52 protein-coding genes and 12 pseudogenes are annotated in these 55807 nt (G+C 68.0%); 32 read left to right on the top strand and 32 right to left on the bottom strand.

The window, feature by feature from the left end; translation table 11 throughout:
* Positions 1–74 precede the first annotated feature (74 nt).
* Positions 75–497: a DUF6223 family protein gene (locus tag AC07FK_RS23305; protein ID WP_479106846.1), complete on the top strand. Its 423-nt coding sequence runs from the start codon at positions 75–77 to the stop codon at positions 495–497.
* Between the two features lie 186 nt (positions 498–683).
* Complete coding sequence (locus AC07FK_RS23300) at positions 684–1310, top strand: class I SAM-dependent methyltransferase (RefSeq protein ID WP_479106980.1); 627 nt, start codon at positions 684–686, stop codon at positions 1308–1310.
* 326 nt (positions 1311–1636) lie between these two features.
* Here AC07FK_RS23300 and AC07FK_RS23295 read toward each other — a convergent pair whose 3' ends face one another.
* A complete protein-coding gene (locus tag AC07FK_RS23295) occupies positions 1637–2431 on the bottom strand; it encodes an SCO4651 family lipoprotein (RefSeq protein ID WP_479106979.1) in 795 nt (264 codons plus the stop codon).
* Positions 2432–2834: 403 nt separating this feature from the next.
* Between AC07FK_RS23295 and AC07FK_RS23290 the strand changes: the two are divergent.
* Positions 2835–3056, top strand: a pseudogene (locus AC07FK_RS23290) (hypothetical protein); the annotation flags it as partial.
* 77 nt (positions 3057–3133) lie between these two features.
* Here the strand turns inward: AC07FK_RS23290 and AC07FK_RS23285 are convergent.
* The 5 genes from AC07FK_RS23285 to AC07FK_RS23265 form a co-directional block, all read right to left on the bottom strand.
* Entirely contained in the window at positions 3134–3718 is a 585-nt protein-coding gene (locus AC07FK_RS23285; protein WP_479106845.1) for an AMIN-like domain-containing (lipo)protein, read from the bottom strand.
* Positions 3719–4081: 363 nt separating this feature from the next.
* Positions 4082–4921 (bottom strand): hypothetical protein, encoded by an 840-nt coding sequence (locus AC07FK_RS23280; protein ID WP_479106844.1) that lies wholly within the window; start codon positions 4919–4921, stop codon positions 4082–4084.
* Positions 4922–5711: 790 nt separating this feature from the next.
* Positions 5712–6722 carry an ArsR/SmtB family transcription factor gene (locus tag AC07FK_RS23275; protein ID WP_479106843.1) on the bottom strand — a complete coding sequence of 337 codons (1011 nt, stop codon included), beginning with the start codon at positions 6720–6722 and terminating at the stop codon, positions 5712–5714.
* A gap of 437 nt (positions 6723–7159) precedes the next feature.
* The gene (locus AC07FK_RS23270) at positions 7160–8143 is read right to left on the bottom strand and encodes a BtrH N-terminal domain-containing protein (RefSeq protein WP_479106978.1); all 984 of its coding nucleotides are present in this window, start codon (positions 8141–8143) and stop codon (positions 7160–7162) included.
* A gap of 121 nt (positions 8144–8264) precedes the next feature.
* A complete protein-coding gene (locus AC07FK_RS23265; RefSeq protein WP_479106977.1) occupies positions 8265–8672 on the bottom strand; it encodes a transposase in 408 nt (135 codons plus the stop codon).
* 336 nt (positions 8673–9008) lie between these two features.
* Here AC07FK_RS23265 and AC07FK_RS23260 point away from each other — a divergent pair, with 336 nt between their 5' ends.
* The 6 genes from AC07FK_RS23260 (at position 9009) to AC07FK_RS23235 (ending at position 13388) form a co-directional block, all read left to right on the top strand.
* Entirely contained in the window at positions 9009–9356 is a 348-nt protein-coding gene (locus tag AC07FK_RS23260) for a GntR family transcriptional regulator (RefSeq protein WP_479106842.1), read from the top strand.
* Complete coding sequence (locus AC07FK_RS23255) at positions 9353–10333, top strand: DUF1648 domain-containing protein (RefSeq protein WP_479106841.1); 981 nt, start codon at positions 9353–9355, stop codon at positions 10331–10333. Before AC07FK_RS23260 ends, AC07FK_RS23255 begins: the two co-directional genes overlap by 4 nt.
* Before the next feature lie 354 nt (positions 10334–10687).
* On the top strand, positions 10688–11296 hold the full coding sequence (locus AC07FK_RS23250) for a sporulation delaying protein family toxin (RefSeq protein WP_479106840.1): 609 nt from the start codon (positions 10688–10690) through the stop codon (positions 11294–11296).
* An 86-nt stretch (positions 11297–11382) separates the two neighbouring features.
* Positions 11383–11982: an SdpA family antimicrobial peptide system protein gene (locus AC07FK_RS23245; protein WP_479106839.1), complete on the top strand. Its 600-nt coding sequence runs from the start codon at positions 11383–11385 to the stop codon at positions 11980–11982.
* Positions 11982–12929, top strand: a complete 948-nt coding sequence (locus AC07FK_RS23240) for a sporulation-delaying protein SdpB family protein (protein WP_479106838.1) — start codon at positions 11982–11984, stop codon at positions 12927–12929. The genes AC07FK_RS23245 and AC07FK_RS23240 overlap by 1 nt, the downstream gene beginning before the upstream one ends.
* 15 nt (positions 12930–12944) lie before the next feature.
* Positions 12945–13388 (top strand): hypothetical protein, encoded by a 444-nt coding sequence (locus AC07FK_RS23235; RefSeq protein ID WP_479106837.1) that lies wholly within the window; start codon positions 12945–12947, stop codon positions 13386–13388.
* A gap of 308 nt (positions 13389–13696) precedes the next feature.
* Here AC07FK_RS23235 and AC07FK_RS23230 read toward each other — a convergent pair whose 3' ends face one another.
* The 6 genes and pseudogenes from AC07FK_RS23230 to AC07FK_RS23205 all read right to left on the bottom strand — a co-directional run.
* Positions 13697–14119, bottom strand: coding sequence for a hypothetical protein (locus AC07FK_RS23230; RefSeq protein WP_479106836.1), 423 nt, complete (start codon positions 14117–14119; stop codon positions 13697–13699).
* Between the two features lie 238 nt (positions 14120–14357).
* Positions 14358–15575, bottom strand: a complete 1218-nt coding sequence (locus AC07FK_RS23225; protein ID WP_479106835.1) for a cation:proton antiporter — start codon at positions 15573–15575, stop codon at positions 14358–14360.
* Positions 15576–15581: 6 nt separating this feature from the next.
* Positions 15582–16067: a cation:proton antiporter regulatory subunit gene (locus AC07FK_RS23220; protein WP_479106834.1), complete on the bottom strand. Its 486-nt coding sequence runs from the start codon at positions 16065–16067 to the stop codon at positions 15582–15584.
* Positions 16068–16253: 186 nt separating this feature from the next.
* Positions 16254–16397 carry a hypothetical protein gene (locus AC07FK_RS23215; protein WP_479106833.1) on the bottom strand — a complete coding sequence of 48 codons (144 nt, stop codon included), beginning with the start codon at positions 16395–16397 and terminating at the stop codon, positions 16254–16256.
* A 176-nt stretch (positions 16398–16573) separates the two neighbouring features.
* On the bottom strand, positions 16574–16807 hold the full coding sequence (locus AC07FK_RS23210) for a hypothetical protein (RefSeq protein WP_479106832.1): 234 nt from the start codon (positions 16805–16807) through the stop codon (positions 16574–16576).
* 410 nt (positions 16808–17217) lie between these two features.
* Positions 17218–17473: pseudogene (locus AC07FK_RS23205) on the bottom strand (potassium/proton antiporter); the annotation flags it as partial.
* 388 nt (positions 17474–17861) lie between these two features.
* On the opposite strand from AC07FK_RS23205, the gene AC07FK_RS23200 reads away from it, so the two are divergent.
* From AC07FK_RS23200 to AC07FK_RS23190, 3 genes are read left to right on the top strand one after another with little or no spacing between them, the layout of a single operon-like run.
* Positions 17862–18278, top strand: a complete 417-nt coding sequence (locus tag AC07FK_RS23200) for a hypothetical protein (RefSeq protein ID WP_479106831.1) — start codon at positions 17862–17864, stop codon at positions 18276–18278.
* An 11-nt stretch (positions 18279–18289) separates the two neighbouring features.
* Positions 18290–20458 (top strand): hypothetical protein, encoded by a 2169-nt coding sequence (locus tag AC07FK_RS23195; protein ID WP_479106830.1) that lies wholly within the window; start codon positions 18290–18292, stop codon positions 20456–20458.
* Entirely contained in the window at positions 20455–21480 is a 1026-nt protein-coding gene (locus AC07FK_RS23190; RefSeq protein WP_479106829.1) for a hypothetical protein, read from the top strand. Before AC07FK_RS23195 ends, AC07FK_RS23190 begins: the two co-directional genes overlap by 4 nt.
* A gap of 292 nt (positions 21481–21772) precedes the next feature.
* On the opposite strand, the gene AC07FK_RS23185 is transcribed toward AC07FK_RS23190, so the two are convergent.
* The 4 genes from AC07FK_RS23185 to AC07FK_RS23170 all read right to left on the bottom strand — a co-directional run bounded on the left by AC07FK_RS23185 (position 21773) and on the right by AC07FK_RS23170 (position 25600).
* Positions 21773–22081 (bottom strand): hypothetical protein, encoded by a 309-nt coding sequence (locus AC07FK_RS23185; RefSeq protein ID WP_479106828.1) that lies wholly within the window; start codon positions 22079–22081, stop codon positions 21773–21775.
* Between the two features lie 34 nt (positions 22082–22115).
* On the bottom strand, positions 22116–23552 hold the full coding sequence (locus AC07FK_RS23180; RefSeq protein ID WP_479106827.1) for a hypothetical protein: 1437 nt from the start codon (positions 23550–23552) through the stop codon (positions 22116–22118).
* Complete coding sequence (locus AC07FK_RS23175) at positions 23552–24040, bottom strand: hypothetical protein (protein WP_479106826.1); 489 nt, start codon at positions 24038–24040, stop codon at positions 23552–23554. Before AC07FK_RS23175 ends, AC07FK_RS23180 begins: the two co-directional genes overlap by 1 nt.
* 666 nt (positions 24041–24706) lie before the next feature.
* Positions 24707–25600, bottom strand: coding sequence for a LysR family transcriptional regulator (locus tag AC07FK_RS23170; protein ID WP_479106825.1), 894 nt, complete (start codon positions 25598–25600; stop codon positions 24707–24709).
* 251 nt (positions 25601–25851) lie between these two features.
* On the opposite strand from AC07FK_RS23170, the gene AC07FK_RS23165 reads away from it, so the two are divergent.
* From AC07FK_RS23165 to AC07FK_RS23135, 7 genes and pseudogenes are all read left to right on the top strand, one after another.
* Entirely contained in the window at positions 25852–26493 is a 642-nt protein-coding gene (locus tag AC07FK_RS23165; RefSeq protein WP_479106824.1) for a hemerythrin domain-containing protein, read from the top strand.
* Positions 26494–26594: 101 nt separating this feature from the next.
* Entirely contained in the window at positions 26595–27596 is a 1002-nt protein-coding gene (locus AC07FK_RS23160) for a GNAT family N-acetyltransferase (protein WP_479106823.1), read from the top strand.
* Positions 27597–27601: 5 nt separating this feature from the next.
* On the top strand, positions 27602–27928 hold the full coding sequence (locus tag AC07FK_RS23155) for a dihydrofolate reductase family protein (RefSeq protein ID WP_479106822.1): 327 nt from the start codon (positions 27602–27604) through the stop codon (positions 27926–27928).
* A gap of 67 nt (positions 27929–27995) precedes the next feature.
* Positions 27996–28778, top strand: a complete 783-nt coding sequence (locus AC07FK_RS23150) for a VOC family protein (RefSeq protein ID WP_479106821.1) — start codon at positions 27996–27998, stop codon at positions 28776–28778.
* 124 nt (positions 28779–28902) lie between these two features.
* Positions 28903–30099, top strand: a pseudogene (locus AC07FK_RS23145) (glycosyltransferase); the annotation flags it as partial.
* 12 nt (positions 30100–30111) lie between these two features.
* Positions 30112–30861 (top strand): SAM-dependent methyltransferase, encoded by a 750-nt coding sequence (locus AC07FK_RS23140; protein ID WP_479106976.1) that lies wholly within the window; start codon positions 30112–30114, stop codon positions 30859–30861.
* Between the two features lie 8 nt (positions 30862–30869).
* Positions 30870–31724, top strand: coding sequence for an alpha/beta fold hydrolase (locus AC07FK_RS23135; protein ID WP_479106975.1), 855 nt, complete (start codon positions 30870–30872; stop codon positions 31722–31724).
* A gap of 425 nt (positions 31725–32149) precedes the next feature.
* On the opposite strand, the pseudogene AC07FK_RS23130 reads toward AC07FK_RS23135, so the two are convergent.
* Positions 32150–32521, bottom strand: a pseudogene (locus tag AC07FK_RS23130) (LysR family transcriptional regulator); the annotation flags it as partial.
* 271 nt (positions 32522–32792) lie between these two features.
* Positions 32793–33749, bottom strand: a complete 957-nt coding sequence (locus AC07FK_RS23125) for an SMP-30/gluconolactonase/LRE family protein (protein ID WP_479106820.1) — start codon at positions 33747–33749, stop codon at positions 32793–32795.
* 109 nt (positions 33750–33858) lie between these two features.
* On the opposite strand from AC07FK_RS23125, the gene AC07FK_RS23120 reads away from it, so the two are divergent.
* Complete coding sequence (locus AC07FK_RS23120; protein WP_479106819.1) at positions 33859–34335, top strand: Lrp/AsnC family transcriptional regulator; 477 nt, start codon at positions 33859–33861, stop codon at positions 34333–34335.
* A 72-nt stretch (positions 34336–34407) separates the two neighbouring features.
* Positions 34408–34653 carry a transposase gene (locus tag AC07FK_RS23115; RefSeq protein ID WP_479106818.1) on the top strand — a complete coding sequence of 82 codons (246 nt, stop codon included), beginning with the start codon at positions 34408–34410 and terminating at the stop codon, positions 34651–34653.
* Positions 34654–35283: 630 nt separating this feature from the next.
* Here AC07FK_RS23115 and AC07FK_RS23110 read toward each other — a convergent pair.
* A pseudogene (locus tag AC07FK_RS23110) lies at positions 35284–35551 on the bottom strand (IS5/IS1182 family transposase); the annotation flags it as partial.
* Between the two features lie 68 nt (positions 35552–35619).
* Positions 35620–36537, bottom strand: a pseudogene (locus AC07FK_RS23105) (ADP-ribosylglycohydrolase family protein).
* A 329-nt stretch (positions 36538–36866) separates the two neighbouring features.
* On the opposite strand from AC07FK_RS23105, the gene AC07FK_RS23100 reads away from it, so the two are divergent.
* Entirely contained in the window at positions 36867–37070 is a 204-nt protein-coding gene (locus tag AC07FK_RS23100; RefSeq protein WP_466337159.1) for a cold-shock protein, read from the top strand.
* Between the two features lie 165 nt (positions 37071–37235).
* Here AC07FK_RS23100 and AC07FK_RS23095 read toward each other — a convergent pair whose 3' ends face one another.
* The 4 genes from AC07FK_RS23095 to AC07FK_RS23080 all read right to left on the bottom strand — a co-directional run bounded on the left by AC07FK_RS23095 (position 37236) and on the right by AC07FK_RS23080 (position 40565).
* Positions 37236–37643 carry a hypothetical protein gene (locus AC07FK_RS23095; protein ID WP_479106817.1) on the bottom strand — a complete coding sequence of 136 codons (408 nt, stop codon included), beginning with the start codon at positions 37641–37643 and terminating at the stop codon, positions 37236–37238.
* Between the two features lie 354 nt (positions 37644–37997).
* Complete coding sequence (locus AC07FK_RS23090) at positions 37998–38672, bottom strand: GAF and ANTAR domain-containing protein (RefSeq protein WP_479106816.1); 675 nt, start codon at positions 38670–38672, stop codon at positions 37998–38000.
* Positions 38673–39159: 487 nt separating this feature from the next.
* Positions 39160–40098, bottom strand: coding sequence for a DNA alkylation repair protein (locus AC07FK_RS23085; RefSeq protein WP_479106815.1), 939 nt, complete (start codon positions 40096–40098; stop codon positions 39160–39162).
* A 173-nt stretch (positions 40099–40271) separates the two neighbouring features.
* Positions 40272–40565: a hypothetical protein gene (locus tag AC07FK_RS23080; RefSeq protein WP_479106814.1), complete on the bottom strand. Its 294-nt coding sequence runs from the start codon at positions 40563–40565 to the stop codon at positions 40272–40274.
* Positions 40566–40671: 106 nt separating this feature from the next.
* Between AC07FK_RS23080 and AC07FK_RS23075 the strand changes: the two genes are divergently transcribed.
* Both AC07FK_RS23075 and AC07FK_RS23070 read left to right on the top strand, forming a co-directional pair.
* Positions 40672–41226: an ABATE domain-containing protein gene (locus tag AC07FK_RS23075; RefSeq protein WP_479106813.1), complete on the top strand. Its 555-nt coding sequence runs from the start codon at positions 40672–40674 to the stop codon at positions 41224–41226.
* A gap of 506 nt (positions 41227–41732) precedes the next feature.
* Positions 41733–42464, top strand: a complete 732-nt coding sequence (locus tag AC07FK_RS23070; protein WP_479106812.1) for a dienelactone hydrolase family protein — start codon at positions 41733–41735, stop codon at positions 42462–42464.
* Positions 42465–42591: 127 nt separating this feature from the next.
* Here AC07FK_RS23070 and AC07FK_RS23065 read toward each other — a convergent pair whose 3' ends face one another.
* Positions 42592–43266: a tryptophan 2,3-dioxygenase family protein gene (locus tag AC07FK_RS23065; protein ID WP_479106811.1), complete on the bottom strand. Its 675-nt coding sequence runs from the start codon at positions 43264–43266 to the stop codon at positions 42592–42594.
* A gap of 198 nt (positions 43267–43464) precedes the next feature.
* Between AC07FK_RS23065 and AC07FK_RS23060 the strand changes: the two are divergent.
* Positions 43465–44130, top strand: a pseudogene (locus AC07FK_RS23060) (ABC transporter substrate-binding protein); the annotation flags it as partial.
* A gap of 292 nt (positions 44131–44422) precedes the next feature.
* Here the strand turns inward: AC07FK_RS23060 and AC07FK_RS23055 are convergent.
* The 4 genes and pseudogenes from AC07FK_RS23055 to AC07FK_RS23040 all read right to left on the bottom strand — a co-directional run bounded on the left by AC07FK_RS23055 (position 44423) and on the right by AC07FK_RS23040 (position 48043).
* A pseudogene (locus AC07FK_RS23055) lies at positions 44423–45170 on the bottom strand (transposase).
* Positions 45094–45915, bottom strand: coding sequence for a histidine phosphatase family protein (locus tag AC07FK_RS23050; protein WP_479106810.1), 822 nt, complete (start codon positions 45913–45915; stop codon positions 45094–45096). Before AC07FK_RS23050 ends, AC07FK_RS23055 begins: the two are co-directional and overlap by 77 nt.
* Before the next feature lie 144 nt (positions 45916–46059).
* Positions 46060–46527 (bottom strand): DedA family protein, encoded by a 468-nt coding sequence (locus tag AC07FK_RS23045; RefSeq protein WP_479106809.1) that lies wholly within the window; start codon positions 46525–46527, stop codon positions 46060–46062.
* Between the two features lie 1078 nt (positions 46528–47605).
* Positions 47606–48043 (bottom strand): ATP-binding protein, encoded by a 438-nt coding sequence (locus tag AC07FK_RS23040; protein ID WP_479106808.1) that lies wholly within the window; start codon positions 48041–48043, stop codon positions 47606–47608.
* A gap of 724 nt (positions 48044–48767) precedes the next feature.
* Here AC07FK_RS23040 and AC07FK_RS23035 point away from each other — a divergent pair.
* A complete protein-coding gene (locus AC07FK_RS23035; protein ID WP_479106807.1) occupies positions 48768–48971 on the top strand; it encodes a cold-shock protein in 204 nt (67 codons plus the stop codon).
* 141 nt (positions 48972–49112) lie between these two features.
* Here AC07FK_RS23035 and AC07FK_RS23030 read toward each other — a convergent pair whose 3' ends face one another.
* Positions 49113–50369, bottom strand: a complete 1257-nt coding sequence (locus AC07FK_RS23030; protein WP_479106806.1) for a cation:proton antiporter — start codon at positions 50367–50369, stop codon at positions 49113–49115.
* A gap of 602 nt (positions 50370–50971) precedes the next feature.
* On the opposite strand from AC07FK_RS23030, the pseudogene AC07FK_RS23025 reads away from it, so the two are divergent.
* The 3 pseudogenes from AC07FK_RS23025 to AC07FK_RS23015 all read left to right on the top strand — a co-directional run.
* Positions 50972–51295 (top strand): annotated as a pseudogene (locus AC07FK_RS23025) (hypothetical protein); the annotation flags it as partial.
* Between the two features lie 172 nt (positions 51296–51467).
* Positions 51468–51587 (top strand): annotated as a pseudogene (locus tag AC07FK_RS23020) (DUF1152 domain-containing protein); the annotation flags it as partial.
* A gap of 1 nt (position 51588) precedes the next feature.
* A pseudogene (locus AC07FK_RS23015) lies at positions 51589–51786 on the top strand (transposase); the annotation flags it as partial.
* Between the two features lie 24 nt (positions 51787–51810).
* Here the strand turns inward: AC07FK_RS23015 and AC07FK_RS23010 are convergent.
* A pseudogene (locus tag AC07FK_RS23010) lies at positions 51811–51969 on the bottom strand (DUF5959 family protein); the annotation flags it as partial.
* 239 nt (positions 51970–52208) lie between these two features.
* On the opposite strand from AC07FK_RS23010, the gene AC07FK_RS23005 reads away from it, so the two are divergent.
* The 3 genes from AC07FK_RS23005 (at position 52209) to AC07FK_RS22995 (ending at position 54671) form a co-directional block, all read left to right on the top strand.
* Positions 52209–52946, top strand: a complete 738-nt coding sequence (locus AC07FK_RS23005) for a VOC family protein (protein WP_479106805.1) — start codon at positions 52209–52211, stop codon at positions 52944–52946.
* Positions 52947–53206: 260 nt separating this feature from the next.
* Positions 53207–53899, top strand: a complete 693-nt coding sequence (locus AC07FK_RS23000; RefSeq protein WP_479106804.1) for a transposase — start codon at positions 53207–53209, stop codon at positions 53897–53899.
* 259 nt (positions 53900–54158) lie between these two features.
* A complete protein-coding gene (locus AC07FK_RS22995) occupies positions 54159–54671 on the top strand; it encodes a hypothetical protein (protein WP_479106803.1) in 513 nt (170 codons plus the stop codon).
* 703 nt (positions 54672–55374) lie between these two features.
* Here the strand turns inward: AC07FK_RS22995 and AC07FK_RS22990 are convergent.
* Complete coding sequence (locus tag AC07FK_RS22990; RefSeq protein ID WP_479106802.1) at positions 55375–55635, bottom strand: hypothetical protein; 261 nt, start codon at positions 55633–55635, stop codon at positions 55375–55377.
* Between the last annotated feature and the right edge of the window lie 172 nt (positions 55636–55807).

Here is a 55807-nt window from a genome sequence, read left to right as displayed (position 1 = left end):
TCCGCAGGACGACCGGGGGTGGGCCCGGCGGGGAAGCTCAACTCACCCCAGTAGCAAAGAGAAGAGCCCCTCACATGACTGTTCGTCGCTTGCTTGTCACCGCCGTGGCCGTTCCGCTCGTAGGCATCACGCTCGCCACACCGGCGGCCGCGCACGCCGCGGCTCAGTCGGTCGCCGCCAGTTTCTACGACTTCAGCCTCGGGCGGCTCGGGGCCACCACGGGGGCCTTGCTGGGGCTGGTCGGCGTGGTCACCGCCTTGCTGGCGCTGGCCCGCCGCGCCGGTCGTCTCGGCACTGTTACCGGATCACTCGGCGCCAAGGCGGCCATGGTGGCGGGGCTGACCAGCATGGCCCTCGGCGCGCTGGTCGCGACCACCGCCGACGGCGGCCTCGGTACCGGGAACGGGCTGGGCGGGGCCTACGTGGCCATGCTGGTAGGGCTGGTGGCGACAGGACTCGGCGGACTGGCTCTGGCCCGCTCCCGCCGCACCGGCTGACCGCAGCAAGCCGTGTGGTGTGTCTCCATGACGCGGTGCCCCGGCCGGCCGGGGGAACGGATGGGCCGGGGCCTGGTAGTGCCGTACCTTCGTAGCATCCCGCGAGGTCGGACCTACGGCCGCAAGTAGTGTGATGGCATCGTCTTCGCTCCCGCTGGACGAGGATGACCGGAAGGGACTGTGAACATGACTGGGCAACGCGACCGATGGGCTGAACTGACCGGCGGACAAGCTGGAGAGGAGTACGCGCAGCGCTTCGCGCAGCTCGCTGAATCAGGGCACGACATCCACGGTGAGGCCGCCTTTTGTGCCGCGTTGCTGGAGCCCGCCGCCCGGGTACTCGACGCCGGATGCGGCACCGGTCGGATCGCGATCCGGCTCGCGGAGCTGGGCCACAACTGCACTGGTGTGGACGTCGACCCCTCGATGCTCGCCGTGGCCCGCCGAGACGCCCCCACGCAGGACTGGCTCCTCGGCGACCTGGCCCGTCTGGACACCCTGGGCCTGGAACAGGGCTTCGACCTGGTGCTCGCCGCCGGAAACGTCATCCCCCTGCTGGCCCCCGGCACCGAATCGGTCGTTGTTCGGCAGCTGGCCGCTGCACTGCGCTCCGGCGGTCTGCTGGTCACGGGCATGGGACTGGATGCGGCACATCTGCCGTTGCCGGAACCGCCGGTGACCCTCACAGAGTTCGACCACTGGTGTACCGAGGCCGGACTGACTTTGAGGCAGCGCTACGCCACCTGGAGCGGCGATCCCTATTACCAAGGCTGCGGTTACGCCGTCAGCGTGCACTCCCGCCCCGCCGTGTGAGTCTGTGCCTTCTCCACGACGGTCCGGTCCGGGCACGCGGCCGAGTGATTCCACGCTGTGATCGTCTACATCACGACGTGGGCGCCAGGCGGTGTCGGCCGCGGCCACGTGCCCGTCCCGAATCCCCGGGGTGCACGCGCAGAGGCTTGTCGGTGCGGCGGCCCGTCCCTGTACTGGCAGGTTGGCGTACCGGAGATCCGGGCTGTGAGAACCCAGGCGCGGCGAGCCGGTCCGGCCCAGCCGCGCAGGTCGGCGCTGTCGTCCCCCTCGCCGACCCCTTCGGTCTGACTGTCGCGCAGGACAGCCCGCGCCGGGCTCGCCCCTGCTCAGGCCAGCAGGACGTCCTCGCCCGCCGTCACAGGGACGACCTGCCGGGACGACGGCGCCTCGGCCTTCACCGGCATCCCGAAGTCCGAGAGTGTCATCGTCGTCATGGCCTTCATACCGCCGAAGTAGGACAGCCTCGCTTGGGCGGCGCGCCCCTTCCCGTCGACCCACACGTCCGCGTAGACGGGCATGTCGTCGCCCAGCTTCTCGCGCAGGTCTGCCAGCCCCCGTTTCGTCTCCGTCGTCATCCGGAGCGTCGCGGTGGCGTGGTCGATGGTGCCCCGGTAGTGCACCGCAGGGGCGCCGTTCACCTGCTCCTTGCCCTCGTTCGACACCTGCCGCATCGCCTTCACCTGGCGGAGCAGGTGCTCGGGGTCGTTCAGCGGTGCCCGCAGGAAATAGCGAGTCAGGGCCTCGCTCCGGACGGCCGAGGCCCACTTGCCAGCGGCGACGGCTTGCGAGCCCCGCACATAGACGGTGTCGCCGACGAAGACTTCCTCGACCGGTTCCATGCCGCTGTCCTCGAGTTCCACCGTGAGCCGGCCCCTGTCACCCGCCAGGTCGAAGGCGCCGGCGATCGCGAACACGTACGTCCTGGGGCTGTCGGCGGACCGCAGCTCTATCTTCTTGTCCAGGCGGGCGCTGTCCGTGCTCGTCCTCTCGATCGCGGCGCGCACGACCGCCCCGTGATCCACGGCCTTCTTCGCACTCTTCTCGGAGTCACTGTCCGCACCGCCGGAACAGGCCGTGCAGAAGAGGAGGACAGCGGCGGAGAGAAGGTGGGCGCGGCGAATGGGCTCTCCGTAGAATCGTTACTGCGGCAGGGGTGGAGCCCGAATGGGCCGGTAGATCTTCGCACGACCGGTGACGGCGTCGGCCCGGGATTTCGGCCTTGACGCCGTCCTTACGGCTCCTGACGCGACGCGCGTGCGAAGAACGCCCCGGATCGAGGCGGGCCGTCAGCCGCGCTCCGTCGGCCGGTATCGAGTTCGGACAGCTTCCCCGGCACGAGCGGGAACGCCTCACCCGCGGACAGGCTCGATGCGCCGTATCGGCTCTGGGCCTTCATGACCTGAGGCCGGCTACGGCTGCGTGGCCGCTGCCCGCGAGGCCACCGATACCTTCGAGCTCCTGGATACCCAGGTAAAAGGGGACGAGCCGAGGAGTAGGCCCAGGGCGTTCCCGCACACAAGCACAGTTAAGGACACCCTCGGCGTCACCGAACCCGACCAGCCGATTCCCGCATCGAGGTGCACGCGGTCGCCCGCGTGCCGGGCGATACGCCGCTGGACGGCGCCCTCACCGATCTGCGGGCCGCCGAGAGCCATCTCGCGGCGGTCACCGGCGACAAGGATCACGGTCCTCGGCTTCGTCACCATGGAAGACGTACGGGAAGAGCTGGTCGGGCCGGCCGCTTGACGGTCCGCGGCTCACCGCGGATCCACGGATACGGCTACTTGAGTCAGGGAACTTCGGTCCCAGCGCCCCTAAGGGCCTCAGCGTGCCCCCGTCCAGTTGTGTGCCACGTCGATCACGACCCGGTCGGTCGCCACCGACACCCGGAACGGGAGCCGTGCCCGGACGCCGAGCCCGATCTGCGTGTCCCCTTCGAAGCTGCCGGCGAACCGGGCGTCCCTGAAGGTGCGGTACCCCGAGAGGTCCACGCCCTTCAGGCGCTGACCGGCCCGCACGGGATAGGTGGGCATCCCGGTGTCGGGGTCGTAGGCGGGGGCCATGACCCGTACCTCGAGGACGGCGCCGCCGCCGACGGGGATGTAATTGCCCGAACCGTCCTGGTGGAGGCGGCTGACATACCTGACGGAATAGCCGAGGCCGCTGGTGCCCGCGCCGGGGACGTCGACGACCATGCGGTCGAAGCAGGCGTGCCGGCCGGTCCTGATGTTCGTCACCGACTCCGTCGTCGCGCCGGAGCGGGTTTTGGTCGTACTGCCCCAACCGGTGGGGCAGTCCGTGGTCTGGGTGGTGATGGTCGTTGCGGCCGCGGCCGGGGCCGCCGTCACTCCTGCCATGGCGGCCACAAGCGCGACCACCGTCGTCCATGCGGCCCTGTGTCGTCCCATTTCGTCCCCTAGAAAGGTGGTGTGTCGGTTATTGAGGGAGACACTCGGGTGGACCGAATGGTTGCACTGCTCCGGAGCCCGACGATCCGGAGACCCTCGCCTCATGGCAGCGGTGACGTACGGCGGCGCCATGCGGGCCATGGTGATCACCAGCCTTTGATGGACAGCGGCGTCCTCCCGCGAGTCGACCGGCAGCTCCTGCCGGACGAACCTGCCTACTCCGGGTCAGGGCCCTGGACACTGCGCTCATCACCCAAAGTTCACCCATCGCGGTGACCCGAGCCCTCCACTTCGGCCTCCGGCCCAACGTCCTCGGCAGCCCGTCGTAGGGCAGCGGTCAGAACACGGGCGGGAGGCGCATGGTTAGACGTCCCAGTTGAACCCCGGCGTCGTCGTGTCACGGGCCGGATCTGACTCTCCGGCTTCCGCCCTTTCGGCCTCGGCAAGGCGCTGGAGGAAGTGACGCCCGAAGCGCGTGGGTACCCACTTCCCCGCCCCGCCTGCGCCGGGGGGAATGTCGTCCGCGATGTTTGCGTCCCAGGCGCCGGGAATGCCGTGCAGGCGTGCGAGTCCGTGGAACTCCAGGGGCCTCAAGAGGGGCTGCAGGATGCCACGGCCGGCGAAGTAGTCTCCGATCTCCTCTGCCAGCTCCTTCTCCGTAGCACCGTCGAGCTCTCCCGGGCGCGCCACGGTGTGGCGCTCGATCGTCTTCAGCAGAAGCACGTGAGGGGCTTCCAACCTCCGTACGGCCTCGATGAAGAGCTGTTCTTCGTCGATCCGGGTTGGTTCGTCCTCCTGAGCTGCTGCTGCGAGGGCACGGCCCAGAAGCCGGATCTTGTCGTCGTACGCCGTGGCCTTCGCCCCCTCTACTGCGCTGACAAGGCAGAGGAGGCGGCGGGGGTCCGACGCGAGTTCGTCGACGAACTCGTCCGCGGGCAGGTGAGCAGCGGAGGCACCTTCGTCCAGCATTGTCTGCACGTTGCTGTCGCTCTGGCGGCGGAACTTCTCGTCAGCGAACTTCAGCGCTCGTGCGACTGGTGGGGTGAGGAACGCGGCGGCGACTCCACCCACATCACCGAGAGGCAGGGCAAGCGCAGCCACGCCAGCTCCAGCAGCCATCTCGTACTCGGCGTCGTCGCGAACCCGTCGTGGCGCAGGCGGCGCAGGCGTTCCCTGTGGTGTATCCCCATGGTCATTGGTCACTTGAGGACGGTAGCGATTGGTTGCTCAGTCGGTGGCCCTTCGACAAGAATCGGTGCTGCATCGGCTCACCGGGACCGCGGCCGAGGCTGCCCTGCGGCATGGCGTGCAGGGCGGCCCTGGCCTTCCGGTCGGTGGCCGCGCGGTACTTGCGCCGGGCCTGCAGAACCTCGTATGTCCTCAACGTGGACGACGCGAAGCTCGGTGCCGTCCCGGTGGCGCTTGGAACGTCCGAACGCCCTACAGCGATCTCCGACAGATCCTGAGGTTCATCAGGGGCGACATGGATAAGAACGTCGTTGTGATGCCCGGCCGACGGCTACGGCGAATACGCGGCTCCTGAACATGCGGGCCTACCAGTCCGAAGGCCGGCCCGCGAAGCTGCTCCTCGTGCCGCCGGCCCGGACGCCGAGGCGGCCGCCGTGTTCATGGACCGCTTGGAGGCGGCCTGCCGCCGGCTTGCGACCCTGCCCCGACGCCCGCTCCACCGCGACCACCGGCTGTGCCGCCCCTGGCGAGGCACCCGGCGCGCCCTGCGTTGAGCAGGGCGCCTTGGCGCCGAGCACCAGGTACAAGCCGAGCACCAGGTACAACTCGACGTCCCCAGCCGCTCTGGCCTGCTCGCCTCCGGGCACTCCGCGCGCGGGTTGGGTTGCCAAACGCGTGCGCGCCCTGGACCATGCGGCCCACGTCACCCTCAGGAGCCGGGCAAGTGTTCCTCGGCGCAGGCAGGCCCGATTCAGTGCCTCAGCAGTCACCGATCCGGGACGGCCCACGGCTGCGCTGGGCGGCGCTATCGGTTCCCGTCCAGCAGTGCCCGGCCCAGGGCAGTGGCCATGTGCAGCACGGAACCACCGCGCCGGCTGGTGGTGATGAGGCGCGCGTCGCGCAATGCCTTGGTGTGCTGGCTGATGGCTGCCGGGGAGACACCGAGTCGCGCGGCCAGTTCAGTGGTGCTGCAACCATCGGCGGCCACGCGCAGCGCGGCGGCCCGGGTGCGTCCGAGCAGGACACCCAGGGCATCGTCGGCCACGGAACCCCTGGGATGCCACAGCGCCGCGCCCGTGGCCGGATCGGTCACCGCGGGTACGGTTAGCCGCGGCACCGAGGTGTCGTCGTACGGGTCGTACAGCAGGCTGAACTCACGCCAGGAGAACAGACTCGGCACCAGGATCAGCCCTCTGCCGCCCAGGTGAACCTCGACCGAGCGGGGGTAGCGTACCTCCAGCACAGGCGGACGCCAGCGTGCCAGCGGAGGGCTCAGGGAGGTCAGCAGAGCGTCGACTCCCGCTTCCAGGAACGTGCGGGCGTACTGCGCCCGCACGACGTCCAGCTGTGACCGGGAAGCCGCCCAGTACGGTGCGACGGCTACCTGGTGACAAGCCACGAGGCCGGCCGCCAGGAACCGCCGGGCATCGGCATCCCCCTCGGCGACGGCCCGCGCCCACGGCATCTGGGCGGGGTTGACGGCAACGGCTTCCAGTTCACGGCGTACCCGGGTGCGCGGTGCCCGCAGCAGGGCCTCCACCGCGTGGTCGATGTCGGGCGAGTCGCCGGCCAGTGCCAGCAGGTCGAGGCCCGGGCCCCGGGTGGGCATCAGCGCAGTGAGTGGCTTGGCGTCCTCGCCCAGTCGGCCGGCCACCGTGGCGCGCCACCGTTGAAAGGGCAACGGGAGGGAACGCCGGCACAGCATCTCCAGGCTGTAATACGTCTCCGCGGCGGCCCCGATGGTACTGGCCACCCGGGTGCGGGCGAGATCCTCCGCGGTGAAATGGATGCGCAGCACCACAGACCTCCGTAACACGGCGGGGGACACCTTCAGGTCGGTGCCAGCCAGTCCCGGCCGCCGCCTCCGTGGCGACCGAAACATTGTCGGACGGGACGGGCGGGGCCCGGAACGCCCTTTCCGGACCTTTCATGCTGGTCGGCCCCTGGACGGACCAGGCTGGGCAGGTTGGGGACGCGTTCCCGTCAACGTCGCGCGTCGAGCAGGCGACGGTTGGTGCTGGACATGCGAAGTCGCCGTGCACACGCGCGCCATGGCCGGCGTGCTGGACTGGACCGCGGGCCCTGTGTGCCCAGCGAGGCCTCCAGCCCGAGGGAGCCGGGCGACGCCTGCCGGCGGGCGTCGCGATGTTGTTCGCCGAGGCCCGGCCCCGAGCTGCGGCGGCCGTGCGATCTGGGCATTCGGGGGTGGGAGCAGTACGACACACCGTTCGACAGAGGCCGTTGAAGAGCACGCTAGAGCCTGCTGAGTGCCTGCATCGCATCGCGTTCGATGCGCGAGAGTTCGTGGAGGAGGGAGCCGGCCTGGATGAGGTTGTTCGCGTCGCCGGATTCGCCTGCCGACGCGACGAGTGCGGCTACCTGTGTCCAGAGGGTGGCGGCCTCGCTGTACAGGCTGTGGCCGGTGCGCAGGTGGCTGTTGTCGATCAGCTGGGCACACTCGGCGAGGAAGTCCCGGTAGAGATTGCGAAACAAGGCGCCGCCGGTGCCCGCCCTCTCCATGAGGACGGCGGCCCGTGGCAGGTCTTCGCTCGGATCGGCGCTGCGCTGCAGCCACTTCGGCACTTGCTTGGCGGTCTTCTCGATTCCCCGGTGGCCCAGGTTCGCGATGGGCGGGTTGAGGAAGGCGTCGGCGCACGTTTTGATCGCGGGGATGATCCGATCCTGCGGCGACGTCAGGTTGCTGGGCGCGGTGATGGTGAAGGAGCGGTGCTTGGCGGTCATGGGGCCGCGCTCGGCCCGGGCCCTGGCCAGGCTGGCGAGACTGGTCGAGACGGCTCCGCCCTGCGGGCCGGTGTCCACCAGGTAGGCGTCCTGTTCGTCGTAACCGTACATGGCCACGACGTGCCCGCCGAAGTGCACCTTGGTGCTGAAGTAGTCCAGGTGGTAGCTGTCGAGCTGAAGGCCGACCGGCCGACCGGCGTCGATGGGTGCCGCCACGTTCTGCCATGCCTTTCGCGCCGAGGTGGTCTCCCCGACCATCAGCTCCAGCCCGAGTACGGCGGTCAGACTCCTGGTGAGTTCGAACGGCTTGACCCGGCCTCCCAGGAAGGGGAAGCTCATGCCCTTGCTGTCCCAGTAGATGAAGGACAGCCCGGAGCCGAGCCCGAACAGCATGGGCTCGGACAGGTCGAGTCCTTCATGCCGCAGCAGCACGCCCAGCGCCGTCGTCTCACAGTGCTGCATACCGCGGACATCGACGTCTTTCACCATGGTCACACCGCTCATTCTTCCTCCCTCACCGGACGACAACGCGCAGACGAGTGTGCACTGCCGGTCGAGTCCACCGACACGTCCGGGTCGATTCGGCCCGGGGCGTCTTCCGCAGCGTGGATGCGAGTCAGCAGCATCTCCATGTCCCGTCCGCTGACCAGCGGCGATGCTGGTTGTAGGGCGAATCCCAGGGTCCGGCCCGCTTCGGCAGGTCCCGCCACTGGACACCCGTCCGTCCGAGCCCGGTACAGCACGACGGCGCAGAGCTCTGACCGAGGCAGGGGCCGGTACGGGCGGTGTGGTTCAGGTGGTCAGGCCGGTCAGGGAGAGGAACTCGGCGCGGGAGCGGGCGTCTTGGGGTGACGGGGAAGGGGCGTGTCAGACCACCAGTGGCGTCGCTTACGGGGCGGTGGGCGGTGGGCGGTGGGGGAGCCGGTTCCAAACGGACGCAGCAGTGGCGGATGGGGGCCAGGCGCGCCTGGAGGCCGGTTTCGGCGAGCCCGTCCAGTACGCCCCGGAGCAGGCGGAGGTTCATGCCGCACACCGTCTGCGTGTGGTCGCGGGCGAGCGCGTGGAAAGGGCCGTTGCCCAGGACGATGGCGTCGTCACCGTCACGGCGCGGTTCGAAACCGTGGTTCTCCAGTAGCGCGAACACCTCCGTCTCATCCGGTCCGGTGAGCTGTGTGCCGAGACGGCCGGCTGCGCCTGGACGTCACCGCCCGCGGTCCCGTTTCGCAGGTCCCCGCCACGCCTCGCCCGTGCCGTGCTTCTCCCGCTTGAGCTGTGCAGGTGCTCGGCCGAAGTGAAGGCTGCGGCTGGGTCTCTTCGGTCCTGTCGCGGTGCAGTTAATGGTGCTATTGTCATTAGCATCATGTTGCTGAGACTGAACGCATCGGACGAGCGTGCCCTGCATGAGCAGGTAGCAGGTGCGATCCGGCGTGCCATCGCGGAAGGCGAATGCGGTCCGGGAGACCGGCTGCCTCCGGCGCGGGAGCTTTCCCAGGCGCTGGGCGTGAACGTGAACACCGTGCTGCGCGGCCTTCGGACGCTGCGCGACGAGGGCGTGCTGGAGTTCCGGCGCGGTCGGGGAGTGACGGTGGCGGACGGAGCGGACCAGCGCTCCGTGCTGCTGGATCGCGTACGTGATCTGGTGACGGACGCGGCGCGTGCGGGTTACAGCAGGGACGACCTCATCGAGTTGATCAGGGGGATGGCGTGAACGAGCAGACGGGCCGGCGGAGCGGAGCGGCGTGGGGTGCGGGCGGCTGGTCCGCCGGGGTGCTGGCATTACTGGTGGGCCTGCCGCTGGCTGCGAGCGGAAGGCTGCCGGACAGGCTGGCCACCCACTGGAGCGGGTCGGGGGCGCCTGACGGCTCGATGCCGCTGTGGGCTGCCGTGTTCTTCCCGGCATTGGTCTGGGTGGTGCTGGTGGTGGGTGTGGCGGTCGGGTGGCGGCGGACGGGCGGCGCACCAAGCGGCGCCGCGCGCAGCTGGGCGGGCGTCGTTCTGCTGTCGGGCGGACTCTTCCTGGCCGGCGCACAGGCATCCGTGGTGCGGGCGAACATGGACCGCAGTCACTGGCGCGACGCCGGCTCGGTGACGGGCGGGATCGTGACGGTGCTTGTGGTGGCGGGCACGGCAGGGCTGATCGCCTGGCTCGCGACCCGCGCCTCACCTGCCGAGGGAGGCCAGTCGCCCGCCGGCCCGAGCATGGACATCCCCGAAGGCCAGCGCCTCGTATGGCTTTCAAGCGCCTCCAACGCCTGGCTTCATGTCACGTCGGCACTGACCGGCGTTGTGGCCATGGCCGCCGTCCTGGCCGCCCTGGGAGGCCTGACCCCCATGCACTGGGCGCTGTTCGCACCGTTCGCACTCGCGTCGGTCCTGGTCCTGGGATGCGCCTCCGTACGGGCACGTGTCAGTGACAAAGGGCTGAAAGTCTCCTTCGGCCCCTTCGGCTGGCCGGCGCGGCGCTGGGCGGTCGAAGACATCGACTCCGCCCGCGCCGAACGCCGCACCCCGGCGCAAGTCGGCGGCTGGGGCTACCGGCTGAGCGGCATGGGGACCACGGTGATGCTGCGCGGCGGGGTGTGCCTCGTCATAAGCGCCAAGGGCAAGGACTTCGCCGTGAGCGTGGACGACGCCGAACGCGGCGCGGCACTCCTGAACTCCTTGAGCGCGCAGCGTTCGAGGTAGGAAGCCGGTCCTGGCCGACGTTTCCTCCCCCCGGCGTCGGCCGGGACCGGCCGCTGCGAGCGCCAATAAATGGCCCCCTTGAGTGCGTCAAGTGAAATTCGAATCACTGGAAAAATTTGAGCCATGCCAGATGCGGGACACGACACCAAAAAGCCGTGTGACGACGGTCACAAATAATCGACTTTCTCTGGATCTGCATGTGAGGATCTTCGACGAGATCACGCCCCGGGGGGAGCGTGTTGACCGCATGCCTTTTCCCCCTCGGGGCGCCTCGCCGAATAGAGGGGAAAAGAAGTGAATATCAAGCAGCGTGGAATCTTCGCTGTGGCCGGCGTTACCGCGGCGGCTCTGTGTGTGGCTGCGGCACCGACGGCAAGCGCGGACGTCAACGCGTCCGCCAGGACGGCAGCTGTCGCGCCTGCCGTCTCGGCCAAGACGGACGGCGAGAACGTCTTCCGGGGCCTGTTCTTCGGGCAGGGCAAGGTCGGCCGGAACCTGGCCCAGTTGGAGCTCTTCTCGGAAGCGCGCCAGCACGTCGACAACGACACGCCGGACGAGATCCGCGCGTCCAACGCGGTGATCGAGCTGATCAACAAGCGGTCGTCCAGCTTCTTCGCGGACTTCAGCCGCAAGGCCCGCAGTGGTGACCCGCGCCAGGTGGAGAAGGCTGTCACCGACGCCCAGAACATGCTTCTGGCCGTTGCCAAGAAGGACAAGTCGGCCACTCCCGTGGAGAACGGGCAGCTGTGCGGCGTCACCGTGGCCGTCGGCGCCGCGGTCGTGCACGTCGCGGCCGTGGTGACCGCCGCAGGTGCGGTCGTCACCGTCACCGTCGCGGTGGGTGCCAACTTCGTCAAGGGCAAGAACTGGTTCTGGAGCCCGGAGCCGACCAGCGCCGACCAGACACCGCTGTCGCGGGACGAGGCCGTCGCACAGGTCACGAAGGCGCTCCAGGCCGCCTAGTGCCCGACGGGCGGGGAGGCTGCAGACTCCCCGCCCCCGGGCCCGGCCTTTCGGCGCCCCACGGGGGCAAAGGACGACTCACGAACATGAAAACGAAGCTCCGCTATTTCTATGCCGCCTTCACGCAAGGCGGCGACAGTGCGATTCCTATTTCGCTGAAATCAGTGATCGCTGTCTGTGCTGTCTGGGCCGTGGTCATCGCCTACGTGGTCCAGGAGCAACTGCCCAAGAACGTCATTTCCCTGCCCGGCCAGAAAAAGGTCAGGCACACTGTGGTGAATCTCGCCCCGCAGGGATGGGCTTTCTTCACCAAGTCGCCCCGGGATCCCGAGGTGATTCCCTTCAAAAAATCTTTGGGTGACTGGAAGCCGCTTTCTCTTGCTCCCCACGCCTCACCCCGAAACGCCTTCGGGCTCGACCGCGAATCGCGCGCCCAGGGCGTCGAGATCGCGATGCTGCTCTCCGCCGCGAAGAAGGGCGACTGGCGCGAGTGCGCAGACAGCAGGCAGAAGTGCATGAAGGACTTCGGTGCACCGGCCCGGCGCGTGGACAACCGCTCGCCCGACCCCACGGTGTGCGGAACCGTCGGCATGACGCAGGAGCGCCCCACCCCCTGGGCATGGCGTGACCTGATGCCGGAGGCCCACAGCGCCGAACGCGTCATGGTGCTGGAGGTGAGCTGCTGATGCGCCAGTTGTCCATCCCCTTGCCGTGGGCAGCCGGTTACGGCCTGGCCCGCACGCTTCTGGCCCTCGGCACCCTCGGCACTCTGGTGTTCAGTGACGCGGCCACCCTCTTCCGCGAAGTAGCCACCGTCGGCCAGTACCCGCTGTGCCGGGGCGTCACCGCCGGCGGAGCCTTCTGCCTCGTGGAGCCCGCCCAGTACGACACCATGCGCTGGCTGTGCTGCCTCGTGCTCCTGATCGCGGCCAGCGGCTGGCGGCCCCGCTTCACCAGCATCCCGCACGCCTACGTGGCCTTCAGCGTCTTCACCGGCATCTCCATCCCCGACGGCGGCGATCAAATCACCTGGGTACTCGCCCTGCTGCTGGTTATCGTTGCCATCGGCGACAACCGCCGTTGGCACTGGCAGCCCAGCCAGTCCATCGGCCTGAAACCGCAACAGAGCGGCGCCCTGGCACTGCTCGGCATCAGCGCCGTCGTCGTGGCACGCATTCAAATGGCGGTCCTGTACTTCCAGTCGTGCGTTGCCAAACTGCCCCACGCCGAATGGGCCGACGGATCCGCCCTCTACTACTGGGTCAACAACCACGCCTTCGGGGCTCCGTACTGGCTGAGACCAGCCGTCAACGCCGTCGTCCACAACCCGATGGGCGTCGCCGCCATGACGTGGGGTCCGCTCGTACTGGAGATCGTCCTCGCCGCCGCGCTCCTGCTGCCCCAGAAGGTCCGCTGGATGCTGTTGCCCGCCGGCGTCCTCTTCCACCTCTCCATCGCGGTCGTCATGGGCCTGTGGAGCTTCTCCTTCGCCATGTCCGCCGGCCTCCTGCTGCTCCTGGCACCCCTGGGACACGACCCCGACCTGCGCGGCATGTTCCGCAAGGCGACCCGACGCGCGGCGACACCGCAACCAGCGCAGGACCAACCCGCCAAGGAACACGCCCTCGCCTGACGAAAGGAACACCCGATGCGTTCACGCACGCTGCAAGCCTGCGCCCTGACCCTGGCCTCCGGGGCCGCGGTCCTGCTCGCCGGCACACCCTCATCCGCCGCAGGCGTTTCCTGGGCCGCCGGTCACGGAACTGCTGTCGCCACGGGGACACGAGGCATCGAGAAGAACGCCGGCAGCGTCTTCGGCTCCACACTGGTGGTCAGCGGCGAGCTGAGGAACACCGGGTCGGACTGCTACTCGGTCTGGTTCCAATTCACCCATGACCTCGCACCTGGCCCTGCCGTCAAACACGTCACCCAGTGCGGCCCTGGCGCGGCGCCCATCGACTTCCGTATGACGTACAAGCCGACCACCACCGGGTCCGTCTCCATCTGCAAGGGCACCACCAGGCAGGACTGCGGCGAGCGCCAGAGCATCACGTCCTGGCCCATCCAGAAACCCTCCGATTCCCCCAGCTGAATGCCGCCGCACCCCGTCCGAGCCGCCCAGCACCATACGCGGCCGGACGGGGAAACCCGGAACATCCGGCCGTGCACGTGTGGGTGACTTCAATGAGGCTGACGTCTGTGCTGTGGCCCGCGACCGCCGCTTGTTTCGTCCATCGACGCTGGCGCGTTGCACAGGACAGCGACAGCCGACCGCAGGCATCGCCAGTCGGCGCGTGAGGGCGGGTGAACAGACCCATCAGCGCTGCCCCGGTTTCCATGGACCGAGCCTCCGAAGGAGACGTGAGTGACAAACCCGCCGGACACCGCGCGTGCGGCCGTCTACGAGGAGAAGGTGCTGTCGCAGTGCGTGGGCGTCATGCGGAGGTACGCGGCGCGGGCTTTGATGATGCGGTCCATCACTGTGCCGGCGGTGGTTGCGAGCAGCAGGCACACGAGTCGGCTGAGATCGTCGCCGGCGGCCCAGGTCAGCTCGCCCATCGGGGGTGTGCCGAAACCGTTCAGGAAGAGCCAGCAGATCACCGCGGTGCCCGGGCCTGCGGCGAGACGGGCTCGTACGCCGAGCAGGGTGGCTAGGACGCTCATGAGCACCAGGTCGATCAACTGCTCGCGGTGTCCGCCCACGAGATTCAGAGCGGCGACCAGCAGGGGTGCCAGGGTGAACGTCACCGCCCAGGTGACGGGGCTGGGAACGGGACCAGATACCGGCTTGATGCCCGTGCTGAGCGTCTGCCACTGAAGCATTTCCTACCCTCCTGTGTTACCTGGGTCTCTGTCGGTGCCGGCGGTACGGTCGTGTCAACCGCAGCGCAGTTGACGCCGGACGGAAGGGCGACTGCACAGCGGCTGTCACCGTCAGCCCAGGCAGCGTGCCCGGTTCGGCTCCATGAGCGCCACCCGGCCGAGCCTGTCCGCCCTGGAACAAGCCAGGGCGGACAGGCTCGGCGCGGCGGTGCCATCACCTGCAGGGGTGCGCGTCGCGTCAGGTGGCCGTGTGGACGGCGTCGGCGCGCTCCGCTTCCGGGGCCGAGACAGGCGCCGGGGTGGCCGGGCGGCGGGTGATGCGGCGGGCGAGCGGTTCGGTCCAACGGGCGGCCAGCGGCCCGATGATCACGAGAATCAGGACGTAGGCGGTCGCCAGGGGGCCGATGCGGGGCTCGACTCCGACGGCGAGGCCGGCGATGACAATGGAGAACTCGCCACGCGCGACCAGGGTGCCTCCGGCGCGCCAGCGGCCACGTGTGCCGATGCCGGCGCGGCGCGCCGCGTACCAGCCGGTGGCGATCTTCGTCAGGGCGGTGACGACGGCGAGGACCAGGGCGGGGACGAGCACGGGCGGGATGTCGGCGGGGTCGGTGGAGAGGCCGAAGAAGACGAAGAAGACCGCGGCGAACAGGTCCCGGAGCGGGGTGAGGAGGTTGCTGGCTCCTTCGGCCACCTCTCCCGACAGGGCGATGCCGACGAGGAACGCGCCGACGGCGGCGGAGACCTGGAGTTCCTGGGCGATGCCGGCGACCAGGAGGGTGAGACCCAGGACGACCAGGAGCAGCATCTCGGCGTTGTCGGACGAGACGGCCTTGCTGATCAGGCGGCCGTGGCGCAGGGCCAGGTAGAGGACGGCTCCGACAGTACCCAGCGAGATCAGAAGGGTGACGGTGCCGCCGGCCAGGCTCACGCCGGCGAGCAGAGCGGTGAGGATCGGCAGGTAGACGGCCATGGCCAGGTCCTCGATGACCAGGACGCCGAGGATGACGGGGGTTTCGCGGTTGCCGAGGCGGCCGAGGTCGCCGAGGACCTTGGCGATGACGCCGGAGGAGGAGATCCAGGTGACGCCGGCCAGGGCGACCGCGGCAACCGGTCCCCAGCCGAGGATCAGTGCCGCGGCTGCTCCCGGGGCGGCGTTGAGCACGAAGTCGACTGCGCCGGAGGGGTATTGGGTCTTGAGGTTGGTGACGAGTTCGGAGGCGCTGTACTCCAGGCCGAGGAGGAGCAGCAGGAGTATGACGCCGATTTCGGCGCCGGTGGCTATGAAGTCCTCGCTGGCTTGGAGCGGAAGTATGCCGCCGTGGCCGAAGGCAAGACCGGCGAGCAGGTAAAGGGGTATCGGCGAGAAGCCGACTCTGCCGGCGAGGCGCCCGAGCAGGCCCAGGGCGAGAATGATCGACCCGAGTTCGATGAGCATGGCTGTGGTGTTGTGCACGGGCGTCTATCCTCCGGTGATCAGTTCGGCGACGGCGTCTGCGCCTTCTCGGGTGCCGACGACAACGAGGGTGTCGCCGATCGCGAAGCGGAAGTCAGGAGTGGGGGAGGGGACCGCGGCCGTGCGGCGCAGGACGGCGACGATCGAGGCGCCGGTGCGCGTACGGGCCTGGGTCGAGCCGAGAGTGCGCCCGGCGTACGGCGAGCGTTTGGTGACCTCGATGTGCTCGGTGACCAGGTCGATCTCCATGTGCTGGTGCAGGTGCGCGACGGGGTCCGGGGCCAGCAGCTTGCCCAGGGCCGCCGACTCGTGCGGCGCGAGCGTGGCTGAGTCCCCGCAGCTGTCGTCGTCCTCGGGGTCGTGGAAGGCGAGAATCCGCCGTCCGTCCTGATGGACGACGACCGACAGATGACGGCCGGCTTCGGTTTCCAAGTCGTAGCGGCTGCCGACTCCGGGCAGGACGGTTTTACGGGTGTGAGCTGTGGGCTCCATGGCGTGCTCCAAGAAACGCGGGGTGCGGGCGTACGGGTTTCACGTCGGGCGCTCGAGTACGACTGCTCGGGTGTGCGCAAGCGCCCGTTCGACAGGCGATTGTGCATCACGTGTGGAGATCAGCCGGAGCCGCGCCGGGAAGCTGGGGCCGCCCGCGCTGCGTAGGCGCGTTCCTGGGCCTCGGCGTCAGATGCGGCAGGCGCCGCTGGTATCGGGCACGTTGTCGCGAGCGGTGTTGTCGACGCGCACCGACCAGGAAATGAGTGGCGCTTTCGGGCAGCAAGCCGCCGCCGTGAGGGCCATGTTCATGGCGCGGATACTGCCAGCCATGTCACGCCCCCATCAGTTCGGCCGTATGACAGCCGGTTCGCCAACTACGAAAAGGAGCACTGACCACCCAGTGGGGGGTAATGGCTCGGTAAAGAATTGTAGCGCAGGGCAAACGAGGAGAACCGCCTGTAACGTACTGAATGGCTGAATAAGGGGCGCCGAGGTGATCGCTGCCCTCAGGTGAATGCCGCTGCGCGGCGGCGCCGACGCTGGCCGATTTCCCTCAGGGCCAGGACGATGACGGCCAGATTCAGCGGAAACGCGATGGCGTTCGCTGCCTGGGGTACGTCGAAGGCTCGCATCAGGCTCGCGCCACTTGAGATCAGGAGAAGGGCGAGCGGAAGGAACCGGCGCCACTGCGGGATGTCGCGTATCCGCGCAACAGTGATACACAACCACAAAACGCTCATGAATAGGACGATTCCAAGCAGCGCTGCAGGAAGCGGCATTCCAACTCCTCTTGCAAAGTGTGGTGGTGTGGGGCGCTGATGCCCACGGAGAGGAAGCTACAGCCGCCCCGTCCGTCCGGGTGCTCGGGACTGAGGCCGAAAGACACCGCGCGACGAGCTGAACGCAGATGCGCCGCCGCTCCCTCTTCGTGAAGCGCATTGGCGAAGAAACGGCTGGGAGCCTCCGACGGCAACAGGGGGCCGTCGCGCAGGATCAGGGCGACTACCGTCGGTGGTGGTAGCCGCAGTTCGAAGACGGCCACACCGTGCGGCCGTGAGCCGTCGGGGACGGCGACGGTCAGAAGGTCGGCGTCAGGACCTCCAGGGGCGCGGTCTCGAACTGCACATCGCGCAGCGCGGGGTCGCGTCAGGCCGAGTCGGCGGGCGATGGCCGGCAGGCTCGGGCCTGGCGACGAGCCGAGAATGTGCACCGGGTCGGGCAGGTCGGCGACGGCGGCGCTGAAGACCAGCACCAGGATGATGGTCCGGGCGTCGTGGCATTCGGATTCGGCTTCCAGCAGGGCTGGTGACCTTCTGCGGCAGGGGGAGGGTGCGCAGGGCCGCGAAGACCGCTGCGGCGTCGATGGAGGAGACGATGGCACCGAGCGGCAGCGCCAGGTACCAGTCCCGGAAGTACGTGACCCTCTCCGGCGGTACGGAGGCTCCCGCCGCGTGACGGTGAGCCTCAGCCAGTCCGTACGCCCCTGGCCCCATGCGCCAGGGCCCGGCGGGAAGGATGATTTGCTGCATCGCGGCGTGCTGGGGCCGTCTGACCTGACCTGCCACGCCCAACGGCGGCGGAGGGAGGCAGTCTTCCGAGGCGGACAGTCCCGGCCGTGCCCGCCTCATCTCATGTCGCACGGCATCTGAGGCACGCACAGGAGGATCTGAGGCATCGACAGCGGGCCCACAAGCAGACTCGTCTTGCCTGGGTGTTCGACTGTGCGATTAAGATCAACGCAAGCGATCACAGGCAGGCGCGCAATGCGTGGCGCCGGAGCACGGGGGTGCATGAATGAGTACAGAGCCCGAATCGATAATCGCAATATCCGCGCCTGCGCCCGCCTCCGGCGCCGGCCTGCAGACGGCCGCCTTGGGCGAGTCCCGGGTGGACGATCCGGCCTCCCTCAACCGCGCGGGCAACGGCGCCCTGGAACTGGGCTCCGCGTTGCATTCCAGGGCTCGTATCAGCGATGACGACGTCATGATCGCCGCCTCGGTCGCCCTGGGCAGCGAATTCTGGTCGGGCCAACTGGGCGACGCCGTCAAGCAGACCATGCAGCTGTGGGACGAACAGGTCGAAGCCCTCAGCCGGACCTGCCGAGACATCCACACGAAATGCACCGCCACCGCCAATAACTACACCCGAACAGAGACGGCCAACGCCACCGCGATGGCGTCCACGCAGCGCTCCCTGTCCGACTTCAACTGACGGGAGCCCCCGTGGTCACCTTCACCGAGCTCTACCACCTCGACGTCGACAGCCTGAAGAACGCATCCGACCGGTGGACCGACCTCATCCGCATGCTCGACGCCATGGACGAGGCCTACACCCGCGAAGTTGCCGATCCCTTCGACGCTGCGGGCTGGACCAGTTTCGACGCCACCTCAACCGTGGCACGGATGCAAGTGATCAACGCGAACAAGGAGTTCACCGACGCGGTACAGGAGGCCAAGGGCATCCGCGCCGTTCTGGACGACGCGCACGCCGAGCTCAAGCAGTACCGGGCCGACTTGCGAACCCTTGCCGACGTGGATGCAAAGAAGGACGGCGTCGTCGTCAGCCCCACGGGCCAGGTGAGCCTGCGCGACCCGTCTCCGGAAGGTGACGAGCGCCGTGGTCCCGGCGGCCTGATGCCCTCTGAGAACGAGACGAAGATCCTTTTCTACGAAGCCAGGATCGGCCTGCTCCTGACCGGCGCCGACAACGCCGACCAGTCGGCCGCCGCCGCACTGCGCCGTAACGCGGGCAAGCTCTCCGAGGGCTTCAACGACAAGACGGTCAAGTCCATCGACGAGGACGAGGCCCAGCGCGCAACACGCCTGCTGGAAAAGTTCGAGAAGGACGAGAAACTCTCACCCGCCGAGCTCAAGGAGCTGGAGCGGCTGATGAAGCACAACGAGAAGGACCCTGAATTCAGCAGGATGGTGCTGGACAGCCTGGGGCCCGAGAAGACACTGCGCCTGGCGGAAGACCTCGAACAGCAGCGAAACGCCGACAACCCCGGCAAGGACCGCTACAACGCCATCCAGTCCGCACTCGCCAACAACATCGCGACGGCCAACAAGGACCAGGCGTACTCCGACAAATGGCGTGCCGACATGCAGAAACTCGGCATGGAGGAAGCCGGCGACTACCCGAGCACAGCCCTCGGCTACCAGAGCATCACCACACTCCTCAAGCACGGTGACGCCGCCGACTACCCACCGCACATGACCATGGGCCTGACCGACGACATCATCAAGGCCGAGCGCGAGCACCCGGGCCTGTGGGACGAGCACAAGTCGGTGAACGTGGGAGCCGATGTCGACCCTATCGCTGTCGCAGACCCCGTCGACAACATGCTCGGCATCATGAGCAAGGACCCCGACACCGCGACCCGCTACCTCGACCCGGCCCAGGACGGGAACAAGAACCGCCTGGAATACCTGCTCGACAAGCGCGACTGGCCCGACCTCGAAGTCCAGGAAACCACCCGGGGTATGGAACCGGTGGACACCGAGCACGTCGAGGCGACCAACTCCCGCGTCGGACTCGGCAGAGCCCTGCAGGCCGCCACCACGGGTGACGACAGTGGCCCCCCGCACACCGACGGTCAAGCCCGCATCATGCGCGACACGATCAACCTGCTCGACGGCGGACCGCACCACGAGGAGATCCCGGCGAACCTGCGCCAGCCCCTGGGCAACGCGTTGGCCGACTACACGAACGACACCCACGAGATCTTGGCCGGCGTCAACGGCGACTACCGCGAGGAAGTGCCCGGGGGAGAAGGCAGCAGAAGCGGCGCAGACGGCCTGCTCGGCACCCGCGACAACGCGCACATCGCTCCAGATCCCCAAGCGCTGATCCGCGTCATGCGGGGTGTCTCCGAAGACCCGGAGGCGTACGGCACGATGCACAAGGCCGAGACGGCACACATCGCACAGCAGATGGACGCCGCGGACGGCAACACAGCCGACGCCATCAAGCGCCCGGCCCGCGAGGGCGGATCGGTCCTGGGCACTTACGACGCCATCCGGGAAGACGTCATCTACGACAAGCGCGACAGCGCCAACGCCCAAGAGGACTGGAACGCCAAGGTCACCTACCACGTGGTTGGCGCTCCCATCACCGGCATACCCGTCGTCGGCGACACCGCACAGCGCATGGTCGACGCATGGACCTACGACATGTCCCTCAAGTACAAGGGCGAGAACGACGACGCTGCCGCCGCCCAGGTCGCTGAAGAGAGCCTGAAGTCGGAACGTGAGATGGACTACCTCGTGGAGGAGTGGGCGGACTTGGAAGGCCCCGGCCGCAACCACGACGACATCGACTCGCTGCAAGAGGACATCAAGAACAACCACAACACCCGCCAGGACCTCGCCAACGACGCACTGGGACGATGATGGACCGCTCCACGCAGGAACCAAGCCGGACAGCGCGGAAACGGACCATCATGGGGGCCGCCGCGGTACTGCTGCTGATAGGTGGCAGCGCCGTCGGTTACACCCTGGTCAGCCGCAGTGACGAGACCGGCTGCGACAGCCTGCTCGACGACAAAGCCATCCAGCGCGCTCTGGGAGCCCAGCACCGCAAGGAAGCGAGCTGCGCGGACCTCGGTGCCGCCCTGCGCGACGCGGCCACCGGGACACAGCCTGGGCAGCACACCCTTGCCGAGGCGCAGGCCATGCGCGACACGATCACGGCGATCAGCAGAGACATCGAACGGCGCCAAAGCCCCACGGTCGCCCGGGCACTGCGCAAGCCGATCGCCTCAGCACTCGAGGACTACGCCCGGGACACCTACGAGATCCTCACCAGCGTCAATCCGGAATACCAGGATCGGGAGCTTCGGGGACCGTGGCGTGACGGCTCGATCGTTCGTATGCCGGCGGACGTCAACGACGTGACCCGGGTGATGCGCGCGGTCTCCCAAGACGCCCCCAACTACGCTGCTCTGCGCTCGGCGCAGACCCGCGAGTGCGCCCTCCGCATGGTCGCTGTTCCCGTGAAGGCATCCGAGGACGCCTTCGGAAAACCGGCCCGCAACTGCGCAGCCGGACTCGGCCACCTGGACGCGATCGCGGACGACATTCCAGACGCCGAGCGTCACGCCTGGACAGCCGACGTCGTCACCCAACTCCGAGAAGCAGCTTCGCCACCGCCGTCTTACCGGGACGACCCGGTGGAACACCTCACCGCCACATGGCGACGCGGCCTGCCTAGGGACATTCCTACGACCTGGTCCTTCGAGCGGCAGATCCTTGGCCTCATCGAAACATGGGCTGTGGGCAGGGGCATGGACCGTGACGCAGATGCAGTGGACACACTGCAAGAAGACGCGCTGAACGACGCCCACATCAGCGCCGGTGAGACGAAAGAGACGATGAAATGCGCCAGGAAACCCAGCGAACGCGGCTGCCCGTGATCGCTCTGTGCGGCATTCGCTGAATCACTGAGTCAGGGTGCAGAGGGCGGACGCCAGTGACGCGGGCGCCAGCCTCAAGGCGCTGGAAATCGACCGCCGCATCGAGGACGTGGACGACCTGGTGCACAAGCTGCGCCGTTCAGGGAGTGGGGCCGACTGCCGGCGCCGGGGCAGCGGAGGCAAACGGGGAAGGTCAGCACCGGTTGGCGGCTGCTGCCCGAGGCCACGAACGCGGACGATCTATCTGGGCCATGGGGGACCGTCTCCGAACCGCTTGACTGTCTCCGGCCCTTCAGCTTGCGTCGGCGTCCCTGGCTCTGACGGTGATCCTCGCGTGGTCGTACCCACCAGGCTCAGGTGACGGGTTGTAGTTGATCGTGAACGTTCGCCGGACGTCGCCGAAGCGGTCGGAGCACCTCACCGTGGACGGGCTGGTGCGCTCCGCCTTGGCGGTGATGTCGTACGTACGAAGGAAGTCCTTGACGCTCGAGTCCTGGCTGTTGCCCACCTCATACCGGAGCACCGCGGTGCCGTCCTTCTCCATCTCGGCGTACGTCGGTACGTAGTAGCGCCCCGCGGATTGATGCTGATCGTGATGCATCCCCGCCTTGCGCTCCACTGCCTCCTCCGGACTGTCACCGGCCGGTGTGAGCAGCGCGACGGCTGCCCAAGCGATCACACCGAGCGTGCACACCACGCACAGGGCCAGGAACCACACCAGCCACCTGCGTCGGCGGGGACTGGTGGGGCCCCTGCGCGTACTCACCCGTTCCATGTGCGTACTTCGCTCTGGCCGCCCATGTCGTACTCCTTGGCCTGACCCGACTGGTGGAGCCTGGCCATTTGGGCGTCCGACACATTGCCCATCGCGGGTACCGGAGTCGCCTTGTTCGCGCGTCCCAGTTGTAGCGGTCGTACACGTGGGTTTGGTAGCGAATTGTGGTTCTGGGCTCACCGTCCGGGCCCGGGACGACCTCGATCTGGGCGACCGTGTTGTAGTGGAAGGACCCGACCGCGTGATACCAGTCGGGGTCGTTCTCGGCGGTCCAGCCCTGCCAGCCGGTCTGCTGGACGTATTTCACGGGCTTTCCAGTGCGTTCGTATTCGGCGAGGGCCTGCGCCTCCCAGTTGGGGGCGTTCTCCGCGAGCTGGGCTTCTACGTTGCGATTCATGTCCGGGAGGTCGCTCATCAACGCGTCCACGTCGATGTCCAGCGGCTCCCCGGTGTTGGAGAGGTAGTGCAGCATGTGCTTGGCCGACTGAGGGCCGCCGAGCACTGCGGGGGAGCCCATGGCGAAGAAGCCCATCTTGTTCTTGATGGCACGGTCCTCGTCGGTGGGCTCGCGGGTGTTGTAATCGCCGGAACCCTTGTCGGGCGCGGGCGGCGGGAGCAGCGCTCCACCCGCACCGGAGAAGACGCGGTTCAGATTCTTGGCGCCCTCGGTGTCGGCCGTGACGGCGGCCTCGGTCTGGTCGTCCATTACGGTGTACGCCACCGCCTTTTTGATGCGTTCGAGCTCGTAGCCGGTGTGCTCGTTGACGTCGGCGGCGTAGCTGAGGGCGGCGGTCGCACGCGTGAGGAGGTTGTCCGCGTTCTCCTGTGACTGCCGGGCCGCCCCCGCTCTGTCCGGGTCGTTGGGCGGGTAGTTCCGCTCGGGAGTGGTGACGCCTCCGCTGTCGTGCAGGGTCAAGTCCTTCGACCGGGCCATCTCCTGGGCTTCGCTGAGCCAGGTGCGGGCGAGCTGGAACCCGTTGTTCGCCGCTTCGAGCGTGGCTGCAGCAGCCTTTGACTCGCGGTGTGCGATGGTCAATTCGTCGTGCAGTACGGACAGTTGGACGCGGGCCGTCATGGCAGCCGGGCCGGTCCAGACGAAGGGCAGTTTGAGCAGGACGTTCTGGACTTGGCCCCGGGCCTCGGTGGCCGCCGCGGCCAGGTCGACCCACTCGCCGGCCGCCCGCGACCAGGCATCCGGACGTACGTCTTCCAGTTCCCCGACCGTGCTGTTCTGGCGTTCCACCGCATCGGCATGCTCGTGGTTCTCGCCCTCCGGCCGGTCGGTGAGCGTTGCCACTACGCATCACCCTCGAGCGATGCGAGAATCGCCTGGAAATCCTGCGCCGTACGGTGTTCTTGAGTCGTGTAATTCGTGTGCGTCTGGCGCATCTTGTCGGCCAGTGAGCGGCACTGTTTGGCGAGACGGGTGATTTCGTCGTCCCAGTCGCTCGTTGTCGCTTTGAGCATGCGCCCGCTGGTGAGCATGCTGTGGACACGCGCTGTGGTGTCGGATTCCGCCAGGCCCTTGTCCGCCTTCTCGAGGATCTGTGCGGCAAGGTCCAACTCATCGGCCATCTGTCCCAGTTCGGCATTGCTCACGCCGTAACCGCTTTCGTCGGCGGCGCTGGCCTGGGGAGCGGGGGTGTTGCTCGGGCCGGTGGCGCCTTCCGGGCCGGTGCCGGCCGACATGGCTTGGATGCCGTTGGCGTTATAGCCAGGGTCAAGGTTCGTCCCGGGTGCAGGATTCCACTCGCGGACGTCGGTGGGGCCGTCCGTGGCGGGCATCTGGTGCATCTGGTCGGCCGTTGGGAGCGGCTGGAGTCAGGGCCGGTGCGGACGTCCTGGCCGGCCGCGGGTGCGGGCATGTCCAAGCGGTATCTGGTCCGGGGATCCGGGCCGGTGCTCGGCGCGGATATACGTGCCACGGAATCGGGCTCTGTACTCACAACTTCCCCCTGTGTCGACGCGGGCCCGCTGTGAGCACACGCTCCGACGACTCGATCACTCGTGGTCGGACCTAGCCGCCCGAGGTGTCGCCGACCAATGAGGCCCCGACACCCTGGTCCTGTTGGTCAGCGAGGCCGCGTGCCCTCTTGATGGGGTTCTTGTACTGGTCGGAGCGGAGATCGGCAGCGCCTGATCGTCCTCCCGGCGCTTCCTGACCAAGATCCTCTTGTATGCCCGGCACGCCACCACCCTCCGAACCCGAGGTCCGGATTTGGCGTCCTCGCGCTTACGAGCGCCCGCAGTCGCCAGAGATGCAGGCGTTGGTGAACAGGTGGTGGGCCGCGTGCACCATCTGTCCTGCAACCGCCCCGATGGCCTCGACCCGCAGCACGCGTAGGGCCGGCCGGGCGTTGCCCGTGCGCGGGCGAGGAGGGCCTGTAACTGTCCGCAGCTGGGCCGTAGATCCCCGTACAGGCAGCGCTGCCGAGCGGGGTCAGACTCTCGTCAGAACCGAAACACTCCGAGATCGTGCACCGTGGCAGCCAGAGCGCGGATGAGGTCGTTCTCGGCTTCGGTCCGCCAGACCAGGACGAAGTTCATGGTCGCCATGTCGGGGAGGGGAAGCCATCGGATGTGCGACAGGCCCCAGTATCTGGTGACATGACCGGGGAAGGTATGGATGATGTCGCCCATGCCGACGTGATTGATCAGCTCGTCGGAGGTGTCCGACGCCGCGGAGGTGAGGCGCTCGATCGTTCGGCCTCGTGGGGTCTGGAACGGCAGGTAGCTGTCCTCCCAGTAGTCCGGCAGGCCGAGGGCGGTGCCGTGCGGGAAGTCGGCGAGCAGTTCCAGCGGTACGGAGTCCCGTCCGGCCAGTCGGTGGTCGGCGGCCACCGCGAGGATCCGGGAATCGGTGCACAGGACCGGCCCGACGGTGAAGTCCGGCTCTTCCACGGGCAGCCAGGCGACCAGGACATCCATGGCACCGCTGCGGAGCTGGCCGAAGACATCGGTGAAAGTCGCCTGACGGATCTGGAGTCCCCAGTGCGGATACCGCGCACGGAACGCCTTCCAGTAGGGATGAAAAGCGGCGACATTGAAGGGCATCAGGCTGACCCGGAGCTGTGCGGTGATGCCGCGGGCCGCCAGCTGGGCCCGCTCCAAAGAATCGTGCAGACCCGCGTAGACCGGTTGGAGATCGTCGCGGAACTGTCGGCCGACCTCCGTCAGGCGCACCGTGCGGCTGGTCCGGGTGAAGAGCTCGGCGCCGATGCGCCGCTCCTGCTTCTTGATGGCCTGGCTGACGCGCGCCTGTGAGACGTGCAACCGCTGTGCGGTCCGGCCGAAATGCAGCTCCTCGGCCAGCACCAGAAAAATCTCGATGTCCCGCAGCTCCACCGGCCCCCCGACCCCCGTAGTCCTCCATCGATAACCCAGCGGTTATCGAACCGCGCGGAAATCCGCATTGATCATACGCGCACGCCGTAAGATCGTAGAAGGCATGCACGCACGCACGAGAACCTCACCTTCGTACGGTCCGGCGGGATGATCTGCCCCGGCAACGTCTTCTATTCGCGGTCGACGTGCTCCGCTTCCCACCATGTCAACGCCGTGGTCAGTGCGCCTGCCGACACATCCTGGAGCTGCCCGTGAGCGACTCCATCGACTTGACCGTGATGTACGCGATGCATGATGCCCTGCGCCGGGATCTGGCCCGTCTGGACCGGATCACCACGGCTGCGGACCGCGACCCCCGGCATGTTCTGGCCACCTCTGCCGGATGGAAGCTGTTCAAGAGGGCTCTTCACGCCCACCACACGGCCGAGGATGACGCGCTGTGGCCATCGCTGCGGCAGAGTTTGGCCGGCCGCCCGAAGGACCTGGCCCTTCTGGAGGTGATGGAGGCCGAACACGCCGCCATCGACCCAGTGATCCAAGCCATCGACGACGTGTTGACCGACCCCGGTGGCGACCCGCTGCGTCTGGGCCACCTGACCGACGCACTGACTCGCGGCCTGGCCGGGCACCTCGAACACGAGGAGGCCGTGGCCCTACCGCTGGTCCAACAGGTGTTGACCGCCCAGCAGTGGGGCCGGTTCGGCCAGGTCCATGCCCAGTGCATCGACCAGGACGCCCCACTGCTGCTGCCGTGGCTGCTGGACGGTGCCGACGAACTCACGACGGCGAGGCTCCTCGCTCTCCTGCCCGCATCCGCGCACGCCGCCTGCACCACCCGGTGGATCCCGGCGTACGCAGTTCTCGACCGCTGGAGTCCGGGCACCGCTTCCTGATACCACGTCACTGTCGATCGCTCGTCTGCCAGTACGTCGGTCGACAGAGAAACTCTCGAGGATCCCGAAGTACAACCGACTCGATCAGGAAGGCCCCCGCCTTGCCCATACCCATACACGTCGATCAGCTCCAGGCCATCTCGGTCGCCGAGGCCGCCGCGTGGCATCAGGTCGTCGCGGCCTCGATGGCCCACGACCTGCCCGGAGCGCCGACACCCGACCCCGGGCAGATCCACGCGCAGCTCACCAAGCCGGCCCTGGGCAGCCACCGGCTGACCTGGCTGGCCACCAGCGCGGACGGTGTCCCCGTCGGCGTCGCCGGCCTACGGGTGTTCACCTCCCCGGGCCAGGAGCACCTGGCCGAACTGGAACTCCACGTCGCCCCCGCACACCGGCGCCTGGGCTCCGGCTCCGTCCTGCTGTCGGAGGTTGTAGCGGCCTGCCGCAACGAGAACCGACGCAGCCTGATCGCCACAGCCGCGGCCGACGGCCCGGGTGAGGCCTTCGGCGCTCGATGGGGCTTCCGCCCTGCGCTGACCTTGGATCACCTCATGCTGCGCATCGATGAATCGAACGAGGCCGACATCCGCCAAGTCGGCGATGCCGGGCGTGCCGGTTACCGGCTGGTCGGTTGGACCGGAACGGTTCCCGACGATCTCGCCGACGCCTTCGCCGCGGCCAAGAACGCGATGAACGACATGCCCGTCGGAGACCTCGACTACGGCAGTGTGGCGTGGGATGCCGACCGCGTCCGCGCCATGGCCAAGGTGATCGACGACCGCGGGGACACGTTGCTGACCATCGCCGCCGTCCACGACGACGGCACCATGGCTGGCTACACAGAGATCCTGCTCCCCAGAGGAGCGCCGCTGCGGGCCCAGCAGTACGACACGGCGGTCGTGCCCGCCCACCGCGGCCGCGGGCTGGGGTTGTGGGTCAAGGCCGCCATGGTGCGCCGACTGCGCGCCGAACATCCGGGCGTCGTCGAGATCGAGACGGACTGCGCCGAGGACAACGTCCACATGCTGGCGGTCAATCACACACTCGGGTTCCGCTCCTACCGGCGCACGCGCGAGTTCCAGCTCGACGTGCCCGCGAGCTGACCTCCGTGCCCGCCTCCGTACCGAAGAGCCGGGCCCCCGATCCGGCGGTGCCCGTCGTCGGCGACCCGGTCGCGCTCGTGCGCGAGCTGAAGGAGCAGGACGGCATGGGCATCTGGCTGTGCGGAGGCGGCACACTGGCGGCCGCCCTGCTCGACGAGATCGATGAGTTGATCACCAAGCGGCACCCCCTCGTCATCGGCTCCGGGATCCCCCTGTTCGACGGTCCCTTCGCCCCGGCGAAGTTCGCCCCGGTCACCACGCGAACGTTCGACTCCGGCTTCACCATCACCACCTCCTCGAAGGTGCGGCCCTCATCGGACGAGCGGAGCTGACAAACCTGCCGACGCCTGCGACCCGAACGACCGTCCCGTGCAACCGCATACCTTCCCAGGAGCTGCTGTGAACGTCTCCACCTCCACCCTCTCGCTCACCGTCGGCGATGTGGACGCCTCCCGTGACTTCTTCTGCACCCACCTCGGCTACGAAGTCGCCATGGCCGACGACGGCTTCGCTTCCCTGGCCCGCCCGGACGCCGCCGTCGACATCGTCCTGCTCCGCAGGGGTACGGAGGTCCTCCCCGCCGAACAGCGGGACCGCGAGGCGAGCGGCCTGATCCTCGCGTTCACGGTCACCGACCTCGGCGCGGAGGAAGCCCGCCTGCGCGCAGCGGGTGCTCCCATCACAATGCCCCTGCGGGAAGAACCCTGGGGTGAACGGCTGTTCCAGATGACCGATCCCAACGGCGTCGTCGTACAGCTCGTGGAATGGGCCGCGTCCGACGACGTCCGGGCGCCGGACGAGACCGGGGCCGTACGCGTGATCACTCCGTCAGACGACACCGTCACCGTTTCCCCGAACGCCACCATGACCGGCCTGGCGGCCCCCAGCCGAGGCAGTTCCGAACTCAGCACCTGGACCGTCACGATGGACGCCGGAGCATCGGGGCCCGAGCACGTCATCAGCCGTGAACAGGTCTGGACGGTCACTTCGGGCGCCCTGGAAGTGACCTGCGACGGACGGACCGAGAAGGTCCTGGCCGGCCAGACGTTCGTCCTGCCTTCCGGGCTCCTGCGCCGGATCCACGCCCCGGAACAGGCCGAGGCCCACGTTGTGATGCGCTCCGACGGAGTCGCCTCCGTGCCCGGCACCGAGGGCACGCGCGAACTGCCCTGGGCCCGCTGACCCGTCGATCACCACCATCCTGAAAGTACCCGTCGCAAGAGGCCTGCGGCAGGCTGGGAAGACCCCGCTCCTGCCGCACCATGGCCGGCCGAGGCCGGCACCCACAGAAATGAGACATCACGACATGCGTGTGCTGTTGATGGCGTACGGATCGCGCGGCGACATCGCGCCGCTGGCCGGACTGGCACTGCAGTTGCGGGAATGCGGCGCGGAGGTACGCGTGTGCGCACCGCCGGACGAGGAGTTCGCGGAACTCCTGACCGGTGTCGGTGCGGAGCTTGTGCCCTTCGGGCGTGACGTGCGCGCCCTGCGGACGGGTGCGCCGCCGTCGGACGCGGCCGCGTTCGCGGCCGAGCTGGTCGCCGCGCACTTCGACACGGTCGGCAAGGCGGCCGAGGGCTGTGACGTGCTGGTGGCGAGCGGCCTGATGCCGGCCGGTGCCCGCTCGGTGGCCGAGAATCTGGGCATCCGCTACGTGTATGCGGGCTTCCACCCGTTCGAGATGCCCTCCCCGCACTACCGGCCGTCGTCGCGGCCCGGCCCGCCGGCTCCGCCCGACATGACCGACAACCAGGCCCTGTGGGACCTGGACGCCCAGAAGGTCAACGCCCTGTATCTCCGGCCCCTCAACGCCCACCGCGCGGCGCTGGGCCTCGCGCCGGTGGACAACGTCCGTGACCACGTCTTCACCGAGCGGCCGTGGCTGGCGGTGGACCCGGTCCTGGGCCCGTGGGAGCGGCTCACCAACCTCGACGTCGTGCAGACCGGCGCGTGGATCCTGCCCGACGAGCGCCCCCTGCCCGCTGATCTGGAAGCGTTCCTGGACGTCGGCACGCCACCTGTGTACGTCGGGTTCGGCAGCATGCCCATGAGCACGGCCACCGACATCGCCCGGACCACCGTCGAGGCGGTCCGCGCGCAGGGCCGCCGCGTGCTCGTCTCCCGCGGCTGGGCAGAGCTCGGCCTGGTGGACGACTCGGACGACTGCTTCGCCGTCGGCGACGTCAACCACCAGTTCCTGTTCCGCCGGGTCGCGGCCGTCGTCCACCACGGCGGCGCAGGCACGACGACCACCGCAGCCCGAGCCGGCGCGCCCCAGGTGGTGGTTCCCCAGTTCGTGGACCAGCCGCACTGGGCCGCCCGCGTGGCCGCCCTGGGCATCGGCGCAGCACACGAGGGCCCGACCCCGACCTTCGAGTCTCTGTCGGCCGCACTCAGGACGGCACTGACCCCCGAGACTGCAGCACGGGCGAAATCCGTCGCCGGCACGATCCGCACCGACGGGACGGCGGTGGCCGCGAAACTGCTCCTCGACACGGCACACGCCGCGCCGATGAGCCGCGAACAGATCTCCGGCATCGCCCATGCCGACCACCCGATAAAGTCTCCGCTCGACGACGACTCGGTCAGCCGCCTGCTCGAACGCGGCCTCCCGCGCGGCGACGAGCGAGTGCTCGACCTCGGATGCGGCACGGCGGAATGGCTGCTGCGCGCCCTGGCGGCGCGCCCGCACCTGTACGCCGAGGGTGTCGACGTCTCCGACGTCGCCCTGACGCAGGCTCGCCGGGCGGCGAACGAACTCGGCGTCGACGAGCGCCTGGTCCTCCACCACCAGGCGGCTGCGGATTTCGTCTCTCCACAGCAGTTCGATCTGGTGATCAGCGTCGGCGCCACGCATGCCTTCGGCGGCCTTCTCCCCACCCTCGCGGCGGCTCGCGAGCACCTGGCCCCCGGCGGCCGCGTTCTGATCGGTGAGTCGTTCTGGGACCGCAGCCCCTCACCGGCGGCCGTCGAGATGTTCGGTGATCTCGACGACCTGGCGACCACGGTCGACCGCGTCGTCGCCGACGGATGGACCCCCGTTCACGGCCACGTCAGCACCCGCAGTGAGCTGGACGCCTACGAGTGGGCCTGCTGGGGCTCGCTGGCCTCATGGGCTCTGGACCACCCTGCCGATCCGGCCGCCGCACAGGTGCTGGAGACCGCCACCGACCAGCGTTCGCAGTGGCTGCACGGGTACCGGGACAGTTTCGGCTTCCTCTGCCTGGTCCTGCGTCCGACACCCATGGAGACTGGAAAGTGAGTACACAGATGCAGCCGACGTTCGTACTGGTCCATGGAGCTTTCGCGAACTCCTTCTCCTTCGCGCCTCTCCAGGCGGAACTCGGGCTCCTCGGCTACCGTTCGGTTGCCGTCGACCTGCCCGGCCACGGGTTCCAGGCGACCTTCACCCGCGCCTACCAGTCGCCTCAGGACGCGGAAGGGCTCGCCACTGCGCCCGGCTCGATCAAGGGCGTCACGCTCGCCGACAACACCGCACACCTGATCGGGATCCTCGAACGGGCCAAGCGGAACGGCCCCGTGATCCTCGTCGGCCACAGCCGCGGCGGTGTCACGGTCACCGCAGCGGCCAACGCCCGCCCGGATCTCATCGACCGCATCGTCTACGTCTCGGCCTGGTGCCCGGTCGCCCTCGATGTCAATGACTACTACGCCGAACCGGAGATGGCTGAGGTCGACCCAGCTGCCTTCGCTTCGGCGCTGGCCGGAAACCCTGCCGAGCTCGGTCTGCTCCGCGTCAACTTCCGCACAGCGAACCCGGACTCGCTCGCGGCCTTCAAGGCGGCCTTCTTCGCCGACGGCACCGACGAGCAGTTCCTCACCTTTCTGAACACCTTCCAGCCCGACGAGAACCTGGACGTCGGCGGCTCCGCCGACCGGGCGCAGGCCGCGACCTGGGGGCGCATCCCGAAGACCTACATCCGCCTGGCCGACGACACGAGCATGCCTCTCGCCCTACAGGACCGGCTGATCCGCGAAGGCAACGAGCTGACGCCGGACAACCCGTACGACGTTCGCACGTTGGAGGGCAGCCACCTGAAGTGGCTGGTGGATCCGGCGCCGGCGGCCCGCATCATGGGCGAACTCGCCACGATCGGCGGCTGACGAATCGCTCAATGGCTGCTGTCCACTCCCAAGTTGTGCCCGCAAGTGATCGCAAGGAGTGGACGATCACGGCACACGAAAGGGCGAGCCAGGAGAGTGCCCGCGTACTCCGGATTACAGACGAGGTCTCGAGCCTGGCGATCGGGACGGGGGTGATGTGACCATGTCTGTCGACACCAATTGGCGCCGTTGCCTCTCCCTTGGGCGGGCACAATCCGACCGTGGGGTACACCGGGCGCTGTTCTCGGCGTCACGTACCCGTGGTGCGGACCGTGCACGTCTCGTACGCATCTGTCGGATGATTCTCGGACCGCCTGTACGGCCACGATTCGCACAGCAGACCCGCGAACGCAGCCGCCCCCCCCGTCAGGTCCACACGGGAGAAGACCTTGCGGACGACGTGGGACGCGCCGTGGCGACGCCGACGCCTCGATAGTCGCGTACTCGTGCAGGACCAGCGCCACGCCCGGGTGCGCGCGGCGCCAGCGGGCGAAGACGCCGGGCAGGATGCCCACGGCCACGGAGTGCGCGGTCGCGATGTGCAGCTCCCCGCCCTCCGCCCCGGCGGCTGCCCTGGCGGCCCGACGAGCCTGGAGGGCTCTGCGCACGGCGAGTTCGGCGTGAGGGAGGAAGGCGCGGCCCATCACGGTCAGCCGTACGCCGCGGGGCATGCGTTCCAGCAGCGTGCCACCGACGGACCTTTCCAGTGACTTGATCTGGTGCGAGAGGGCGGGCTGTGTCACATGCAGCAATTCGGCCACCCGGGTGAAGGACGCCTCCATCTGCCGCAGGCTCATCCCATTCCCCTGTAACCCTATAAACGCTGTGCAGCATCCGGCTCAGTGATCAGCCGGCTCCAGGTGATCGGTGCACGCGTTCGGTACCCCACCACGCAGACGGTGATTCAGGCCCAGCGTCTCGACGTGCCACCGCCAACCATGCGGAGCTAATGGACGCACTCGGGTGCTTCGGTTACCGCTGTGGCAGCTCCCAGCGGTAGTTGGGGGACGAGGGGCGGAGCTGGGCGTCGCGACGGCTTCGCCCGCCTCCGTCCGTCGGCCGAGTGCGTCAGCGCGCCGGGCCTAGCCAGGGCCTGGGCCCAGGGCCTGTCGGGTGTGTCCCCGTGACACCCATGACCAGTGAGTAGAGGCTGGTCTCCGCCGCGATGAACAGACGGTTGCGCTTGGCGCCGCCCCAGGAGATGTTGGCCACCGCCTCGGGGACGTTCAACCGTCCGATCAGTGTGCCGTCAGGGTTGTAGCAGTGCACTCCGTCCGTCATCGCGGCGGCCCAGAGCCGGCCGTCGTCATCGAAGCGGAGGTTGTCGAAGCGGGCTGACGCACGTGCTCCGGCGGCCGCGAAGACGCTGCCGTCCGACAGTGTGCCGTCGTCCCGTACGTCGAAGACCCGGATGAACCCCGCCTTGGTGTCGGAGACGTACAACTGCCGTTCGTCAGGCGAGAAAACGAGGCCGTTCGGTGCGCCGAAGCCGTCCGCGACCAGGTCGACCCGGCCGGTGGCCGGGTCGATTCGGTACACATTGTTGGAGCCGATCTCGCTCTCCGCCCGGTACCCCTCGTAGTCGCTGGTGATCCCGAAGTCCGGATCGGAGAACCAGATCGAACCGTCGGACTTCACCGTCGCGTCGTTCGGGCTGTTCAGACGCTTTCCCTGCCAGCGGTCGGCCAGCACGGTGATGGTGCCGTCGTGCTCGGTACGCGTGACCCGGCGGTTTCCCTGCTCGCAGGTGACGAGTCGCCCTTCGAGATCCAGGGTGTTGCCGTTCGTGTGGCCGGCGGAGCGGCGGAAGACGCTGACGGAGCCCGTCTCCTCGTCCCAGCGCAGCATCCGGTCGTTGGGAATGTCGCTCCAGATCAACTGCCGCCAGGCGGGCAGGTAGACCGGCCCTTCGGCCCAGCGGCAGCCGGTGTGCAGGACCTCGAGGCCCTCGTCACCGTTCATGCACCGTCCGGTACGGAACCGGTCGTCGAAGCTCTCGTACAGCACGGGGCGCTCACCGGGCATCGGATGTCCTTCCGTCTAGCAAATGACGAGTATGGGAATCTAGTTCGGCTCAGAGGCGAGATTGCAGGATGAAGTATGGTCATCACAAGGTTATGTCGAACGGAGAGTTGTGGATCACATCGATCGAATCCTGCTGACGCAGCTGCAGCAGGACGCCACTCAGTCCTACGCCGCGCTCGGCCGGGCCGCAGGCCTGTCCGCCGGTGCCGCCCACGAGCGGGTCAGGAAGCTGCGGGAACGGGGCGTCATCCGGCGCACGATGGCCGAGGTGGACCCGGCGGCGGTAGGGTGCGGCGTCCTGGCCTACGTGATGGTCGAGTCGACGTCGTGGATGGGAGACTCGGCGGAAAGCTTCGCCGCACTCTCCGAGATCGTGGAGGCGCACGTCATCGCGGGCAGCGCGTCGGTGCTGGTGAAGGTGAGGACCGCGACCACCGAGCAGCTCCAGGACGTACTGCGCAGGATCTACGCGATCGACGGCGTCAGCGGGACGCAGGCGACGGTCGTCCTGGAAACTTTCTTCGAACGCCCGGTTTCCGCACACCCCGCCGATCCGCAGGACGTCCCGCCGCAGAGCGCCGGCTAGAGCGTGCGTCTTCGATGAGGCGAGCAGTTGATCGAGTGGGTCTGTCCGGTAAGTGATCACTGATGTGATGTGATGTGGGACCGGATCGAGCCGCTGATGCCGGTGCCGACCCGGTCCGTGGACGACGGTGGGCCGACCGCCGCCGCACCCCTTGAAGCCATCGCCTGGAAGTACCGCACCAGCTCCGCCCGGCGAGACCTGACCGACGCTCTCAACCCATTCCAGACCGCTCACGAACGGCTGATCAGCTGGGCCGTCGACGGGACCTGGGAAACGGATCCTGGCCGCCGTCGTGACCTCGGCGGACGCCGGCGATGACACCGACTCGACCGTGTTGGTCGACTCCACCGTCGTCCGCTGCCCACCAGCACGCCGCCGGAGCATCCAAGAAAGGGCGGTCGGACGCGGCGAACCCGCCGAGCACGCCCCGGGGCGGTCCCGCAGCGGTCTGAGAACGGAGGCGCACCTGGCCGACGACGGCAGGGCCGGCTGCCGTCCTTCGCCTTCACTGCAGACCAGGCGGGTGACGCACCGGCTTTCGAGACGGTGATGGCCCGCATCCGTGCGCCCCGAACCGGCCTGGGGGGACTGCTGGAAAGACCGGTGCAGGCATTGAGATCGGTTACACCGCCCCTGGGTACTTTGGAGGTGCGGGAAGAGCCGGCGGCTGGCTCTTAGGGAGAGAAGTGGAAATCGCAGTTGTGGGAACAGGGTTTGAGGGCAGTGGCGCGGCGACGCTGGCTCTTGGCGGCATTGTTCTCGTAGCGGCGTTCCTCCTCGTCTACTGGCGATACAAGCGAGAGAAGAAGTGATCGGACGCTCCGTGACGTGAAGAAGGTGCCCGCCCCCGGCGAGGGGGTGGGCACCTTTCACGTACTTACAGCGGCCTGGCCGGCCCAGCGGAAGGTACACCTTTCTGATCGCACTATGGCGTCTCAGACGGGGCACGGAGTCGCGGCGGGACGCCGCCGCCCCGCGGTGAACGCGGCTGATGCCGTACCCGTCGGTCATCCCCGAGCGTTTGAGACCCTGTTTGCTCCGGTCAACCGACGGACATCGAGCCGCTTCTCCGCCTTCGGGGCCTTGGTGATCGACCCGTCGACGGCGACCTGGTCCAGAACGAGGCGACGATGCGGTCGAACGCCCCCAAGGCGATGTGCCGGAGCCGGGTGAAGACGCCGAACCGGATCCACTCGTCGCGGCGGTTGCGAATCGTGGGCCTCTCGCCGCGGGCGGCACCGGGAGTAGTCCGCCGTACCGGGCGGTTGCCGAGCAGGACCCGGTTCAGCCTCCGAGGCGGTGTGCAAGGTGGAGTAGATCTGTGAGTGGAGCACTCGTCCGTCGAATCCTGGGAGGGGGACATGAAGCGGATCGGTCCAGCGGGCGGGGATCGCGTCCAGCCCGTAGTAGGCCCCAGCGAGTCCTCCGGTCACCGCGGCGACGGTGTCCGTGTCACCGCCGAGGTCGATCGCCGCGCGTATCGCGTCTTCGAAGCCGGTAGTGGTCCGCAGGGCCCAGACGGCGGAGCCCAGGCAGGGCCAGACGGCTCCGTTGAACTCGGTCGCCTGATCGGGATGCCAGCCGGGTGCGAGGACTGTGGCGTAGCGCCCGCGGTGGTCGGGATCGACAAGCGGCAGGATGTCCCGGAGCGCGGCGAGGGGATCGGCGTCCTCGAGCGTGACGCGGATGAGTTCGTGGAAGATCGCGGTGCCTTCCCAGGCTGCGCGGTCGCCGTGGGTGAGGGCAGCGATGCGGCGGGCCGCGTCCATGGTGGCTTCTTGGCCGGCGGCCGCGAAGTGGACCGCGGACGTCGATGCTCGCATCAAGGAGCCGTTTCCCGCCGCTCGTTGGTTGACCTGGAAATGGATCGCGGCGGCGAGGTCCCAGGGCATGCCGTTGGTCAGGACGTCTTCGGTCTGCAAGCCGATGTCCTTGGGTTCTGATGCCGACCACCGCTGGAATCGAGCGAAGATGTCCGGCAGATCCAGTCCTCCCCGCTCCAGCAGCGACTCCGCGACCAGGACAGCCATCTGCGTGTCGTCAGTAGCCTCGCCGGGGTCCCAGCCACCGCCTCCGCACATCTCGCCACCGGCTAAACCGCGCGGAGAACACTCCCGGGGGGCCGAACTCGAAGGGGCCGCCCAGGGCGTCACCCACTGCCGCGCCGATGACCGCGCCGGCGGCCCGCTGAGTACGCATCATCCGCGCAGGTTATCGGCGTCGCATCGGCTACAGCGCGGCGATACTCCTCTTCTGTCCCACCGGCCACCGGCGGCCAACGTGTCCAGTTCGACGACTGTGCGGACATCCGTGGGCATTCACGCCGCAGCTTCAAGTGCCGTCCCGACCTGAGCGGGAACGAGCGTCGTTGCTCTCTGGTGATGTTGGGTTCCCCCGTGTAGCGTTCTGGCAGATGTCGTGGTTCGCAGTGCATGCCCGCGCTCCGGTGCGGGCACTTTGCTGTGCAGTACAGACCAAGGCACCTCTGGAACCGCGTGGTGCGGTCCGGATACGAAACGGAAGGCAGCAGTATGGCCAGCGGAACCGTCAAGTGGTTCAACGCCGAAAAGGGCTTCGGCTTCATCCAGCAGGACGGCGGCGGGCCGGACGTCTTCGCGCACTACTCCAACATCAACGCCTCCGGCTTCCGCGAGCTCCAGGAAGGCCAGGCCGTCACCTTCGACGTGACGCAGGGCCAGAAGGGCCCTCAGGCGGAGAACATCACGCCGGCCTGATCCTGTAGGTGAGATCACCCAGGCCCTCGGAGTGCGCTCCGAGGGCCTGTCGCGTAGCCGGAAGCGGCGCAGGCAGGCCCGTGTCTACAGGCTCAGAGCCTGAAGGTGCGACAGCCGCGCATGCTGCGGTGTGCGGCCCTGCGCAACGTTTGAGGAAGCGCAGGCTCACGGCGCCAGTCCTGTCAGAAAGGCGGCCTTCGCCCAGACCGTAAGACGACTGGGCAGGCCACAGCGCGCTGTATCCCGGGCGAACGGGACGCGCGGCCGCCCCTCCGACGAACAGGTGACGTGGCCAGGCGTGGGCAGGGGCTGCTGTCGCAACACCTTCAGCACCGCCAGGGCGAGCCGTTCCGCCGTGGGGCGGGGGTCCGCGCCGGGGAGGACGAGGTGGCTGATGGTCATCCGTACGGCGATGTCTGCGGCCACATCGACGGATTCCTCGTCTGTTTCGGGAAAGCGCTCCGTGAGCCAGGCTCGCAGCAGGCTCTGGGCCGCGTCGAAGATGGGGTCCGCGCGGGCGGTGAGGTAGGGCAGCAGGCCGTCGGAGCCTTCGCGGGCAGCCACCGCAGCCAATGCCGGCGCCTCGGGGTGTGCTTCTTGGTGTCCGGGCCGGCGGCGCCGACTGTCGCGCGACTGTTCGAGCTGGCAGACACTGGCCCCCCGCTTATGCGACGTGAGCAACCCAGGGGAAGCAGCCGTCCCCGAGCCTCCGGGCGCATAAGCACGGTGGATGCAACGCGTGCGGCGCCCGGTGCGCTGTAACAGGCCGGCCGTGCATCCCCTCCCCGCAAGGTTTCCGTCGCCCGTGCGGGTACTTGCCCGCGGGGCGGGCAAGTGCGATCCCCCGTCGCCTGCCCGCCCCCGCCTCGCCTTTCAAGTCAGCGACACGCCCCTTCGAAGGGAGCACCGGCCACGGCACCGGGCCCATTAGGCCGGGTCGGTGCCTTCGGTGCCTTCGCTGCGGATCCGATGCGCGATGTCGCGCACTTTGACGTTGTGCTGCTGGGAGAGGCGGCGCAGTACATTGAAGGCGTCGTCTTCGCTGAGCTGGTGGCGTTCCATGAGGATGCCCATGGCCTCGCCGATGGCGTGCCGGGTCTCCATGGCGTGCTCGAGCTGGTCGATGGTGCGGGCGCTGTCCAGGGCGACGGCGGCGTGCGAGGCCAGCAGCCATCCCGCGGTCTCGATGTCCTTGCTGAAGGCTCCGCGCCGGCGTGAGTACAGGTTGAGGGCGCCAAAGTCGTCGTTGTCGGTGTAGAGCAGCACGCCGGTCATGCTGCCGATGCCGAGCTTGCGGGCCGCTGCGGCGTAGCGCTCCCAGGTCGGCTGCGGCTCGGACAGGTCCGCGATCCGGTACACGCGCCCTCCGCCCTTACGCCTGGCGAGATCGAAGCACGGCCCCTCACGCAGCTCACCCTGTATGCGGTCGGACTCGCGGACCATGTCCCCGCAGGCCGCCAAAGTGACCGCCCGGCCCTTGCGCACGGCGAGGATCCCGGCCGCATCACAGCCCTCGACCAGTTTCACGGCCGACGCGGCGATCTCATCCAGCGTCGCCTGGACCGAGTCCTTCGCCAGCAGATCCCGTGCCAGCACAGCCATCTGCTCGGCGTATTCCCGCCACTCCACCGCCACCACCCAACTTGATCATCAGTTGGGCCACAGTACCGGTTGGCCGCGATGCGCACGCGGCGGTGAACGCTGGCGTGTGCGCGGGGTTGGGCAAGCGGACGTCGAGCTCGTCGTCGTATGGGATTCCCCTACAAGCCACGGGCACGTCCAGGATCACCACGGCCTGGACGATGTCGCCCGACCGGCGTTACGGCCACCGCCGGCCGCATGCAGGTTCGCACGTCGGCCGGGCGGCGATGGGCGACGTCGGGCGATTCGGTCGCCGGTGTCCCACCAGTCCTATTGCTCTCCCGCTTCCCGCCCGCCAGGTAAATGGCTGTTCGTGGGGGGCTGCCCTGGACCGATTCCAACGGACGGCTGCACGGTTGCAGGGTCTCGTTTCTGGTGGCTGAAGCCCCATCGGGGTGGCGGCGCGCTGGCGGACACGCCTCCGAAGCGGGATGCGAGATGGTGGCCCTCAGGTGTGCAGCGTGAAGGAGGCTTCCCCGTGGGATCGGCCGTTGACCTGGAGCTGCACCAGATGGACACCCGGGTGGTAGCGCCGTGTGCTGATCGGTTTGAAGGAGTGTCTGCGTGTGGCGCGCCACGTCTCGCCGGGAGCGAGGGACCGCGTGGTGAGTTTGAAGACCTTGGGGGTGCGGCTCCCATTGGCTTTCATGTGGAGGACGACGTAGTCGACGACGAGGTGGGTGGTCTGGTCGTGCGTGTTGGTGACCGCGTAGTCGAACAGCAGATGGTCGCCGACCCGGATCTCTGAGGCGTGGACGTGCGGGCCCTCGACGGTGACGGGACTGTCCGGGGAGTGGCCGAGCAGCGTGAGCGCCCCGGCGTGACCGGATTTGATCAAGGTCCGCAGGCCGTGCCGTACCAACCGGGTCGTCGTCGGCGCCGGGTCACTCAGCCAGCGCGCCGCGACACCAGTGGCGATGTCGGGGTGGTCGCGGCTGATGTCGTTGAGGTGGTTGGCCACTGATCTGCGGACGTACTGGGAGTCGTCCCTGTACAGCGCGTCGAGCAGGGGCAGTGCGGGGGTCGGATCCGCGATCAGACGCGGAAGCCGGGGCGCCCAGGGCAGTCGTGGCCGCGTACCCTCACTGACCAGCCGGCGAACGTGCGGGTCGGGATGCGCGGTCCACGGCGTCATGACCCGGAGCGCGCGTTCCAGGTCGGCCCTGAGGAAGGGGCGGACGGCGGTCTCCGCGGTCAGGCGCGGGGTGAGTTCCGCGAGCAGGGCGAGTGCCGGTTCGTAGACGTCCCGGCCTCGTACGGCGACGGCCTCGGTGACGGGGAAGATCATCCATCCGGTGAAATCACTGTCCCGCAGTGCGGCGCGCAACACGTGAGCGAAGGCCGGGTAGCCCGCCGGAAGGTCAGCCAGGACGGCATCTCTGATCACGACGACACGCTCGGTGAAGCTCAGCCCGTCCAGGGAGGCGCCGCAACCCCGAATCTCATGCGTCGCGATCCCGCCACCGGCTCGCGCAAGACATCGGGCGAGGCCGGCGACGGTGTCCGCGCTGAGTAGTTCGTCTGCCGAGGGCACAGCGTCATTCTCCTTGGTCGCGAGGGCTATGCGGTGTGCAGTACCTGCGCGTGCCGCATCTCGTGCACGGTGCCGATTCGGCTGAAGAAGCCCTGTGCCCGGGGGTCGGTCGGCATTTCCTTGGCCGCGCGTTCGGCGACGTCGGCGGACGACCAGATGATGAAGTCCAGGACGGTGCCGTCGTCGAACTGGGCGAGGTGGGCGCCCTGAAAGCCGTCGCCGTAGTGCTCCTTGAGCAGTTCGACGAGCTGCTCGCGGTGGGCCGTGAGGCCGGCGGGGTCGTCGGTGTCGAACCGGACGTACTCGATGGTTGCACTCATGGGCACTACCCTTCGTCGATCAACGCGACTCACGGATTTGGCTGGTCAAAGCCGTGAGGGAAAGCTATCACGGGTTCGCTGAGCCGAACCCGGTAGATTGAGGGACATGACCACCCGGGATCTGCAGGAAATGCCGTGGATCGGCGAGGACTCCGTCCTCGACCTGGCCAACACCGTCGTCGTCGGAGCAGGCCCGGGGCGCGGCGACATCGACTTCCTCGCCGATCGGGAACTCACCAGGCAATGGCGCGCCCGCGCCGCCGACCGCAGATTGGCCGCCCTTTCTCTGGAGGAACTGGAGCGGCTGCGTACGTTGGTGCGCGACGCGCTGGACGCGACAGCCCGACAGCGGCCGCTCACCGACAGCCTGCGAAGCCGCCTGAACGAACTCGCTTCGTCCGCCCCCGTCGTCTTCCGAATGACCAGCGACGGCCTGCTCGCACAGCAGGAGCAGGGGGGCGGCGCCGACGCCGTCGTCGCCCGCGAGACCCTCGTTATGGCCGCAGGTCCAGACCGTCAGCGGGTGCGACGCTGCCACGCCCCCAGTTGCGGCATGTTCTTCCTGGCCAGGCGCCGCGACCAGGCATGGTGTTCCCTCGGCTGCGGCAACCGAGCGAGGTCCACCCGGCGCCAGCCACGAGAAACGGGAACCCCCAGCTGATGGGACAAGGGAACCCCCAAGCAGGTTGTGTTGCCGCATCAGCCTCGGATTCCCTCGCGACTACGACCCGCTGAAGGGTTCTCCGCAGCTTGCTCCATGGCGGCCGACCGTGGAACCGCCCCGCAGCCCACGGACACCGAACTGAGCACGCTGGCCACGGTGCAGGCCACGCCCAGCCTCACCTCCGGTGCCCGATGGCTCCGCCTTGCCCACTGCCACCTGCGGCACCCCCCGTACCCAGCCGGGCCCCTTCTGTGATTGCTCCAGGCTGTGCGTTTGCTGACAACCCGCAGCCACAGTCGGCATCTTGTGCCAGGTCAGGCAACTTTCACCTTGGCGACGGCCTTGCTCAGAGGTTGATGAGCCTGCCGTGGTACGTTCTGCGTCGCTGTGCGTGCTGCGAACCGAGGAGGTGAGACCCATTAACGCTGTGACAGGTCGGGGCTCCCTCTCTCGCATGGCCTAGGGAGTGCCCGCAGAAGGCATCCCGAAAGGCTTGAATCGCTATGCGCTTCAGCTCTGAGACGTCGGCCGACGGCGTCTGCGAACAGCTCTTTACCCTCGGTGAGATTCCCGGGGTGCTCTGGACGCCGGCAGGTGCCGCCGGTACTCGGCCCCTCATCCTGATGGGACACGGCGGCGGCCAGCACAAGAAGGCTCCCGGCATCGTGACTCGTGCGCGCCGCTTCGTGGTCGAGTGCGGGTTCGCGGTGGCGGCGGTGGACGTGCCTGGTCATGGTGACCGACCTGTGGATGTGGAGTACAACCGGATCGCGACCGAGAATCAGGCTCGCGTGGCTGCCGGGGAGGAGCTGGCTCCGCTGGTCGCCGGTTTCCAGGCACTCGTGGCGCGCCAGACCGTTCCGGAATGGCAGGCGGTTCTGGACGGGGTCCAGGGTCTCGACCACGTCGGTGCTGGTCCGGTGGGCTATTGGGGAGTGTCGTTGGGGTGCGGACTCGGTGTTCCGTTCGTTGCCGATGAACCCCGCGTCCGGGCTGCGGTGTTGGGGTTGGGCGGGGCGTTGGGATCAGCGGAGGCCGCTGCGCGGATCACGGTCCCGGTGGAGTTCCTGGTGCAATGGGACGACGAGCGGGTGCCGCGGGCCCACAGCCTGGCGCTGTTCGACGCTTTGGCTTCAGCCGAGAAGACCCTGCACGCCAACCCCGGCAAGCATGGGGAGATCCCGGCACTCGAACTGGACAGCACGCTGAGGTTCTTTGCCCGGCACCTCGGCTGACAGCCACGCCTGCAGTCCGCGACGCGCCGATCGGGATCGTTCCTGATCGGCGCGTTCAGCGAACGCTGGCGGTGTGGCCGACAAAGTTCAGATTCGGGAGATCGATTGGGCGGCCAGTGCATGCTGGTCAGCCCGCCACCGCCTCGGCGTCGCTCTCACGGGGCGGCAGGCGGAGCTGGGAGCGTAGGTAGGCGAGCCCGGACGTGCCGGCCGTGCCGGGCTGGTTGCCGATCATGCGTTCGACGAGGAGGAGATGTCTCGTTCGCCAGCGGGTCACTGCCGCCCGCAGAGCCCACAACTCATCAGCCAGCTCTCGCCGTCCGTCCCTTTCTCTCGCGGATGACGTGCCAAGGCAGTCAAGCCCGGTGATCCGTTGAAACAGTTCGATGAACTGGCTGGACTGTGCTCCGCTGGCGTTGTCGAGAAGCGGGCGGAACGAGGCGAAGCTCTCGGGGGTCAGATGGTCGAACATTGCGAGGTGTGCCTCGAGTACGGTCATGAGCGCCGTGACCCGGCGCAGGGACGCGGCACCCGCAGGCTCGCGGCTGGAACGTGCCTGTCGGCGGGCCCTGTCGAGGTCTACCAGCGCCTGGCTCGCCAGCACCTCGGCCGACCGGTGCACGGTGATGAAGGGGCGCTCGTCAGCCCACTGCGCGGACTGCTCGTCGCCGGTCCGGCGCTGCTGGAGGCTGAGGAGATCGGGGAGTCGCAGGTAGCAGGCATAAGGCTTCTCCATGGGATCGATGATGACTGCCGGGAGTCCTTGCTTCTCCTCGCGCGCTCCGGCAGGTGCTCGGCTCACCCGTCCGGCCCCCTTCCCCGCTCCCGACCGAGGGGAGCCTGGCTGTGCGCCAGTGACCGGGATTCCGGGCGGAGCCAGCCTGAGGGAGCATGATGAGCGAGTTGAACGACGGACCGGGATGCGTCCTGACAACTGGGGTGGCGGTAGCCCGTTCGGGACGGCTGTCGACATTGGAGGACCCACCCCCAGCGCGGCTTCGCCCCCACAGCCCGCGCCCGGGGACACCGGATCCTGGAACCGGCGCCCTACCGGGAACCGGCCGCCGCGCTCGACGCACACGTCAAGGCATTCCGTGACGCACAGGCCGACATCGTCACCAGCGCCGCCACCGGCCAAGACCTTGCGCTGTTCCGGGCCCAAGCCGCCGAGGACGGCTGGCAGCCACGACTGATCACCTGCTCACGGTGGCTGGCCTACCCGCCGTCCGTCACACGCGGCGGCAAGCGCCCGGCCCAGGCCGACGTGGCCACACTGGCCTACTGGACCCCGGCTCACCCCTACGCCTCGTCACTCGACGGCACGACCACGGCCGAGCTGGCCGAGACGTACGAACAGGCGACAGGGCGTCAGTGGTTGCAGCCGCTGGGCCTTGCCTACGCCTTGTTCGAGGTCGCCGTGCACGCGCTGCGCACCGCTGCCGACCCCACTGACCGCAGCGCCGTCGCCGCCGCCCTGGGCAGCACCCGGCTGCAGACCATCGCCGACGTACTGGACTGGACCGAGGGCCCCGTGCGGAACATCGCCACCGTCCCCCTGGCCGGCGGTCAGTGGCAGCAAGGGACGCGCCACGACTACGAACTCGCCGTCGTCACCAGCGGGCAGATCGATGGGCTTGCCGTCAGCGGTGACCTGATCACCACCTGAACCGTGCCCCGAAGGACGAGCGGACGGGGACACGTCAATCTGACAGCCGTGGACCAGGTCATCCACGGGGCTCTCCAGCCCGAGTCAGCCCGGCGACGCCTGCCGGTGTGCGGCACGACGCCGATCGCCAAGGCCCGGGCCGAGCTGCGTCGGTCCGATCTGGGCGGCTGGGGGTGGAGCAGGACGACGTCGTCGCGCCCGACCACCTCGTGGCCGAGCTGTCTGAAACTTGCTGAGCTTGGGGTGTGTTCGAGATCGATTGGTAGCCCCCGTCACGGATCACTAAGGATCTTCAGCGTCGTTTCTCGAGGGTGAGGACGGCCTTGGTGATTGACGTGAGCCGGTTGGGGCTGATCCGTGCTTTGCGGAAGATCCGCCAGGCCTTGAGGCGGGCGAAGGCCCTCGACGGGGAAGCGGAGCCGGGCATGTGCTCGGTTGACGGCTGCCTGTCTGGTGGTGAGAGGTCTTCCGAGGTGGCGCTTGAACGGGACCTGGAACGTGCCGCCGGCGCCGGCGTAGGCCTTGTCGGCGAGGGCGGGGATCCGCAGCCGTTCACAGATGGTGATGATGCGGTGGGTGCGGGCGGCGGTGATGTCGACCGTGCGACCGGGCAGTGCGGGTGAGTACCAAATCAGCTCGCCCGTGGGATCGGTGACGGCCTGGATGTTCACGCCGTGCCGCCGGGCCTTGCCTGAGTAGTCCTTTTCATGGTCGCCGACCCGGTCGCACTCGGCGATGGTGCCGTCCACCAGGACGTACTCGGGGCGTGCTCGGCGCAGTGCCCGAGTCAGCGACGGTGCTCTCGCGGCGAGGAGTTTGATCACGCTCTGTACGTAGGCGTGGGCGGTGCCTTCGCTGATCCGGAAGCCCGCGGCGAGCTTCGCGTAGGTGGTGTGCTCGCGCAGGTAGACCAGGGCGATGATGGCGCGTTGCGAGGGCCGCAGCTTGCACCGGCGGTCACCCTCACGGGTGACGATCAGCCTCGTGACCCACTCCACGAGCGCATGCGGCAGGTCGAGTGCGGCAGGATAGATGACCAACGAGGCCTCCGGTCGCAGCGGTTGAGACGTCAGACATCTCGAACCACTGCCCGAAGGCCTCGCCTGCTATCCACCCCTGGCCGTCACCCGATCGGTGACCACTCTGAAGATCCTTACTGAAGTCGAGATGGCGGGTGTCGCCGAGAGTGACGACCTGGCGATTATGGAAGAAGTCGTCTTCTCGCAGCGTGGTGATGCTGCCGGCGGGCGCCCGGAAACTGGCATAGCCGACCGACTCGATCGGCATCTTGATCCAGGACGCCACCACGAACGTCAGGGAGCCGCCGTGCGTCACGATGATCTGGTGTTGACACGGGCTCTGCAGGATCTCGTCCATGGCCGCGTAGATGCGCTGCGCCCACTCTGCCTTGGTCTCGGCCCCTTCGACGCCCTCGTCGTGCGCCATCCGCTCCCCGGCAGCCGGCGGCGGGACGAACCGCCGGTCCAGCCATTCCTGCGGCCTCCCTCCGGCCTCCCCGTAGGACTTCTCCCGTAGCCTGCGATCCAGGATCGGTTTTACGCCGAATACCTCGGCCACTTCCTCGGCCGTCCGGCGGGTGCGTTGCAGATCCGAGGAAAACAGTTCCACCTCGGCACCTTCTGGGACCTGGACCCGCAAAGCTTGCGCAAGGGAGGCCGCTGCGCGGACGCCAGAGGGCGTCAGCTGCGAGTCATGCCATCCACCGACGACTCCCTCGACGTGGTGCGTCGCCTCCGGATGGGTAACGACGTAGAGAGCGCGCATGAGTCCGTACCTTCCCGTTGGATGGTTCGGCTGTCAGGAGTCCGCAACCAGGCAACCATGATCAGCTGAGCTGGTACTGCCCTGGCACGATGTGCGCAGCGGCTGGACGGCACCTTGAGAATGCTCAGGTGTCCTCAGTGCGAGTCAGCAGTCACGGGGTGACAGCGCCGCCCTCCTTCGGCGGTACACCCCTACCCCGCACACCGCGAGCAGGAGGAAGACCACGGCGGACACCCCTAGGGCCGTCCGCTCGGCGAAGAGCCTTCCCAGCACTTCGAGCACGCCGAGCCCCGCGGTCGCGTAGAGCAGCGCCCAGGCAGCTCCGCCGACGAACAGGGCGGGGAGGTAGCGCGGCAACGGCATGCGCATGCTGCCCGCGAGGAAGTTGACGGCGGTCTGGACACCGACAGTCAGGAAGGAGACGGCCACCACCGGCGCGCCCCACCGCTGGATCGCCCGCTCGGCGCGCCGGAACTTTGCCGAGGAGATCCGCTCGGCGAACCTGCTGCGCCGGGCACCCGCACCGGCGAGCCACCCGACGGCGAACGTCCCTCCGGCGCGGAGCAGGACAATGACATACAGGGCTCCAGCCGTGAGCGCGATCCTATCCACGAAGCCTCGTCCCGAGCTCCGGCCTAGAACCCGGGACGCCCGTCACCCGCATGGGCGTCCCGCCCCAGCGGGCGCACAGCGGCGCACTAGCCCGGTCACCGTCTCTCACCTGCGCCCTGCCTCCGCCCGTTCCGTCCTATGGGTTGCCGCCTATGGTTCCACCACCGGAACTCAAACCTGCCAGGCAAGGTAACCCTAACCGAACCCCCATGCGCGGGGATATGGGGTACCGCGCTGCGGGCTGCAGGAGGAACCACAGGGGGGCAGGGACCTGGTTGGCTGATAGGCCCCTGCCGGTCGGGACGCTGTTGGTCACTTCCGCGCCGATGGATCTCATCCAGCGGGGTGGAGTGTTGCGAAGGGGAGACGCGGGTCTTGGCGAGGCGTCTGCCGGTGAGCCAGGCGTCGAGGCGGGCGAGGTTGGCTGCGGCGCCGGCGAGCTGGTGCCGCAACTGGATCTTGGCGAGTCCCCGGTAGCGGGATCTGCGCGGGCCGAAAGCCCGGACAGCTGGGAAATGGCGCCCTCGACACCAGCGCGGGTGTCCGTAGTGGTGTTGCCACTGGTCGGTGTCTGTGAGACGGCCGGCGTCACGGAGACGCCGCCTGCCCCACAGGGGAGCAGGGAGGCAGGACTACTTCAGGGCGGCGGTGTTCTTGACGACCACGCCGTAGCGGTCGGCGATCGTGGCGAGGGCGCCGTTGTGCGTCTGCTGGGCGGGCACGTCACCCGCGGCGGTCTTGACCCCCGCGTGGCCGAAGCCTCCGCGACGACCGTGGTGTGGTAGCCCTAGTCCCGCAGGAGTTCGCGAGCCGCCTCGAGGATCCGGATGCGTCGCTGGACCTTCTGCTGCTCACGCAGCCCCCCTTGACCGTCTCCATACGCGCCACTCAGCTCAATGGGCCGGTTGTGCCCCGAAACTGTCGCAAACCGTCAGCCATCGCCGGATCGAAGCCGATGAGCCCGAGAGGGCCACTCCAGCCACGACATGAAGCCGACGCGCTGCCAGGGGGCCTGCGCAGGCTGTCCGCTCAGCGGTGCCCGCTGGCTTCGCTGGCAGGACTGGCCGTTGCTTTTCGGTTACCAGGGAAGGAAGGCGTGGACGGTCTTCCCGCTGGTGTCGGGAACGGTGATGGTCTCGTCTGCGAGGGCGTGGATGAGGTGCCAGCCCAAGCCCCCGCGGCCGTTGAGGTCGGCCGGTCGCGGGACGGGTGGGCTGGGGTTGGTGTCGGTCAGGGAGATGTGCAGAGTGTCGGCCATCATGGCCTGCAGGTTCAGGGTAAAAGGTCCCGGGGCGAAGGTGTGCGCGTTCGAGGCCAGCTCGGTGATCACCAGTAATACGTCGTCGTGAGCGTCCGGCGCAGCGGGAGGGTGCATGCGAGCAAGGCCGCACAGGAAGTCTTCCGCCCAGTGACGGGCCTCGGACACATCCAGCAGCGTGCCGTCGAAGTGCCAGGTCTGCTCGACGCTCATGACGGTCAGCAGGTCAGCGTCCGGATTTTTCCAGTCAGCAGTCACGTCGTACCCCTTGCCATAGAAGCTGGAACCTCGGCTACTTCCCGGAGGATCCGCACCTATGCCTGCCGTCGGCCCCGCACATGCTGTATCACCGAAATGAGCCGCGCCAAGGTCACCTTTCAGGCCGACGGCGGCCGGCTGGGCAAGGGCGCACCGGCTGGCGGGGAGCGAAGCGCCCGCGAGCGAGGCCCGATCGGTGCTGACCGCCCGGTGGTTGCGAGTCGCGGAGCGGATGCCGGCGATGGTGGCCGCGGCGCAGCGGTCAGCCCCGCTCGCACGCCGCAGGCGGAGACCGGATGGCTTGCACGCCCTCGCTCATCGTGCGGACGGTGAACCCGCGTGCCCGTCGATGCCGTGAAAAGGCAGTCCTCACGAGCCATCCGCGAACACCTGCGATGTGGCCGTCGATGTCCACGCTCACTCGTACCACCTCGTTCGGCCGGAACCGATGGACAGCCGCAGTGCCCAGCTGCGCGGGAAAGCCGTCCGCGTTCTGCGCTGCACATCACCGACCGGACGAGATCGAGACACAGGCGTCGCCCTGGGGACAGTGCGGGAGCGCCGACTGACTACACGGCACCGCCAGCACCTCGCCATGGACGGCGTCGCCGACCTACAGTGCCCAAACGAACGCTTTTTCACTCGGTTTCCTGCCCGAGGCGGTGGGCATGATCGGCGGTGCCGGCCGTGTGGGGCGTGTCGGCCCTGACGGGGAGGGTGTGTCATGGCTCAGGGAACGGTGAAGTGGTTCAACGGTGAGAAGGGGTTCGGGTTCATCTCACCGGACGAGGGCGGGGCGGATGTGTTCGTTCATTTCAGTGCGATCACCGGCTCCGGGTTCAGGAACCTGGAAGAGAACCAGCGGGTCGAGTTCGAGATCACGCAGGGCCAGCGGGGCCCGCAGGCAGGGAACGTCCGGGCCCTTTGACAGCACCACTGGCATTTCGCGGCCGGTGACGGACGGACGCGTGAGCGGTGGGGACGCCCTGCCCATCCGGTGGGGTTGATTACGCCTTCGCGAAGATCATCGGCGATCACCGCAAGACATGGGCAAGCAGCAGACGGTCCGTTACGCCGATTTGGTGCTTCGGAGCCGGTCGAGGCGGGCGATGACGGGCCCTGCTGTGACGCCGTGCAGGACGACTGATACCAGCACGGTGAAGGTCACCACTGCCCACAGCTCCCGCTCGGGAACAGCGAATCCTTGCTGGCCCAGGGCGTACGCGAGGTAGTACAACGAGCCGATGCCCCGGACGCCGTACGCCGCGACGACCCAGCGCTCCCGGCCGCGGAGGGGAGTGCGCAGCAGTCCGGACCACCCCGACAGCGGCCGGATCACCAGCAGGACCAGGCATACGGTGACAGCGCCCTGCCACGTCAGGGAGGACAGGCCGCCCAGCGCGATGAAGCCGCCCAGCAAGAACAGCACGGCCGCAGTCAGCAGCCGCTCGACCTGCTCCATGAAGTCGTGCAGGACGTTGTGGTAGCCGTGGGCTCGCTCGGCCGCCCGGATGGCGCAAGCGGTGACGAACACGGCCAGGAAGCCGTAACCCCCGGCAAGCTCGGTTATTCCGTAGGACAGGAAGGTGGCGCCCAGTGCGACGAAGCCCTCCCGGTGCTGCGACAGCCGCAGCACCCTTGAGCGCGTCCGGAAGAACAGCCACCCGAGCGACCGGCCCACCAGCAACCCGCCCAGCACGCCGACCGTGCACTTGTACGCGACGTCCTGCGCCGCCCATGAGCCGACCCACTCGACCGACCAGCCGCTGCCTGATGCGGCGGCCAAGCCCACAGCCGCGTACGTCAGCGGAAAGGCCAGCCCGTCGTTCAGGCCCGCTTCGCTGGTGAGAGCGAAGCGCACCTCGTCCTCATCGTGCTCGTCATCGGTGGGCTCGCCCACGCGTACTTCCGCAGCGAGCACCGGATCGGTCGGCGCGAGGACAGCGCCCAACAGTAGCGCGGCAGCCGGCGGCCAGTCCAGCAGCCACCATGCCACCAGCGCGGTTACCAGGAAGGTCAACGGCATGGTGACGCCCAGCAACCGCCAAGTCGTCCCCCATCGGCGCCACCCCAGAGGCCGGTTGAGCGCCAACCCCGCACCCATCAGTGAAATGATCACCACGACCTCGGTGACATGCTCCGTCAGCAGCCGGTCATCCACCGGATCGATCACAGGCAGCGGCAGGGGCAGGAGGTACACGCCGATGCCACACAGCAGGAAGACAAGCGGTAGCGACAGCGGTCGCCCGGCCAGTATCCGAGGGAGCAGGGCCGCGAGCAACGCTCCGACCCCCAGCCACCCGAAAACCGCATCCGCGCTCGTCACCTGTGTGGCCCGCCTTTCTCGTCACGTGACACATGTACCAGCGGACGTAGGCCGCTGGGCATCCCGACCGAATACCCCACATCAGCCAGGTCATGGACGACAACGGCGGCCAGGGGTGAAACCCGCTGGCTGATGCGGCACGGATCTTTCGCCGGTCAGTGAAGCCGTGACGATCGACATGGAGCTGTCGTCACCGACAAGATCACACATCTCGACCAAGTAGCAGGCACAGCGGCTGCGGATGCTCCGGAAATGCGCCATCCGGCCCTGCGCACCGCGAACGAGCATCCCCGATACACCCGGTGACCCTGGCCACCGCCCCTCTTCGGCCTGGCGGCCAGCGTCGTGGCCGGGCTCCATCCCGCCCGACGTGCGTCCCCCGTGCACCGGCCGAAGCCCTTCGCGGCGCACCCACCCCGCCCATTGGAGTCTCGCGATATCCGTAGAAGACACCACAGTCGATACGTCCCGGGGGGAACTGTCGGTGGTCTAGCGGCGTTCGATGAAGCGGTCCGTATCCAGTAGACCCGGGAAGCCGTCCGCCACCACATGGAGAGCACGCGCGTGCCCCGGAAGCGGGACCGGAAGGTCACCTCGTCGACGACGGCTCCACCGACGACACGGCCGACCTCGTGCGGGCGGTCGCCACGGCCGACCGCCGCATACGGTCGCTGACATGCGAGCGCGATCGCGGCAAACGCCGCGCCCGTGTGCCGGCGAGTTCTCCTCGAAGGACAGCCGCTTGCTGTTGTGCGACGCCGGTCAGGCGCCCTGATCGAGGAGTTGGCACGATTAGGGCTGCAACGGGGCGCCGCCGATGCGTTGGGCTGTCGGGACCTCGCGCTCTCCCGCGTCGCACAGCCGGCAAAGCCGGCTGCGGCTGGTCCGACTCGGAAAAGCCGCAGAGGTGTTCCTGTGGCCGCTGAGCGGTCGAAGTGACGCTGTGTGGACCTGGAATGAGGGCGCCAGACCGAGCGCAGATGAGTGAGTGCGACACGTTCCCGGTAGCAGGCTCCGCATCCGCGTGCACTGCGTGGCTGCTGCTCGGAAACGGGCCCGGCGGGAGTGCCCGTTGGCCGGCGCCCGGACAATGATCGCATGACGTCCCTTCACACCAATCCACTCTTCACCCGGCTCGCCGACGCCGACCGGATCCTGGTCGCGGGCGCGGGAGGCGGCTTCGACATCTACTCCGGCCTGCCGTTGGCCCTCTCTTTGGCCACTGATTGCGCGACGCGGCACCGAACATGCCTCCGGACTCGGAACTCAACGCTGGATTGTCGAGCGAGCCTTCGCCCACCTGCACTGATTCCGCCGCCTCCGGATCCGCTGGGTGATCCGCGCCGACATCCACGCAGCCTTCCTCACCCTGGGATGCGCACTCATCTGCTGGTGGCGGCTTGTCTCCCTGCGCTGACAGCATCGAAACCCAGTAACTCGTACTCTGTTGCAAACGCTGCCGGTGCTCGGCAATCCAGAGGTCCGGAAGAACGAGCGTCACCCGCACGGTGACCGTGGATCCCGACTCGTCCTTTACGACCACCTTGGGACAGTCGCGCACGCCAGCGAGCTGGATGAAGATGGACGGACCGATACGCATCTCCGCCCGCTCATGGCCTGTGCGGGCCGAGTCGGCCGGTCAGGGGGGCTTGAGCGGCATCCGAATGTGTTCGGGCTCCGTGCCGCTGGCCGGCCGGATTCAGGCCGTGTGGTCGGGTCTCGACTTCGTTCACAAGGATCCCCACAGTCTCGGCGGGGGCGACCATTGGCAGTACCGGGGCGAGTACATGTCTGATTGCGGCGGCCTGGGGCGGCGGGGCAGGTTCTAGGATCTGAGGCATGGCAACCAGACTCGTGCAGATCAATATGAAGGCCCAGGACGACTCCGCGCTCGGCCGGTTCTGGGCGGAGGCACTCGGTTGGGGTGTAGACAGCGAGGGACCCGGCGTTACCAACCTCGAACCCGTGGGTTTCACCTACCCCGACCCCGCGGCCGTCTGCATCGACATCATCGCCCGCCCGGAAGTCAAAACGGTGAAGAACCGGGTGCACCTTGATCTGGCCACCACTTCGATCGCCCATCAGGCGGAGTTGGTCGCGCGCTTGAAGGATCTCGGCGCGAGGCTCGCCGACGTGGGTCAGGGCGACGTCCCCTGGACGGTCATGGCCGACCCGGAGGGCAACGAGTTCTGCGTCCTGGAGCCCCGCCCGATCTACCAGGACACGGGGCCGATCGCCGCGGTGGTGGTCGACTGCACCGACCCACGAGGGATGGCCCGGTTCTGGGGCGAGGCGATGGACTGGACGCTGCACGAGGTCACCGACGACCACGCGACCATGCGATCCGCCAAAGGCGTCGGCCCCTACCTGGAGTTCCTCCGCACCCCCGACACCAAGAGTGTGTGGAACCGCGTCCACCTCGATGTTGGCCCCTACCCCGGTGACGACCTGGAAGCAGAAGAAGCCCGACTGCTTGCCCTGGGCGCCACCGACCCCGGTATCGACCAGTCCGCAATCTCCTGGACGGTTCTGGCCGACCCCGAAGGCAATGAGTTCTGCCTCCTCACTCCTCGCTGACCTCGAGCGGCTCCGGCCGGTTCCGGGTCAGCGGCGAAGACCGCGTGGCGTCAGCGCATGCCGCCGGAGACAGGGATAGTGCCCCTGGTGATCCAGCGCGCGTCATTGGCGCCAGGGATACCCTCGAGCGTGCCGTAGTCGTCGGCGGTGCCCGTACGCCTCGACGCCTACGGCGGCGCTACGCGCTGGCTTTCGGCCACCAGGGACAGTCCACCCCCCCCGCACTTGACCGGCCTCACGCCCTGGTCGAGTGGGTCACGATGCTCATCGTCACCCGCGAGGGTGACCGCCGTTGCAAGCTCCCGCCGCACCGGCGTGCGCTGGTCGGCCTGGTGTATCTGCACCGCCACGACACTCTCGCGCATCTCGCGGCCGGTTTCGGCATCTCCGTCGGCACCGCCCACGCCTACGCGTCGGCCGTCATCAATCTGCTCGCCGACCGAGCGCCCGGCCTGCTGCGTGCCCTGCGCGAGGCCGATCCCGACTACGTCCTGCTCGACGGCACCCTGGCCGAGTGCGACCGGGTCGGCGACAGCCGGGCCGACTACTCCCATAAGCACCGCCGTCACGGGGTGAACGTGCAGGTGGTGACCGACCCGGCCGGGAGGCTGCTGTGGATCTCGCCCGCACTGCCCGGCCGTGCTCACGACCTCACCGCGGCCCGCACCCACCGGATCATCCGGATCTGTGAACGCCAGGGCGTCCCCGTCCTCGCCGACCGCGCTTACATGGGCGCTGGCTCGTGGGTAACGACACCCCTCAGACGGCCACCGCGCCGCGAGCTCACACCGACTCAGCAAACCATCAACTGTGCGCTGTCCGCAGTACGGGCACCGGTCGAGCGTGGCGTCGCACGACTGAAGTCGTGGCGGATCTTCCGCAATCCCCGATGCAGCCCGAATCGAATGACGTCAATCGCCGCCGCCGTCCACACCCTGGAACGGCAACGCTGAAAGAACTGACTGTCCAGCGCGCCAGGATCGCTCACATGCGAGTACATCTCGTTTCCGCAGCGCGTCTGTGGTACGGGGCGAGACAATTGGGGGTCAGGGGAGACCGGTTCCGAGAGAGGTTGATATGTCAGAGGACTCAAGCACAGCAACACCCGCGCCTGACGGTGACGTCACGCAGCAGCGGGAACCGCGACCCGGCACGGGTCCAGTGTTACAGCCATGGGCAGCGTTACGGGATCGGACGCACTGGGCGACGCTCGTGTTTCTCCCGCTGCTGGGGGCCTTTGCCTTCTGGGCAGTTCAGGGTCTATGGGGATTTATCTGGGACAAAATCTCCGGGCCGCCTGGGTTGACGGCGTACACATCGGGTCTCACATCCTGCGAGCCAGTCACCCTTCCCCTCGTACTGCAAGCGAAGACCGGCGAGGCCATCGTGGTGACCGGCATCGAAGTCGACGTCTTGTCCGAGGACTCGAAGGGAGGATTTGCGTACGCAGGAAATTCTCCTGCTGACAAGTGTGCGGGTGCCGCACATGAGCCCCTGTTTGACGTGAAGCTCAGGCAAAACCCTGTCTCCGTTGTGCCAACTGTTAGAGATGCCGTGCCCGACCGCACCGACTTCCCCTTCACTGTTACCTCTGATCACCCGAAACAACTGACACTCAAGATCAATTCCGAGCAGAGTGATGTTCGATTCTCCCTGAAGGTCGAGTGGGTCGCCGGCGGAGAGTACGGCAGTGTGACTCTTCCCGACGACAGAGCAGTAAATTGACCGTCAGCCTCACGACCTACATCCCAAATCAGGGCATTGAGGCCCTGAGCTCGTCGGCAACGCCGGTACCGTGGATCCCTCACCCGCAAGGTGTCAACGATTGGATCTCAACCGAGAGCGGTAAGTGCCGTGCGATGTGCACGGTTTGGGTCTTCGGGCTCATCGCCCAGCCAGGCGCGGTGCGGTTGACTCCCGCTGTTCATCGGTCGGCCATGGCATTGAGGGGGGGGCGACGCGTGCACTTGTGTGACCCACGTCCAGGCCTTCCACGTGCTCCGCACACCGCGTGTGGCGCGGCGCTGTTCACAGTGCGGCGGCGAACGTCGCCTGCGACGTTTTGGGCGCATCTGCCCTGGGCAACGGCCTTCAATGGCAGTCATGATGCGTAGAAGAACGTCATCCGTCGCCGCCGTTGTTGTCGTTTCCGCATTCGCCGTTCTCACGTCGTGTTCCTCGGATTCTTCGGGTGGGTCCCGCGCCGAGGGCCAGCCCAGCAGGTCTGCCTCAAGGTCGGCGTCGGATCCGACACAGGCCGCCTCGCCTTCGTCCTCGCCAACGGGCCGTGTGCTGACGGGACGTGCGAGGTCAAGGTTTCCGTGGGAGACGCCGTGACAGTTCCGGAGACATATGGCTTCGGGCCGATCAAGGTAACGGCGATCGCCGGCGGAAAGGTGGACATGGTCGCCCAGCTGACAGGACGGGGTTACAGCATCTCGGGCTGTTCCGGTGGTGGCGGCTTGTCGTCGGAGCGGCAAGGCGGTGTCGGGTTCCGCTGCGGCGAGGGACCCCCGCGATCATCAACGACGCCATGACCCTGAAGGTTGTCGAGATCCTGGACGCGGCCGCCATCCTGCGCATCAAACCCGCCGGTTGATGTTCGGCCGAGCGTTTGCGTAAGAGCTGCTTGCGGGCGCTTCGTGGCGGCTGCGGCGGGCTCGGTAATGGAGGTCGGGCCGGTGGTCAAGCTTGGGTCCTTAGGCGTCGTTTCTTATGGCTTGATCGTTCGTTGAACGGTGCATGACGGATCTGGTTGAGCGTTTGGTGCCGGACGAGTTGTGGGTGTTGTTCCGGCGGGTGGTGCCGCCCACGGAGGTGAAGCGTCCGCAGGGCGGGGGCCGGCGGCGGGCGGGTGACCG

The sequence above is a fragment of the Streptomyces sp. NPDC046122 genome, from assembly GCF_056429965.1.
The sequence above is the reverse complement of the archived record's forward strand: the minus strand, read 5'-3'. Positions and strand labels throughout refer to the sequence as shown.

Coding starts and splice junctions, on each gene's coding strand:
- AC07FK_RS23265 (WP_479106977.1), bottom strand. CDS start 8,672: ATGAACCTCCGCCTGCTCCGGGGCGTACTGGACGGGCTCGCCGAAACC.
- AC07FK_RS23140 (WP_479106976.1), top strand. CDS start 30,112: ATGAGCCGCGAACAGATCTCCGGCATCGCCCATGCCGACCACCCGATA.
- AC07FK_RS23285 (WP_479106845.1), bottom strand. CDS start 3,718: ATGGGACGACACAGGGCCGCATGGACGACGGTGGTCGCGCTTGTGGCC.
- AC07FK_RS23075 (WP_479106813.1), top strand. CDS start 40,672: ATGACCACCCGGGATCTGCAGGAAATGCCGTGGATCGGCGAGGACTCC.
- AC07FK_RS23100 (WP_466337159.1), top strand. CDS start 36,867: ATGGCCAGCGGAACCGTCAAGTGGTTCAACGCCGAAAAGGGCTTCGGC.
- AC07FK_RS23035 (WP_479106807.1), top strand. CDS start 48,768: ATGGCTCAGGGAACGGTGAAGTGGTTCAACGGTGAGAAGGGGTTCGGG.
- AC07FK_RS23260 (WP_479106842.1), top strand. CDS start 9,009: ATGTTGCTGAGACTGAACGCATCGGACGAGCGTGCCCTGCATGAGCAG.
- AC07FK_RS23080 (WP_479106814.1), bottom strand. CDS start 40,565: ATGAGTGCAACCATCGAGTACGTCCGGTTCGACACCGACGACCCCGCC.
- AC07FK_RS23235 (WP_479106837.1), top strand. CDS start 12,945: ATGCGTTCACGCACGCTGCAAGCCTGCGCCCTGACCCTGGCCTCCGGG.
- AC07FK_RS23245 (WP_479106839.1), top strand. CDS start 11,383: ATGAAAACGAAGCTCCGCTATTTCTATGCCGCCTTCACGCAAGGCGGC.
- AC07FK_RS23115 (WP_479106818.1), top strand. CDS start 34,408: ATGTGGGACCGGATCGAGCCGCTGATGCCGGTGCCGACCCGGTCCGTG.
- AC07FK_RS23305 (WP_479106846.1), top strand. CDS start 75: ATGACTGTTCGTCGCTTGCTTGTCACCGCCGTGGCCGTTCCGCTCGTA.
- AC07FK_RS23190 (WP_479106829.1), top strand. CDS start 20,455: ATGATGGACCGCTCCACGCAGGAACCAAGCCGGACAGCGCGGAAACGG.
- AC07FK_RS23300 (WP_479106980.1), top strand. CDS start 684: ATGACTGGGCAACGCGACCGATGGGCTGAACTGACCGGCGGACAAGCT.
- AC07FK_RS23125 (WP_479106820.1), bottom strand. CDS start 33,749: ATGCCCGGTGAGCGCCCCGTGCTGTACGAGAGCTTCGACGACCGGTTC.
- AC07FK_RS23210 (WP_479106832.1), bottom strand. CDS start 16,807: ATGAGCGTTTTGTGGTTGTGTATCACTGTTGCGCGGATACGCGACATC.
- AC07FK_RS23090 (WP_479106816.1), bottom strand. CDS start 38,672: ATGGCTGTGCTGGCACGGGATCTGCTGGCGAAGGACTCGGTCCAGGCG.
- AC07FK_RS23185 (WP_479106828.1), bottom strand. CDS start 22,081: ATGCATCACGATCAGCATCAATCCGCGGGGCGCTACTACGTACCGACG.
- AC07FK_RS23070 (WP_479106812.1), top strand. CDS start 41,733: ATGCGCTTCAGCTCTGAGACGTCGGCCGACGGCGTCTGCGAACAGCTC.
- AC07FK_RS23135 (WP_479106975.1), top strand. CDS start 30,870: ATGCAGCCGACGTTCGTACTGGTCCATGGAGCTTTCGCGAACTCCTTC.
- AC07FK_RS23005 (WP_479106805.1), top strand. CDS start 52,209: ATGGCAACCAGACTCGTGCAGATCAATATGAAGGCCCAGGACGACTCC.
- AC07FK_RS23215 (WP_479106833.1), bottom strand. CDS start 16,397: ATGGCTGGCAGTATCCGCGCCATGAACATGGCCCTCACGGCGGCGGCT.
- AC07FK_RS23240 (WP_479106838.1), top strand. CDS start 11,982: ATGCGCCAGTTGTCCATCCCCTTGCCGTGGGCAGCCGGTTACGGCCTG.
- AC07FK_RS23230 (WP_479106836.1), bottom strand. CDS start 14,119: ATGCTTCAGTGGCAGACGCTCAGCACGGGCATCAAGCCGGTATCTGGT.
- AC07FK_RS23175 (WP_479106826.1), bottom strand. CDS start 24,040: ATGCCCGCCACGGACGGCCCCACCGACGTCCGCGAGTGGAATCCTGCA.
- AC07FK_RS23200 (WP_479106831.1), top strand. CDS start 17,862: ATGAGTACAGAGCCCGAATCGATAATCGCAATATCCGCGCCTGCGCCC.
- AC07FK_RS23050 (WP_479106810.1), bottom strand. CDS start 45,915: ATGCGCGCTCTCTACGTCGTTACCCATCCGGAGGCGACGCACCACGTC.
- AC07FK_RS23220 (WP_479106834.1), bottom strand. CDS start 16,067: ATGGAGCCCACAGCTCACACCCGTAAAACCGTCCTGCCCGGAGTCGGC.
- AC07FK_RS23000 (WP_479106804.1), top strand. CDS start 53,207: ATGCTCATCGTCACCCGCGAGGGTGACCGCCGTTGCAAGCTCCCGCCG.